Consider the following 57,671-nt stretch of genomic DNA (forward strand, 5'->3'; position numbering starts at 1 on the left):
CCCTCTCTCACCTCCCGCGTCCTTCCGCCCCACCCTCTCTCACATGTCACTGCTAACCGGGGAGTCAGCAACTCCAGTCTTGACTGCCCTAGCTAACCTGAGGGACCCCGGCGTCGTCCGTGCTTTGACCCCATGCGCTTGACGGCTGACTGGTCGCTCTAGAAAAGGGCGGCTCTAAAGGGAATTAGCCATCAATCGATTTCGGCGCTACCTTCGGGCCGTCGAGCTGCCAGTGAGAATACTGGTCCGGAATGATACATCGGCACCGTGATTGGAACGCCTGGGATGACTGGAGTCCCTGCGTGAACCATCTTGAAGGGTGTGCAGCCTTGTCCAGGGCCTCATGGAACCTGGACTTGCGATGCCAGAACCAGGGACGCTGGAGGTTGAAGTCGTCAGACAGACTCGTTGGTGGGAAAACAACTCAATCACGCCTAGAAGGACTCGCGTCTGCGGATCCCCATCTCTCGGCATGAAGCGGGCCGCAGTACACGTGACCACCACGCGAAACGTTGCGACGCCGCCCTGTCGAAGCATTCCATCAGCCCACATCCTTCATGGCGGGGCAGAACTCATATGAATACTGTTTCCTCCGTCGGAATGCAGTTTGACCATATCCGGGTTGAATTGGAGCTGACTACCGGGCCACTACCTGGCCACGGCGGAATGCAATGGGATCTGGCGAATGTTGAGGTCCACGATTCAGGGAATGATTGCTGGCAGTGGGCACGTCCCCTTACGCCTGTGGAGGCGGGTGCGATACTCGCTGTTTCACGTGAAACGTGGTGCGAATTAGCCCCTTAGGTTGCTAGAACTCCGGCCCTAAGGCGTGTTTCACGTGAAACATGCTTCATTTGAACGGGTTCGGACTCCTGTCGTGGAACCCATACTGGTGGGACCAGATTGACCTTAGAGAGTCGGGACGGCTGATTTGTGATGAGTCCACGCCACTCAGAGAATCCTCAACATGAGCAGGGTACTACGCCCTTCTGCCGACGTCTGGTCGACGCCTCCTGGGCCTCGACCATCACAAGAGGTACACTGCCGGAGCATGGGAGCCCTTCCCTCCGAGGGAAGACGCCGGCAGTACATTGGGGGAGATTCCCCGGTCAGACACGCACACGAAGCCTTCTAGGAGCCTCTTGCCGTCCATTCTGCATGTGGGAGAGTGCTCTGCCAGAGCATCCTCCTGCTGACTGCTCCGCCCGTGCCCTATGCACCTCAGGAAGACCCAGCATCAGGAGTGGCTGAACCTTGGAATCAACTGGAAGTACCACCAAGACATGCTGGTGTACCCGCCATCAGGTATCTGGCCGCGGTGCGGACCTGCGACTACTATCGGAGGGTTTTGTGGCTCCGAACCTCGTAAGAGATGGATGAGTAGGCGTCCAAGCAGCTCAGTCGTTCAACGCGATATGTAGAGACAACAGGCCTTGGGGGTTCGACTGGTGCAATCGAGTCTGACAAGCGTTGCTATTGCGCACGCCGCATGCGACAAGGCGCCCACCCACTCAACAGATCAGATCCTTTCGGGAGTAGCACCTGCCGCTGAACCGCTCAGCAGCTTCATACTCTGGGGCAAACCCAATCAATGTGGCGCCAACTAACTCTTCGGAAACCGAACTCATTGAAGCGATGCCCGTCGAACCAGGACATGTTTCACGTGAAACACGTCAGTCCACCCTCGCAGAAACATATTCCCCCTTCATTAGACGACCACCTGCACGTCGCCTATCAGTGGAATGGGGATGCGGAGATATGTTCGTGGTCAGCTCCGCACCTAGCTCGTCTCAGCATTGGAGAAGTGAGCCGCCTCGTCGATGATCCCACGCTCCGGGTGCCAGTTTGGTATGAGCATCTCTCAAACCTACGATCCAACAGAAAGTCTGCGAGGTGTTCGCCTCATCTTCGCAGTGCACCTGCGTTGAGTCGCGGGCTAGGGCTTGTTTGTCAGTGCCAACAGCAAGGCCCGTCTGAGACTAAGTGATCTCCCGTCTGAGACTAAGTGATCTAATGCAGAGCGCGCGGAGGTTGGGCCAGGCTGCGGCTCATCATGGCCAACCCCTCAGAGGAATCACCTTGACGAATCAAAGAGAGTGCCTGAACAACAAGTCAGTCTAGATCGTTTACTGTCTAGAGCACCCTCTGGCCCTTTCTAGAGTTCCGACTTCAACTGACTAATCAAACAGGGCATCGTCTTCGAGATATGTCGACCGCCGGATAGCTACTCGCCGACGGCACGCAAGACCCATCGACACCGACGAAATGTTTCACGTGAAACTGTACAAATGCAGCGGTCGGTTACGGGAACGCATCCTTGAGGGATGAGGACAATGTCCATGCTGCGCGAACGAGGGAACGGCCAAGCTGTTCGATCAAGCAACTGCGTTGACCACAAGAATCCTTTCTAGTCCCTAATGCGACGCTGATGCCATGGTCGCCAGCAGGAACTGACCCCTACAGGCCCCGCTGGCCCTGGAGACGGCTCTTTGCCCTTGGTCCTGCAAACGAGTCGTGTAGCGGCGTCCGTTGGATCTGTTGCCATCCTCCGTCATGACCCACCTAGATTATGACGGGGGAGTCCAGAGAAGCCAGACGTCTCGTTCATAGACACAGTCCCTAGTCCGCATGTAATTACGGTGAGGGTCCACTGGCGACTAGGCGCGCGGAGTCCGGAGCCTAGGTCCTGGAGCCTGGCGCCTGGCGCCTGGAGGGCATTCGATTTCCTAGGCCGCGGGAACGAGTCCCACATAGGCCGCACCCAAGACATCGGATGAATGTCAAGGTAGACAGTCTTTGGTGCGCAGGAGGACGGCCAGCTGCTCGCCCAATTCTCCTCGGAGGGCAGGTGCGCCATACCGAATCGCGGGGTACAAAATCCGTGGATCGTCGATGCGCTGCGCCCAAGCTCCGGCGCAGCGTTGGTGCCTGACGAGATAGAGTCCCGAGATTCCACTCGACCCACGCGCTAATGCCTGGGAGTCACTTCGGCAGCGACAGTTGTCCACCGAGGGCGGTGGGTCGGAGTTCAAGTTGTACACAGCCTTATCCACAGGCTTATCCACCGCACATGAGATTATTCACAGGGCACCATTTCATCGCCTCTTCCTCGGCAAGAGCCGGCGAAGGAGCACCAAAAACTTGTGCTTTTGTCGACCACCCTCCAGCGAGCATTTATGAAGAGCAAACATGAGTGTAATCAATGGAATGGGGCGTTAAACACAGGTAAATCCGCCCAGGGCCGCCGTGGCGCGGACTCACTCTGGATGGGACCCCTTGATTGCGAAATGGACGAAGGAAGGATAGATAACTTCATTGCCGCTTCGTGGACTCAGGGTAGCCAAAGATAGTGATCAACGACTCAAGTTATCCCCAGAGTTATCCACAATGATATCCACCGCGATATGCACAAGTGCATATGCGCTCCCGGTCGTAGCTTGCCCGTAAGTTAGCACTTTGTTTCACGTGAAACACGAGACCTTGAGGCACATTGGCAGAGCAGACGACACAATGCGGCAGGGCCTCAGGAGTAGGCCATAACGCTCTAGCTGGCGCCTTCGCTGTAGGCGGTCGGGACAGAAGAAATCGAACTACTCACCGGCACGGACGACATCTGACCATTCCCGCTCCACCGCGTTTCGTCATCTTATTGAGGGGGCCAGTTGTTTGATCGCCTACGGGTGCAGTACGGCTGACCCAACCACTGTCTAACGCCCCCGGAAGCCACTCTGACGAACGCTGCTTGACGAAGCCGTACTCCAAAATTTTTGAGTCGTGCTCTGTATAGGCTGTCCACAGGCACTAGTCGGGGGAGTCCCACCGCATTGATCGACAACTAGATTGCACGGTCCCTGTACAGTGATTCCCCCATACACGGAACCGTTGTTGGTAACCGCTATGACGATAGCGCCAGATTGGGCGCGCGTGACGCGCTAGGCGGTAGCAAGAAACTGTGGCCCGCTACCCCAGGGTCACCACTCACGGGCTCGAAGACATCGCTTGAACATAGCAACGCAAGGCCAGAGTCAGCGACCCAAATCGTCAACCTGAAAATCTGAGGTCCATAGCGTGATGAAGTCCGGGGGCCGTGCATCGAACTACCGCCGCTGTTAAGGACTGATCGGCACCGGACTGGTGTAAGGCCATGGAAGCACTGAAAGCTGCTCGCATCAGCACTATGCGCATTTGGCACGTCGGAGCCGGGCTCAGTACTACGCCTGATGCCCAGCCAGCACCCGGCTACGCTCCGTCGGCAGGACATACCTCGTATTCACTACTAGGGCATGAAGTCAGCTCCAGTACGATCGTCAGAAGCTGCGGTGGGCTTGAGGTGCAGGACGAGTACGGACGATCCCTACGAGGGGAGCGAAGCTTAGCTGCTGACCTGCAAGCCAATGGACCCTTGATTGTCGGCCTTCGATAGGAATTGCTCGAGCTCCCCAGTTGCCTTTGCCGAGTTAGGTGAATCTACTATTTCGGATAAGCCATTAGTGGGGCACTTACTAGTTCACTTCATCACTACCGAGTAATCCTGCACAGATTCCAGGGAATCGATCAGGGGAAGGACCGCGCTCCGGCTGAGTAGGGCTTCAGCGAAGTCAATTCGCCACTAAAATCTTGGCTTTGGGAACGCATCACATCACCATCCACACGCGCCTGCTAGTGGGTAGCATTCCGTCCATTACAGCTGTTCTGATCGTATAAAGGTTTCAAAACCTGTACCGAGAAGTCGCCCGTTTCACGTGAAACCACCATGGCGACCCCAGGTGCCAGCAGGCAGTTCGCCTCATCTGCTCATGCCAACGAGGTAGACCCATCCCCTCAACGAACAGAATGCCGGAGAATGCGATCTTCTCTAGAGCCCGAATCGCAAAGTCAATGCTTCGCCGACGCCGGGTGCGTCTGGCAGAAAACAAGCCGCATTCCGCCGAATTCCTGAGGCAGGGTCACGTGAAACACTGCCCCAGGAATCAAGCAGTTGGCGGGGGGTCGGTTTCGTCCAGCGCTCAAAATGGTGCCCAAGGCACTTCCATGACCTAAATGTCCGCGAGGTCCAGAGAACAGGAAATCCGCCGTTGGAGTTGGCTTCCAGGTTGCCGCAGTAGTCGTCCATTGGGTATGGAATGCCTTACAGCACTGAATTGCTGAACAGGCGCCCCTAACGACGCTGGGCGCATCGAACGGTCGGGGACAGTGCGAACGGCGGCTCGTAGGCCATCATGGATGTCGAGTGCACCACGCGCCCTAGGTCCGCACCACTCGGCTGGTCGCTGCTCAAAGCACGGTTGCCCGTCCAAAATACCCATTCTGCACAGGCTAACTTGCATGCTCTCTCTCAGCTCAAGCAGGTGCACATCTCTATGATCTATGCATGATGTTTCACGTGAAACATGGCTATAGCGCGTTCGGTGCACCGAAGAAGGAACGAAATCCTGGACCGAACAACGCCAAACAACTCGCGAAGAGAGGTATCGTCACCCATGCTTGTTGAGACCGCGGTATGTCGGCGATAGTTCCAAGAATCCGCACGAACGCGATCCTGTCGTCGACAGTCACTTCTCCGGCTAGAGAACTTCTCTTCGAGTAGATTCGGTGAAAATGGCCCACTACGCTCTTAAAGCAAAAGCCGGGGGGCGTGTTCCAGGAGACTCGAACCTCTATAGGGCGGTGATTCCGTCAGAACGCTCCCCGAGAATTCCTATAGACGGTAAGTGAGGAGCCTGGAATCATGGGCCGAGCTGGCGTTGCAGTAACTGACGGTTCGACTTGTGCGCAGCCCCTACGCCAGACTTGCATCGAGCCTATGCCTCCGCGCCCCACGGACTCTAAGTCGAGTTTCACGTGAAACATCGAGATTTTCGGCAGTCCAGACCGGCATGACAACCACTTTCAACAGACAAACCGCAACGCACCTCAGACAGGCCGCAAATGACAAGCTACAACTGAATGGCGAGTGTCCAGACACAAAAAATGGGACCTACTCGAAGAGTAAGCCCCATTCAGTTGTTCAATGCAAATCAATCTTCGGCGCCAGGACCAAGTACATCCATAATACGGTTGAGATCCTCAACGCTGGCGAACTCAATGCTCACTCGRCCTTTCCGTGCCCCCAACGTGATCTTCACATTGGTGTCCAGGCGGTCCGAGAGTGACGACGCCAAATAGTCCAAACGCTCGTGGCGCGCATTGGGCTTCGGGATGCTGCTCTTGGCCGGAGCGGTGGGATCTTGGTAAAGAGCCACGGCCTCTTCTGTGGCCCTCACGGACATACCCTCGGCAACAATCTTCTGCGCCAAGCGTTCCATTGCAGCCGCATCCGGCAGTGCCAAGAGAGCCCGCGCATGGCCGGCAGAGAGAACGCTGGCTGCTACGCGCCGCTGGACCAGGGGCGGAAGCTTCAGCAGACGGAGTGTGTTGGATACCTGCGGCCGAGAACGACCGATACGGTCTGCAAGCTGTTCGTGAGTGGTCCCAAAGTCTTCCAAGAGCTGCTGGTAGGCCGCAGCCTCTTCCAGGGGGTTCAGCTGGCTGCGATGGAGGTTTTCCAGCAAAGCATCGCGAAGGAGGTCGTCGTCAGTGGTGTCGCGGACGATAGCAGGGATGGTTTCGAGTCCGGCAGCCTGTACGGCACGCCAGCGACGTTCGCCCATGACCAATTCATACGGCTCTCCACCCTTTTCGGTTGAAGTTCGTACAACAATTGGCTGGAGGACGCCTATTTCACGGACAGAGTGCACCAGCTCGGCCATGTCGTCTTCATCGAAGACCGAACGAGGCTGTTTACGGTTCGGATGGATGTCACCGACCGGAATCTCCGCAAAGCGGGCACCGGGAACTTCGACCAGCTCCACGTCCGGCGTCGAGCGATTGGAGGACTTCGTTGCGGCCCCCGCGGACGCCGATTCATCCGCTGCGTGATCAGAGGGCACCGAGGCTCGCTTGGCGGCAGGCTTCGATGTAGATGTCTTGGAGGTGGAGGACTTGGTTGGCGCCTTGGCAGCTGCGGCCTTGGGCGCTGCAGCTTTACCAGCAACCGGCGTCGCTGCCGACTCCTTTGACGCCGCCTCAACAGCTGAGTCCTGAACCGCAGCTTCCACTGCCGGTTCTTCGGTCTTCCGGGCTTCAGGGAAGAACAGATCCACAGGACGTGATGGCGCTGCGCCGTTTCCCTGGGCCGCGGCCGAGCTAGGAATGAGAGCCCCAAGACCCCTACCGAGGCCCCTTCGCTTTTCGCTCATTGATTCATCCCTCCGATGAAATGGCCGAGCACGGAACTGCTCAGGCTGTTGCAGTGTTTCAAGAATTCTAGCGTTCAGCGATTTCGGCGGCGGCTTCCATGTAGGAGAGCGCGCCGCTCGACGAAGGATCGTAGGTCATGACCGTCTGCTGGTAGCTCGGTGCTTCAGAGATGCGCACAGAACGCGGAACCACTGCTCCCAGAACTTGCTCGGGGAAGTGCTGGCGCACTTCGGACGCAACCTGCGCGGCCAGGTTTGTCCGGCCGTCGTACATGGTCAAGAGAATCGTGGAGACCTCCAGGTCAGCATTGAGGTGCTTCTGGATCATTTCGATGTTCTTGAGGAGCTGGCTCAACCCTTCCAGCGCGTAGTACTCGCACTGGATGGGGATAAGGACTTCACTTGCGGCACAGAACGCGTTGACTGTCAGCAACCCCAGGCTGGGCGGGCAGTCGATAAAGATGAAGTCCAGGCGGCTCTCGCCGCCCTTCTCCCGTTCCTTGGCGTAGACGTCAATGGCACGTCGGAGCCTCTGTTCCCGGGCAACCAACGAAACCAGCTCGATTTCAGCGCCGGCAAGGTGGATGGTGGCGGGTGCGCAGATCAGGTTGGGAATGTCAGGGCAAGGGGCCACAACGTCCTTCAGGGGAAGGTCGTTGATCAGGACGTCGTAGATACTGTCAACGTCGGCATGGTGCTCAATACCCAAAGCCGTTGACGCGTTGCCTTGGGGATCAATATCGATCACCAGCACGTTGAGGCCGGCAGAGGCCAGAGCAGCAGCAATATTCACGGTGGTGGTCGTCTTGCCGACCCCACCTTTTTGATTGGAGACCGTGAAGATACGGGTTTTGTCCGGCTTGGGCAGTTCCCTGCCGATCAGCCGTTCACGCCGTCGGGTCTCGTTAGCCAACTGACGCGCGATGGGACTCGAGTCATCAATGGAATCCATCACGTTATGTACTCCATCAGATACGGTTTCACGTGAAACGGCAACGTTATCAACCGAATTAGTGCGCACTATTGCGGATTGGAGGGACGCGGAGGGTGTAGCCATTGCCCGAGCGGACCCCAACGACATAAACGGGGGGATTCGCTGCGTGGAGGTTTCACTACTGCCCACTGGTCACACTCTCACTCTCATTCGGCGCTTGCTGCCGTTCTCTAGCCTAACTGCTCAGCCGCCGACACGCGGGAAACCGAGCGGGTCTCAGGCCGTCTTTCCGGGCTTGTTGACGATAATCCTCACCACAGTAGTGGGTTCCTCCAAAAGCTCCTGTCCACAAACCACAACCGACGTTTCCACGCCGCCCAGTTTGCGAATGACCTTCTTGGCTTTCTCAATTTCCTCGGCGGCACTGCGACCCTTGATGGCCACAACTTCGCCTCGGCCGTTCAAGAGGGGAATCGTCAGGCCCGCCAGGTTGCTGAGCGCAGAAACAGCCCGCGCCGTCACAACATCGGCATCCACCATTCCAACGGCCAGCTCAGCACGCGTCCTCATGATGGTGACGTTATCCAGGCCCAGGTCATCTACGACTTCCTGGAGCCAGATGACACGACGCTCAAGCGGCTCAATCAACGTCAGTTCAAGGTCCGGACGAGCAATTGCCAAGCAAAGGCCCGGCAGGCCTGCACCGGATCCGACGTCGGCGACGTGGCTGTCCATAGCAATGGCAGATTCAATAACTGCACAGTTCAGTACGTGGCGACTCCACAAACGCGGAATCTCACGTGGGCCAATCAGCCCACGCTCAGTTCCGGATGTGGCGAGGTGTTCCACGTAGCGCTTGGCGAGATCCAAGCGCTCTCCAAAGATCTTCTCTGCCGCTTCAAGTTCAGCTGCGGTAATTTCAACCATGAGCTGCTAGTCAGCCGAAACGACGATGTGGCGGCCGGCGCCTTCGCCTTCGGACTCGGAAACGAATCCGAGGTCAGCAACGGCGTCGTGGACGATCTTTCGCTCGTAAGCGCTCATCGGCTCAAGGGCCACCGTACCGCCGTCGGCTTTGACCTTGGCGACGGCGTCTTCAGCGATCTGCTGTAGAACGCCGGCGCGCTCCTTGCGGTAGCCGTTGATGTCCAGCACCAGGCGCGAACGGCTTTCGGTAGCGGAAAGGACCGAGAGGCGGGCCAGTTCCTGCAGAGCTTCCAGAACCTCGCCGTCACGTCCTACGAGGCTGTCCAACGCTGCGGACTCTTCGTCAGCACCAATGGAGATGTACGTGCGTCCGTTGCGGACCTCGATGTCGATATCACCGTCGATATCGGCAATATCAAGGAGCTCTTCGAGGTAGTCGGCGGCGATGTCGCCTTCTTCTTCCAAACGGCTGGCCGTCTTGGACTGCGTTTCTTCCTGGGTCTCGTCCTGCTCTTCAGTCACGGCGGCGATAACTTCTTCAGTGCTCTCGGCAGACATTACTTCTTCTTCCTGTTCTTACGTTGTGGCTGGACGCGCTGAGCCCGGATTTCGGCTGCTGCCGCGGCAGCAGCTTCGGCTTCAGCGGCGGCGTCCGCAGCAGCGGTCTTCTTACCACCCAGCAGCGGCGGCAGGCCCTTGGCGGCACGGCGCTCCTCCAGTGCCTTGGCGGCAGGGGAACCCGGTGTGGGCATGCGGCGGATGACGAAGAACTGCTGGCCCATGGTCCACAGGTTGGTGGTGGTCCAGTAGATGAGGACACCGATGGGGAAGTTGATGCCACCAATACCGAATACGAGCGGCAGGATGTAAAGCATCATTTTCTGCTGGCGCATGAACGGGCTGGCCATGGCCTCTTCTGACATGTTCTTGGCCATGATTTGCTTCTGGGTGATGAACTGCGAGGCCGTCATGGCAATGATCATGATGATACTCAGAACCCAAACAGCCACAGCACTGTTGCCGCCGCTGGGGTCACCGTGGAGCAGCGACGCCGACAACGGCGCACCAAAGATGCTGGATGAGTCAAACTGGACTACCTGCTCATGGCTCATCGCGCCAACGCCCTGGCCCTGCTTGGCGTTCGTCGAGATACCCGACAACACCTGGAACAGCGCGAAGAAGAACGGCATCTGGATCAGCATCGGCAAACAGGCCGAGAACGGGTTGGTGCCGTGCTTCTTGTACAGCGCCATCTGTTCCTGCGCCATTGCCTGGCGGGACAGCTGATCGGTCTTGCCCTTGTACTTGGTCTGAAGTTTCTTCAGGTCCGGCTGCAACAGCTGCATGCCGCGCTGCGCTTTGATCTGCTTGACGAAGACAGGAATCAGGGCGGCACGGATCACCAACACGAGGCCGATGATGGACAGAGTCCACGTCCAGCCGTTCGCGGCGGGCAGGCCAATGAAGCTCAGTCCCTCGTGGAAGCCAACCATGATGATTGACACCAGCCACTTGAACGGAAACATGATTGTTTCAAAGAAGTCCATACGATATCCCTATTCGTTAGGCCGCCGAGCGGCCTTCTTCATCAGCCTGAGCAGCCAGGAACTGGTCCGGATTGTTCAGTACAACAATTGTGGGCGTCCGGCCTTCAGGCCAATGACGATGGCCGGCGGGGACATGGTCCACTCCACCGGCGTTCCAAGGGTGACATTTGGCGAGCCTTTTGGCTGCGAGCCAGCTCCCCTTCACGGCGCCATGCACCGTTACTGCTTCCAGCGCGTAGGCGGAGCAGGAGGGAAAGAAACGGCAAACCTGGCCGTACAGGGGCGAGATGACCTTGCGGTACGTCTTCAGCAAAAGAATGAGGATGTTGCGCGGCAACTCCCAGAGGAACGTGCCAACCGCCGCCGGCAGATTCCTTGAGGGAACCTTGCCGGAGGGGTCGCTTGAGGAAGGAACGACGGCGGTGCTGATGTCATGCACGCGGTGTCCCTTCCGTTGTGGTGCCGTTGTGTTCAGTCGAAGCGCTGCGTGGAGCTGAACCACTCAATCGCTTCGTCGTCACTGCCAGTGCGGCGTTGTAGTCCGAGAGCAGTTGCTCCCAGCTGGCAGATGCAGCTGCGGGCAACGCCCGGACCACGACCGCCAGACCCGTTCCATGCGTGTGCAAGGACAGTGCGCCTATTTCTCTCAGTCTCCTCTTAACGAGGTTCCTGGTCACGGCGTTCCCGACGGCTTTGGAGACAATGAAGCCGATTCGACTCGGCTCCCCGGCCCCGATAGAGGCCGTATATAACACTAAGTTCCGGCGTCCATTGCGGACGCCGGAACGTACAGTTGTTGAAAAGTCGGTAGACGTCCGCAGACGGTTAGGGGTGGCTAGCACCGTCGAACCCGCAAAAAGACCCTGACCGACAAGTCAGTTATTTACGCCGACAGTTCGACGCGGCCCTTGCCGCGACGGGCAGCCAGGATGGCGCGGCCGGCACGGGTGCGCATACGAAGGCGGAAGCCGTGCTTCTTGGCCCGACGGCGGTTATTCGGCTGAAAAGTCCGCTTGCTCACGTTAGTTACTCCAGTGGATCAAAGGTGCGCCCACCCGATCAAAAAAGGGGAAGAACTGGCCGACGCTAAGTTTTGTATGTGCCTGCCGCCGTTGCCTTCCGCACGATGAACGTACGGAGTTACAACTGATCTCAAAAGCGGACACAAAGGACTTCACAACGTTAGGGCAAAAAGGCACCCACAGTCAAACCGGGAGCCTGCCGCGGAACTATCCACAGCTGTTCCCAACCACCGTCCCCAGCCTGTGGATGAAGTGGCTCACAGGCCGCATTCCAGAACAACACCGGTGTAATTATCCACAGGCAACTTCCCAGCTATCTTCTAGCGTTTCCATCCCCTAGAGTGGCTCAGTAGCCCAATGTCCACCCGCTGTGTATAACTCTGTGGATTATCGCCCAGAACAGCGCCGCCGGAGAGACTTCGGCTGCCAGCAACGCCGGCAAGCAAGTATTTAGGAACTGATTGATGACAGTAGACGAAGCCAACCACGCCAACACTGTCGGAAGTTCCTGGCGCAGGGTGCTGAGCCTCATGGAACAGGACGACCGGGTTTCACCCCGTCAGCGCGGTTTCGTCATCCTCGCCCAGGCACAGGGCCTCATTGGCTCCACACTCCTGGTGGCCGTTCCCAACGAACTCACCCGCGAAGTCCTGCAGACCCAGGTCAAGGATGCCCTGGATGATGCCCTTCGCAGCGTCTTCTCGGACGACATCCGCTGCGCCATCGACGTCGACACCGATCTGGTGCCGGTCCATGCAGAGCCGGAGCCCGTCGTCGAGCTTTCTGCGGTATCCGACTTCGCGGAGCCGAAGCCACAGCCCACTCCGCCCAGTACTTCCCATGAGTTCGGCCGCCTGAATCCGAAGTACATCTTCGATACTTTCGTGATCGGGTCCTCGAACCGCTTTGCGCACGCGGCCGCCGTCGCCGTTGCCGAAGCGCCGGCCAAGGCGTACAACCCACTGTTCATCTACGGCGACTCGGGCTTGGGCAAGACCCACCTGCTGCACGCCATCGGTCATTACGCCCGGCGGCTCTACAGCGGCATCCGGGTCCGCTACGTGAACTCCGAGGAATTCACCAACGACTTCATCAACTCCATCCGCGACGACGAAGGCACCAGCTTCAAGACCACGTACCGGAACGTGGATGTGCTGCTGATCGATGACATCCAGTTCCTGGCGGGCAAGGATCGGACGCAGGAGGAGTTCTTCCACACGTTCAACGCCCTGCACAATGCCAACAAGCAGGTTGTCATCACCTCTGACCAGCCGCCCAAGATGCTCGCCGGCTTTGAGGACCGCATGACGTCCCGCTTCGAGTGGGGCCTGCTGACCGACATCCAGCCGCCGGAGCTTGAAACCCGCATTGCCATCCTCCGCAAGAAGGGCCTCAGCGAAGGCTTGTCGGCACCGGACGATGCCCTGGAGTACATCGCATCCAAGATCTCCAGCAACATCCGAGAACTTGAGGGTGCCCTGATCCGCGTCACGGCGTTCGCCAGCCTCAACCGCCAACCGGTGGACGTTGCCTTGGCTGAGATGGTGCTCAAGGACCTCATCACTGATGACGGCGCCCAGGAGATCACGGCGAAGCAGATCCTGGACCAGACGGCGGACTACTTCAAGCTCAGCATGGAAGAGCTCTGCAGCAAGTCGCGCACCCGCACGTTGGTAACCGCCCGCCAGATCGCCATGTACCTGTGCCGTGAACTGACGGATATGTCCCTGCCGAAGATCGGACAAGAGCTCGGCGGCCGCGATCACACCACTGTCATCCACGCTGATCGCAAGATCCGCGAACTGATGGCGGAGCGTCGTGTGATTTACAACCAGGTCACTGAGCTCACCAACCGCATCAAACAGCAGCAGCGCGACTCCTGAAATCCACACCGCGTCCGCCACTACATACCTTATTAACAGGCACATGTGGATAAGCCTGTGGATAGTTAAGGGGACAAGCTCGGTTAATGGGCTTAAAACCCTTAAGCCATCTGTGGATTGTTAAAAACAGGCCTGGGAGTTGTCCCCATCCACACCCTGTTTAAAACCCAGTTAACGCACAATGAGTGAACAGGGCTTAACCGCTGAACGACGCGGCAGGATCGGGTTATCCACAGTTTCCACAGCAGTTATTAACACTACGAATCCCAAAAAATTGAAATCCCTCAAATAACAATCTCGTTCTACCACCGTCCCGCCCTGCCAGGGGCAGACCACAGATGGACCCAAAAGCCAGCCGGCGGCTGTCCACATACGGAGGGCCCGGCCCGACGGGGATGGGTTAATCGCGGATCTTCCGGCTAAGCTGTCAGCAGCGCTCCCATCCTTGGGTCTGTTTGTAGTTCGCTGAGTGCGGACCATGCAGGTTCCGGTGCCGGATTGCGAAGATTTAGCGGCTTCCAAGCAGGAATCCGCGGCTACTACTTGGCAGCAGCAATGAAAGGCGGCACCCCTCCGTGAAGTTCAGAGTCGACCGCGACGTCCTGGCAGAAGCCGTTACGTGGACCGCGCGGTCGTTGTCTCCGCGGCCGCCAGTACCCGTGCTTTCCGGCCTCCTCCTCAAAGCTGAGGCAGGAACCGTCAGTCTCTCGAGCTTCGACTACGAGACCTCCGCACGCCTGGAAATTCCCGCAGATATTGCAGTTGAGGGCACCATTTTGGTCTCGGGACGCTTGCTGGCAGACATCTGCCGCAGCCTTCCGTCGGCTCCCGTGGAAGTAGAAACCGATGGCAGTAAAGTGACGCTCACTTGCCGTCGAAGCAGCTTCCACCTCGCAACCATGCCCGAGGCTGAGTACCCGGCACTCCCGGCCTTGCCCACCATCAGCGGCACGTTGCCCGGCGATTCTTTCGCCCAGGCTGTTTCCCAGGTGATCATTGCGGCCAGCAAGGACGATACCCTCCCGATCCTCACCGGTGTGCGCATGGAAATCGAGGATGATCTCATCACCCTCCTTGCCACCGACCGCTACCGCCTCGCCATGCGCGAAGTCCCTTGGAAGCCGGTTACTCCCGGGATTTCCACCAGCGCCCTGGTCAAGTCCAAGACCTTGAACGAGGTTGCCAAGACCCTCGGCGGCAGTGGCGACATCAACCTCGCCCTTGCAGACGACGACAGCCGGCTCATCGGCTTCGAGAGCGGCGGACGCACTACCACCTCACTCCTTGTGGATGGTGACTACCCCAAGATCCGTTCGCTTTTCCCGGACTCCACACCCATCCACGCCACGGTCCAGACCCAGGAGCTTGTTGAGGCAGTTCGCCGTGTTTCCCTCGTGGCCGAGCGAAACACTCCTGTCCGTCTCGCTTTCACCCAAGGACTGCTGAATCTCGACGCCGGTACAGGCGAGGACGCGCAGGCTTCCGAAGAGCTCGAAGCCCAGCTTTCCGGCGAAGACATCACTGTGGCCTTCAACCCGCACTACCTCGTTGAGGGTCTGAGCGTCATCGAGACCAAGTACGTCCGTTTCTCCTTCACCACCGCCCCCAAGCCAGCCATGATCACGGCGCAGGCTGAGGCGGATGGTGATGACCAGGACGACTACCGCTACCTCGTGATGCCGGTCCGCCTTCCCAACTAACCGGAACGTACCCGCCACCTTCGCAGAAAAGAGTTCACACTGTGCACATCGGTCTGATCGGCCTCGGAAAAATGGGTTTCAACATGCGCCAGCGCATGCGGAACGGCGGCATCGAGGTCACTGGTTTCGACCGCAATCCGGACGTCACTGATGTTGCTTCCGTTGATGAACTCATCGCGGCACTTCCCAGCCCGCGGCTGGTGTGGGTCATGGTCCCGTCAGGCGCGATCACTGATGCAGTGGTAACCGAACTTGGTGAGAAACTCAGCCCGGGTGACCTGGTGATCGACGGCGGCAACTCACGTTTCACCGAAGACCAGAAGCACGCTGCGGCACTTGCCGAAAAGGGCATCCGTTTTGCCGATTGCGGTGTTTCCGGAGGTGTCTGGGGCCTTGAGAATGGTTACGGCCTGATGGCAGGCGGCGCCGATGAAGATATCGAGCTCGCCTTGCCGGTGTTCGACGCCCTGCGCCCTGAAGGGGAACGCGCCGACAGCTTTGTCCACGTTGGCGGCGTTGGCGCCGGCCACTACGCGAAAATGGTCCACAACGGCATCGAATATGGTCTGATGCAGGCCTACGCCGAAGGCTACGAACTGCTGGCAGCCAAGGACATCGTGAAGGACCTTCCGGGGACTTTCCGGGCTTGGCAAAAAGGAACTGTGGTCCGCTCCTGGCTTCTGGACCTCATGGTCAAGGCGCTGGACGAAGACCCCGGTCTGGCCTCGATTGACGATTACGTCGAGGATTCCGGCGAGGGCCGCTGGACCGTGGAGGAAGCGATCGCCAACGCAGTACCGGCACCAGCCATTACGGCTGCACTTTTCGCCAGGTTTGCTTCCCGCGAGGACAATTCTCCGGCCATGAAGATGGTTTCTGCCCTGCGTCACCAATTCGGCGGACACGCCACCCGTCCGGCCAACTAGGCCGCAGGAGTCCTGCAAACGGCGTGTACCTCGAACATCTTTCACTCACGGATTTCCGCAGCTACGCACAGGTTGACCTGAAACTCGGCCCGGGCGTGACTGTCCTGGTTGGTTCCAATGGAATCGGCAAGACCAATCTCATGGAAGCCATTGGATATTTGGCGACGTTGAGCTCCCACCGAGTCAGCACGGACGCGCCTTTGCTCCGTTTCGGTGCAGAACGCGCCATGATCCGCGCCAAGCTGGTCCGCGGGGAACAAGCCACGGTGATCGAACTGGAGATCAACGCCGGGCGGGCCAACCGGGGACGGATCAACCGCAGCAACCCGGTGCGGGCCAGGGACATCCTGGGGATCTGCCACACGGTGTTGTTCGCGCCGGAGGACTTGGCACTGGTCAAGGGCGATCCCTCAAGTCGCCGCCGTTTCCTGGACGAGCTGCTGGTCAGCCTCGTGCCACGCCATGCTGCCACGCGGAGCGACTATGACCGCGTCCTGAAGCAGCGCAACGCCCTCCTGAAATCCGCCCGTGCGGGAAAATTCACGGCCGGTCATGAGGCAACCCTGGATGTTTGGGATCAGCACATGGCCCGGGCCGGCGCGGAACTGCTCCACGCCCGGCTGGAACTGGTGGAACGTTTGCGGCCCCACCTGAACAGCGCCTACGCGCAGCTTACCGACGGATCCAAGGAGGCTGGGGCGGTCTACCGCTCAACCATCCAGGGCGTCCTGGACGACGACGGCGGTCCAGCCGACCACGCTACGGAACCTTCGGCGTCGGTTGATGACCTCCGGCTGCTGTCCGTGGATGAACTCACCGATCGCTACATCCAGGCGTTCGCAGCATCGCGGAAAAAGGAGCTGGAACGCGRCATCTCCTTGGTGGGTCCGCACCGCGATGAACTGGAACTGGTGTTGGGCCAAGCTCCCGCCAAGGGCTACGCGTCCCATGGTGAAACCTGGTCCATGTGTTTGTCTTTGCGCCTTGCTTCCTACTACGTGATGTTGGATGACGCCCGTACGGGTGGAACCGCTCCGATCCTCATTTTGGACGATGTTTTCGCTGAACTGGACGTCCAGCGGCGGCGTAAACTGGCTGCAATAGTGGCCGGTGCCGAGCAAGTGCTGGTGACTGCCGCCGTCGACGCCGATATCCCCGAGGAGCTGGCCGGACGGCGCGTAACCGTTGTTCCGGGAGGCATCGATGGCGAAGGATAGCCGCGACGGACTTCAACCCGGACGCGATCCCGATGAGATAGATGCTGCCCAAGCGGCGTTGAACCGTATGCGCGAGGCCGCCGCCGCCCGGGGCGAAGTACGGCAGCGCGCCCCCCGGCCAGGATCTGCCCCCCAACGCAAGGGAATCCGGGATACCCGCGGTTTCGCGAAATTTCATGGCAGCGGCCGGGATCCGTTGGGCCTCGGCAATGTGGTGGGCCGTTTGGTGGCTGAGCGCGGGTGGACGTCACCTGTGGCAGTCGGATCCGTCATGGCAGAGTGGGAAACCCTTGTTGGGACGGACATCTCCGCCCATTGCACGCCGGAGAGTTTCACGGACACGACGCTCCACGTCAGGTGCGATTCCACGGCGTGGGCGACGCAGCTTCGCCTGCTTAGCACGAGCCTCCTGGAGATGTTCCGCAACGAACTGGGTGAAGGAGTGGTGACCAGCATCCAGGTGCTGGGTCCATCGGCTCCAAGTTGGCGAAAAGGCGGGCGGAGCGTCAACGGGCGCGGCCCGCGAGATACTTACGGCTAAACGGCGTGCAGGGCGATTCAACGCCCCGGAGTCGTATAGGCCCCCATCGGGACCACCGTAGGGCCATTGCAGATAGGGCCAGCGGCCTCCTATGGCCATATTCAGCTCTCGGCTGCCCCCGTATTTGCAAGGATTCGTGGGTTTCCACGATAGAATTGCCGTAGATCACTGAGCGCCGGTGAAACGTCGTTGCGGTCCTGGATCCACCCTTGTGGCACTGGGAACCCCCTCGTCGGAGTAATCGGCGCAATCAGTCACGTGCCCGTTGACGGCTGCGGTTCGCCGCGGACACCACCGGGAACGGCCGACATCGAGTACAGAGGAGTCGAAAGCGCCTGTGGCTAACGACAATGCAGAGACCTTGGCAGTAGAGCCCGAAGAGGAGACTGTTCCCAAGCCTGACACGCCCGCAGAGGCGCCCAGGGAGTACGGTGCCAGCGACATCACGGTGCTGGAGGGCCTCGAAGCGGTGCGCAAACGCCCCGGTATGTATATCGGATCCACTGGTCCCCGCGGCCTGCACCACTTGGTCTATGAAGTGGTGGACAACTCTGTCGATGAGGCACTGGCTGGTTACTGCAGCCACATCGAGATCACTCTCCGCGCCGACGGCGGCGTCCGCGTTGTGGATGATGGCCGCGGCATTCCCGTAGACATTCACCCGACCGAAGGCAAGCCAACGGTTGAAGTGGTCATGACCATCCTTCACGCCGGCGGTAAGTTCGGAGGCGGCGGCTACGCTGTTTCCGGCGGCCTCCACGGTGTGGGTATCTCCGTGGTGAACGCCTTGTCCCGCCGCGTGGATACTGAAGTCCGCCGGCAGGGCCACGTATGGCGGATGACCTTCGCCGACGGCGGCAAGCCCCAGGGCGAACTCGTCAAGGGTGAAGCCACTGACGTTACCGGGACGTCCCAGACGTTCTACCCGGACGGGACCATTTTCGAGTCCACTGAGTTCGACTTCGAGACGCTTCGTGCGCGGTTCCAACAGATGGCCTTCCTCAATAAGGGCCTGCGGATCACGCTGACCGATGAGCGTCCGGTTAATCGCGAGGGCGATGATGACCTCGACCTCGACGCCGTCGCCACCGAAGGCGAAGTCGCCGCCGAGCACCGCACCGTGGTCTACCAGTACCCGGACGGCCTGCTGGACTACGTCAAGCACCTGAACTCGAACAAGAAGGTCGAGATTGTCCACGAGGACGTCATCGCTTTCGAAACCGAGGACACCGAGCGGCATATCGCCGTCGAGGTTGCCATGCAGTGGACCACCGCGTATTCCGAGAGCGTCCACACCTACGCAAACACCATCAACACCCATGAGGGCGGAACGCACGAAGAGGGTTTCCGCGCCGCGATGACCTCGCTTATCAACCGCTACGCGCGGGAGAAGAGCATCATCAAGGAGAAGGAAGACAACCTCACGGGTGATGACATCCGCGAAGGTCTGACTGCCGCTATCTCCGTCAAGCTTTCCGAGCCCCAGTTCGAAGGCCAAACCAAGACCAAGCTGGGCAACTCCGAGGTCAAGGGCTTTGTCCAGCGGGTTGTCACGGATCAGCTGGGTGACTGGCTTGAGCGCAACCCCGGCCCCGCCCGCGACGTGATCCGAAAGGCCATCTCGGCTGCCCAGGCACGCATGGCTGCCCGCAAGGCCCGCGATAACGCCCGCCGGAAGAGCCCGCTGGAATCGTTCGGCATGCCCGGTAAGCTCTCCGACTGCTCCTCCAAGGATCCTTCGCGTTGCGAGGTTTACCTGGTGGAGGGTGACTCCGCAGGTGGTTCGGCCAAGCGCGGCCGGAACCCGGAAACCCAGGCCATCCTGCCACTGCGCGGCAAGATCCTGAATGTTGAGCGTGCCCGCCTGGACAAGGCCCTTGGCAACGCCGAAGTCCAGTCCATGATCACCGCGTTCGGAACGGGTATTGGTGAAGACTTCGATATTTCCAAGCTGCGCTATCACAAGATTGTTTTGATGGCCGATGCTGATGTTGATGGCCAGCACATCACCACCCTGCTGATGACGCTGTTGTTCCGCTACATGCGCCCGCTGATCGAAAACGGCTACGTCTATCTGGCCCAGCCGCCGCTGTACAGGATCAAGTGGTCCAACGCAGCCCACGACTACGTCTACAGTGATCGCGAACGTGATGAAACCATCCGCAAGGGTGCTTCCATGAACAAGCGGCTCCCCAAGGACAACGGCATCCAGCGCTACAAGGGTCTCGGCGAGATGGATTACACCGAACTGTGGGACACCACCATGGACCCGGATCGCCGCACACTGCTGCAGGTCACCATGGATGATGCCCTGGCTGCCGACCAGACCTTCTCTATCCTGATGGGCGAGGACGTTGAATCGCGCCGTAACTTCATCCAGCAGAACGCCAAGGACGTCAGGTTCCTCGATATCTAGGGCTCCGCAAGGGCATCTGAATATTCCCGAACTGACATATACCTGAAACGGAAAACTTAGATTATGAGTGACGAAACTCCCGAAGTCCCGGCGGAAAACACTGCTGACGACGTAATTCTTGAGGGCGATGTGCTGACCGACCGCGTGGAGCAGGTGGACCTGCAGACAGAGATGCAGCGGTCCTACCTCGATTACGCCATGGCCGTTATCGTCGGCCGCGCCCTCCCGGACGTCCGCGATGGCCTGAAGCCGGTACACCGCCGCGTTTTGTACGCAATGTTCGACGGCGGTTACCGCCCCGACCGCTCGTTCAACAAGTGCGCCCGCGTGGTTGGCGACGTCATGGGTACCTACCACCCGCACGGTGACATGGCGATCTATGATGCCCTGGTGCGCCTGATCCAGGACTGGACCATGCGGTACCCGCTGGCACTTGGCCAGGGCAACTTCGGGTCACCGGGCAACGACGGCGCCGCTGCACCGCGTTACACCGAAACCAAGATGGCACAGCTGGCCATGGAAATGGTCCGGGACATCGACGAGGAAACCGTCGACTTCCAGGACAACTACGACGGCAAGAACCAGGAACCCACCATCCTGCCGGCGCGTTTCCCCAACCTGCTGGTCAACGGCTCCTCCGGTATCGCCGTCGGCATGGCCACCAACATTCCGCCGCACAACCTGCGTGAGGTTGCCGAGGGCGTGCAGTGGGCGCTCGAGAACCCTACGGCCACGCGGGAAGAGCTTCTTGAGGCGCTGTTGCTTCGCATTAAGGGTCCTGACTTCCCCACAGGTGCCACCATCTTGGGCCACAAGGGCATCGAAGATGCCTACCGTACCGGCCGCGGCTCCATCACGATGCGCGCCGTGGTCAACGTCGAGGAACTCCAGGGCCGTACCTGCCTGGTGGTAACCGAGCTGCCGTACCAAGCCAACCCGGACAACTTGGCCATCAAGATTGCCGAACTGGTCAAGGACGGCAAGATTTCGGGCATTGCGGACCTCCGCGATGAAACCTCCGGCCGTACCGGCCAGCGCCTTGTGATCGTGCTCAAGCGCGATGCCGTGGCCAAGGTTGTACTGAACAACCTTTACAAGCACACGCAGTTGCAGGACAACTTCTCGGCGAACATGCTGGCAATTGTCGACGGCGTTCCGCGCACCTTGAGCCTTGACGCCTTCATCCGGCACTGGGTTGCGCACCAGATGGACGTCATTGCACGCCGCACCCGCTACCGCCTGCGCAAGGCCGAGGAAGAGGCGCACATCCTGCGTGCGCTCCTTAAGGCACTGGACATGCTGGATGAGGTCATTGCCCTCATCCGCGCGTCCAACACCACAGAGGCTGCCCGTGAAGGTCTCATGGAACTCCTGGAGATCGACGAACTCCAGGCCCGCGCCATCCTGGACATGCAGCTGCGCCGTCTGGCCGCACTGGAACGGCAGAAGATCCAGGATCGCCACTCCGAGCTCGAGTCGATGATCGAGGAATACAACTCGATCCTTGCTTCCGAGGAGCGGCAGCGCCAGATCATCAGTGAAGAACTCGCGGAGATCGTGGCCAAGCACGGCGATGACCGCCGCACCCACATCCTGATGGGTTTCGACGGCGACATGTCCATGGAGGACTTGATCCCCGAAGAGGAAATGGTTGTCACCATTACCCGCGGCGGCTACGTCAAGCGCACCCGCAGCGACAACTACCGTTCCCAGCAGCGCGGCGGCAAGGGCATCAAGGGCGCACAGCTGCGCGGCGACGACGTCGTGGAGCACTTCTTCGTCACCACCACCCACCACTGGCTGCTGTTCTTCACCAACCTCGGCCGCGTCTACCGTGCCAAGGCTTATGAGCTTGCAGAAGCGGGACGAGACGCCAAGGGCCAGCACGTGGCCAACCTGCTGGCTTTCCAACCGGATGAGCACATCGCCCAGGTTCTGGACCTCCGGGACTACCAGCAGGCCCCGTACCTGGTGCTCGCCACCAAGAACGGCCTGGTCAAGAAGACGAGGCTCGAGGATTACGACACCAACCGCACGGCCGGTGTCATCGCCATCAACCTGCGCGACGAGGACGAGTTGGTTTCCGCCCAGCTGGTCAGCGAGACCGACGACCTCCTCCTGGTGTCACGCAAGGGCCAGTCCATCCGCTTCACGGCCACCGATGACGCGCTGCGCCCCATGGGCCGTGCTACGTCCGGTGTGACGGGTATGAAGTTCCGTGAAGACGACGAATTGCTTGCCGCGGACGTGGTCCAGGACGGTTCCTTCGTCTTCATCGTGACCGAGGGTGGCTACGCCAAGCGAACCGCCGTGGACGAATACCGTTTGCAGGGCCGTGGCGGCCTGGGCATCAAGGTTGCCAAGCTTGCTGAAGACCGCGGTGACCTTGTGGGCGCCTTGATCGTGCAGGAAGAGGACGAAGTCCTGGTGGTCATGGAGGGCGGCAAGGTGGTGCGCTCGGCAGTAACCGGAGTGCCTGCCAAGGGCCGTGACACCATGGGCGTCATCTTCGCCAAGCCGGACAAGAATGACCGCATTATTGAGGTTGCGCGCAACAGCGAACGTGGCTTGGAAGTCGAAGAGTCAGAAGACGGACTCGACGATGACGTAACGTTGGCTGCAAACGACGGCGCCTCTGAGGCGACCGTGAGGGCCGAAACGGAAAACGACGCAGACCCGGAAACCGAAACGGGCGCGGAGCTGAACGAAGACAACACCGGAGGTAACGAGTGAGTAATTCCGACTCATATCCCAAGCCGAGCACAGGTGTCCCCGGCGGACTCCGGCAGCCCTCGGGCAGCGCACAAGCAGGAACGCCTGCACGGCCCCAACAGCGTCCCGGAACCGGGGCTGCTGGAGCAGGAGCCGCTGGAGCGCGCCCAGCAACTGGCACCAACTCCGCGCAGCGGCCCACCGGAGCTCCCGGACAGCGCCCTGCCCAAGCCGGACAGCGGCCTGCCGGAGCTCCTGGACAACGCCCGGCCCAGCCGGGCCAGCGCCCTGCCCAGTCAGGTCAGCGCCCCGCACAGGGCGCTCCCGGCTTGGTGAAGCCCGCTCCCAAGGCCAAGGTCCGCCGCGCACGGCTGCTGGTCAGCAAGGTGGATCCCTGGTCCGTCCTGAAGATGGCGTTCCTCCTGTCCGTTGCGTTGGGCATCGTCACGGTTGTGGCTGCCATCGTCCTGTGGACTGTGTTGGATCTCACAGGCATCTTCAACCAGGTGGATAGCCTCCTGGGGACCCTGGCGGGATCGGAAGGCAGTGGGTTCGAACTGAAGAAGATCGCGTCCCTCGGCCAGGTGGCATCCTTCGCCACCATTATTGCCGTGGTGAACGTGGTCCTGCTGACCGCACTGTCCATGCTTTCCGCGGTCCTGTATAACATTTCCGCAACGTTGGTTGGTGGCATCGGCGTCACTTTGACTGACGACTAAGAAAAAACCGCGGAAATACGCCGAAATTGGCGGATTATCCTCACGGAAATGCCTCGATTTGAGATCGGGCCGGGATGTGCTGTACAGTCATATCTCGGCCCGATGAGGCATCGGGGCGTATAGCTCAGGCGGTTAGAGCGCTTCGCTGATAACGAAGAGGTCCCAGGTTCAAGTCCTGGTACGCCCACGGAACCGAAAGAGGTTCAGGTAAAACTGAACCGGAATGAGGTACTTGTGAAGAAGTTGCTGGTAGTTGTGGCAGCCGCTATCGCAGGTGTCCTGGTCTATAAAAAGGCTCAGGAATCCGAAGCCCGGAAAGATATCTGGAGCAAGTCAACCGACACGGTCGACTAGCCGAAGAGCCCGGTTCGAACTGGTAATTACCAGGGTGGACATGGGGTATGATTGACGGGTTGCTTCTTATGGGGGCATGGCGCAATTGGTAGCGCACCTGCTTTGCAAGCAGGGGGTTCGGGGTTCGAGTCCCCGTGCCTCCACCATAAGGAAAGTCCCGGTCAGAAATGACCGGGACTTTTGCGTTTAAGGCCACTACCCGGCTGCCCCCCGGCTACCGGCCCCGCAGCAGGGTATGTGCCACGGGGCTCTCACTCACCCACGGACCTAGCAGCTGGGCATGCGCCCCAAGGCTCTCACTCAGCCACCGGCTCGCAGCAGGGCATGAACCACATGGCGCTCAGCCACCAGGAACCTGTTGCAGTGCACGCTCCAAAAACGCCGCCAGCTCATTGTTGCCCAGGACAGGTGTCACTACGCCGAGTTCCAAGGTGGGCTGTGTCTTGGCTCCAGCAGTCTTCAGGGCACCTTGCACTGTGGTGCGTGCGGCCGCTGCGGCTTCTGTATCGCCGCGTTTGGCCGCTTCCAGCATGGTGAGGGCCTCCTCCACGCCACGTCCGTACTCTGCCGCCGCTGCAACCCACGTAGAGCCGTCCTGGGCGAAACCGGGCTCGGCCATCCGGGGCAGGAGAGAGGGAAGCCGCTGAAGCAGCCCAGCGCGGTTCCTCAGTGCCCCCGAAAGTTGCCTGCCGGCGTCGTACTCTGTCCAGAACTGGTCAATATCGCGCCGCAGCTCCGGTGCGGAAGGGGTGAGTTCGTCGTCCTGCCAGTCCTGGTTCAGGTCCACGAAGGCCCGCACCGCTGCCTGGACCTCAGGATCGGGCCCAGCGAGCAAGGCTAACGCGGCGTTCATGGAGTTGGAAGCGTTGTAAGCGGGGCCGTTCCACGCGAGGTCTGCGTAGTTGAAAATGGCGGGCAGGGAGAGATACGGCTGGATCATCGGGTTGGTGACAATGCCCTGGATGGACGTGTGCAGATCTGCATCCCTGCCAATCACGGGTGCCAGGAAGAGATGGTCCTGGGAGAAGTCGTTGACCGGGTAGTTATCCCAGATGACTATGCTCCGGGGTGCCCCGGGTGCCCCGTAGCTCTGGCCGGCTGTCTCTGCTGACCTCCGGGTGATCCGGTGGGAGACTACGTCTTCACCCGTCCACTGCACCACGATTCCAGGGTTCAATGCCTGGCCGAGTTCGCGCTTGTACGGAGTGCTCGGTGAGCCGTTGTAGAAGGTGGGGACTGTTTCCAAGGGGAGGACGCCGTCCTTGGCTGAGATGAACTTTTCATTCACGTCGTTGAGGAAGGACGCTTGCGCCTTCGCCAGATTTGCTTGCCCCGAACCAAACTCCCGAAGGTCTTCCGCGCATTGGACCTTGGTGGCGATGTCATCCAGCGGAATCACGTACGAACGAACTCCCAGCGCATACAGGGATTCAAGCTTCGCCACAGCGTCCTCAAGGTCGGCCTCGCGCGAATAACAAACATCGATCCCTGGTGAGAGGGCGTAGCTGAAGCGGACGTGGTTGGCTGCAGCAGCATCGATCAGTTCCCGCAGTTCCTCGAGCTCTTTGTCGGTGTACAGCTCGCGCCACTTGTCGCGCAACAGAGGATCGTCCTTGGGCGAGTAGATGTAGGTGTTCATCTTCTGGCTGCCCGCAAATTCAATGACATCCAGACGGGCCTGGTGGGACCACGGTGTGCCATAGAAGCCCTCAATGACGCCGCGGGTCTTCATCAGAGGCCAGTCACTGACCAGGACCGGGGCCACAGAGCCGGCCTTGAGCAACTGCCGGAGGGTCTGGACGGCGTGGAAGACGCCGTCGTCATCGCGTCCGGCGAGGACCGCCGTCGGAATCCCGTCAGGCTGTCCGGTAGCAATTGCATAGCCTTCGGCGCGCCCAAGGGCATCACGGAGGGACGGGTCGCCGTCCACTTTCAAGGCCTTGAGCACCGGAGCAACGGCGGACCCGGTACCAAGATGGATGGCAGATGACCCTTCGCGGGGGTTGGCAAGCTGCGTCACGACGTCCGCGGTGCCTCCAGCACCGGCAACGAGGTCCTGCACGGCGGCGGTGGAGGACTTATCGGTTCCGGCGGGTGCCACAACGTACACGTGACCGGTCAACGGAACAGCGGCACCTGTTCCGGCCCGGGCATGCTGAGGTACCGGGAAGATGCTTGGACTACCTGCCCCGTTTCCGCCGGTTCCCTGGCTTCCGTCAGGACGGTCACGTGCAACAGTGGACCATCCAGCGACGATCAGGGCAGCCGCGAGTACCCCGGCCGCTACCAGCAGCAGGACTGACCGCCGACGCTTTGCGCCGGGGCCGACGGGTGCCGTGTTCAATCAGATAACCCCTTGGGTACGCCGTCACCGGCACTCGGGAATGCTGAGTCAAGACAATCACACTGTTGGAGCATCAGATAGGGGTTGGAACACTGCCCCGCCCCACTAATGTTGATCCGTGACCCTTCTCATTGCCGCCCTGGGTGTCCTGGGTGTTGCCTCCTCCGGACCGCTCATTGCGGGCACCCTCGGAGCCACTTCAGTGACGGCACTGGCCATCGCTTTCTGGCGGAATGCGATCGGTGCGGTGGTGATGGCAACTCCCGTGGCCATCCGCGAGCCGAAAGCGTTCGGCAGGATCACCCGACGGGAATTCGGCTGGTCCACTGTTGCTGCCGTTGCACTGGCCTTCCACTTCGCCTGCTTCATCACCGCCCTCCAACTGACGTCGGTGGCGGCCGCTACTGCTTTGGTGTGCCTGCAGTCGGCGTGGATCGCGGTGTTCCAGCTGTTCCGGGGCACACGGCACCGGTGGCCGGTGCTTGTGGGCCTGGGGATCGCCTTCGGTGGCGTGGTGGCCATTACGGGGTTCGACATGGGTTCCTCGCCGGAAGCACTGCTCGGAGACCTGCTGGCGCTTGCCGGCGGCGCTCTGGCGGGTCTGTACACACTTGCGGGCGGGAAAGCCCGCCAAACCATGGGAACAGGTACCTACACCACGCTTTGCTACGGCATGTGCGCGGCGATTGTGGCGGTACTGGCCCTGTTCAGCGCCCAGCCACTGACAGGGTTCGACGCCGGAGGCTGGCTTGGCATTATTGCCATCACCGTCTGCGCGCAGCTGGTGGGGCACACGGCCTTCAACCACTTGCTGGCCACGATGAGTCCGCTGCTGGTGTCCATGATCATCCTGCTGGAGATTCCAGGTGCTGCAATTCTGGCCGCCATATTCCTGGCTGAGACCTTGCCTGCCGGGACCTATGCGGGCCTGGCGCTGATCCTGGTTGGCCTGGCAGTGGTTGTGGCCGGGCAGCGGCGGGGCAGGCCTGAAGCAGACGGCCCTCAGGCAGACCGCCGCGAAGCCGAGCTGGGCACGGACTGAGGATCCGGCGTCGGGCGCTTGTTGCAGGCGCTGCGCGCCTAGATGCCACCGCGGCGGGCGCCCTGCGCGGCGTTGGCCGTGTGGATGGCCCGCAGTATCTTGGCCGGGAAATACACCGAGAAGAACACCACCATGGGTGCTTTCAGGGCCATCTTCTTGACGTTGTGGGCCTTGTACGTCCGGTCGAAGCGCTGCACGTAGTAGCGGTAATCGCGGGGTGAATCCTCCAGCCGGCGGGCGGACATCCCGGACACCATCTGCGGCACGTACTGCACTTTGAGATCGTGCTCGAAGAGGTGCAGGGACAAATCAATGTCCTCGTGCATCTCGTCCTTGGGATCCAAGCACGCTTCGTCGCGGATGGTCTCCCAGGCAGTGCGGCGCAGGGCCATGTTGGAACCGAAGAGGAAATGGTACTGGTGCTTGGCCAGGCGCAACATGAGCTGGCGCATCTTGTCATCCGCCTTGAGGCCGAAGCGGCGCATGGGCATGTCGTAATAGACCACTGGACCCGTTGCTGCAGCGATCGACTGGTCGGTGAACGCCTTTTGGACTTGTTCAACCCAGTCCGGTTCCAGGACGGAATCTGCGTCAATGCGTCCCACTACCTCGCCTGTGGCGCTGTCGAGGCCATGATTACGGGTGGGGATCAGGCCCTGCGAGGCTTCCTGGCGGAGGAGGATGATGGGGCTTTCCGGGTATTCCTGCTGCATCTGGCGCACGATCCGTGCTGTGCGGTCCGTGGAGAGGTTGTCCACCACAATGATTTCGTCAGCAGGAACCGACTGGTAGATGGCCGCGATGAGGCACTGGCGAACGACGCTTTCCTCGTTATACGCCGGGATGACGATGGACACGCCCGGGGGCACCGGACCATCCTGAAGGGCACCCGCAGAGGGTCTATCGGCTGACATCACTCCAAATCTAACACTCGAGGCAGTGCGTCGGACGGAGGCTTTGGTTACAAGCCGGCAAACACTGAAGGGATCCCGACGATGGCCGGGATCCCTTCAGTTGCTCGACGTGCCGGCCCCTGCTCGAGGCCTCATGTCAGTGTTTAGTTCTGTACACCTTTGGCGTCCGGGTCCGAACCCTCAGTGTCCTTGTGCAAGCTGGCGGCGATGTTCTTTACCGCAGTTTTGGCGTCGGTGGCCACCTTCGCGGAGGAGTCTTCAACGTTCTTGAACGCATCCTTGGTGGCCTGCTCTGCCTCAGCTGCGGCTTCCTCCGGCGTGATGTCCTTCGTGCCGGATTCAGTCACTGCGGCAGCCGTTGCTGATGCTGAGGCGTCAGCCGAAGCCGGAGCGGGCGTGGGCGTTACCGGGGAAGGTGTCTTCCACGGATCCTCCACCGGCTTGGAAGCCTTCCATGCGGCAACGCCGGCGGCAGCAGCCGCGGCGATAACAGTCACGATCAGCCAGCCGCGCTTCTTGGGCTTCGGCTCCTTGCCCAGCTTGGAGGAAACGGCCTTGGTGGCATCCTCAGCCACTGCCTTGAGCTGCTTGCCGGTGGCCTGCGCCTGCTCCTGGACGCTGTGCACAACGCCGGAATCAACCAGCTTCTGCGCCACGGCGTCAACCTGGGCCGGCGCGTTCTCCAATGCGTGGTGAACAGCTACCGAAGCCTGGCCCAACTGCTCGGACAGCTTGGGCAGGTACTCGTCCACAACTTTGTCCCGTGCGTGTCCCAGAGCCGGAGTGGCTTTGTTGAGCGTCTCCTGGATCCTGGGCGTGGCGTCCTCCACTACGTCATGGATCTTCGGCGCGAGGTGCGCCAATCCATCCTGAATCCGCGGCGTAACAACAGCAACGCCGTCGGCGAGGTTGTGCGCAGCGGACTTCAGCCCCTCTTGAATCTTGGGGGAAGCGGTATCAATGCCGTGCTGGATACGCGGAACAGCCCAGCTGACGGCGGCTTCCACGCGGGGTGCTGCCCAGTCGCGGGCGTTATCCACACCTGCCACAACGGATTGTTCGAGGTCGCGGGCAATACGGTCTGATTTCTTCACAACTACCTCCCGATACACATGCTCGTTTGTTGCTAGCCTACGTCGCTTGGGGAACACCGGCTATTCATCTGCCGGATTCGTCCCGGATTTCACCGAGCGCGGAACCGGCTTTACAACTGCAACGGCGTTGACCCTGCATGGAAGAATGGGGCCATGACCATCGCAACCGCAAAAGCAACGATCCACACGACCCTCGGCGACATCAAGGTTGACCTCTTCGGCAACCACGCGCCCAAGACGGTCGCCAACTTCATTGGCTTGGCCACGGGCGAAAAGTCCTGGAACCACCCCGAAACGGGCGAAGACAAGACCGGGACGCCGCTATACGACGGCACCATCTTCCACCGCATCATCAAGGACTTCATGATCCAGGGTGGAGATCCCCTGGGCCGCGGCGTTGGCGGACCGGGCTTCCAGTTCGACGACGAAATCCACCCGGAACTGACCTTCAACGCTCCGTACAAGCTGGCCATGGCCAATGCCGGCATCCAGATGGGCAAGGGCACCAACGGGTCACAGTTCTTCATCACCACCGTGAACACCGACTGGCTGTTCGGCAAGCACAGCATCTTTGGCGAGGTCACCGATGCGGAATCCCGCAAGGTCGTAGATTCAATTGAGGCCGTCCGCACCGGTATGGGTGACCGCCCCGTTGAGGACGTCGTCATCAACAGCATCGACATCGAACAGCTCTAACAACAATCTGAACCTGAGCTCATGAGTTACGGAATCCCGTCGGCAGAGCCGTCCGCTGATATTCCGGTGTGCCCGAGGCACCCGGACAGGCCCTCCTATGTGCGGTGCCAGCGCTGCGGGCGCCCTGCGTGCCCCGAGTGCCAGCGGGCGGCCGCCGTCGGGTTCCAATGCGTTGACTGCGTCAACGAACAAAAACGTACGACGCCGGCCTACCGGTCGCCGTACGGCGGCGCCTTGGCTGTGGGCAAGCCCTTGGTGACGTACGTGATCATTGGCCTCTGCCTGTTGATCTTTGTCCTTCAGTGGATTGTGCCCCGGGATGCGGTATTCCAGAACTTCGCCTTCGCGAACATCTTCGCCGATACCCAACCGTGGCGCATGCTCACTGCAGCCTTCCTGCATTCGCAGGGTTTCCTGCTTCATATCGTCTTGAACATGTACACGCTGTGGATCTTCGGACAAGCCCTTGAGCCTTTGCTCGGGCGCATACGGTTCCTCGCTCTGTACCTGATCTCTGCCGTCGGCGGATCAGTGGGCTACCTCGCCCTGACCCCGATGCTTCCGCCCGTTGCCGTCGTGGGTGCGTCCGGGGCCATCTTCGGCCTCTTCGGCGCCATGTTGGTGGTGCAACGTCACCGTGGCGGTGAAACCAAACAACTGTGGGTCCTGATCGCCATCAACGGCGCTATAGGTTTCTTCGTCCCCAGCATCGCCTGGCAAGCGCACCTGGGAGGGCTGATCACGGGCGGGCTCGCCGCCGCAGTGATCGCCTATGCCCCACGCGGCAAGAACCAGGCCCTGCTGCAAGCCGGCGGGCTGATCCTGGTGGCCGGCCTGTTGGCCGTAGTCACGTGGTTCCGCGTCACTGCCGGCTAGTCGGGCCTTCCTCGCTCCATCTTCTTCAGAACACTGCAGGATCTTTTTCAGACCGCAGGCTTGACCGGCTGTCGGAGGATGGTCTTTAGCTTCTCCGGTGCCGTGCGGCGCACGTCGCCGAGGTAGATTTCATGGTGCTTCCCTGTCATCGCCAGAGAGTTTCCGGGAATGAAACTGCTGTGCATCTCCTCCAGTACCGGTCCCTCAGCGTCGTAGGGGCCTACATGGAGTGTCTGCACACTCATGCCCTCCTCAAGCGGCTCCAAGCGAAGAGCGTCCAATGCGGGGGCCTCCCCCTTCTTGGCTACTACCTCCCTCGCTGCATCGAAGTGCTCAGGGGTGATCCAGTCCGGGACCATGTTCATCAACGTCCAGTCCCACCGTGATTTGTCCCGGGCGCTGGTGAAGGACTCCATGTCATCAGCCCACCAGAGGCCCTCCAAGGGCATCACTCCGTAGTCCTTACCGAGTTCGTTCTTGCTGAAGAACTTCAGCTTGTAAGCCACTGGATACAGCGTGGTCAGGGCGTCTTTATAGGCCTGGGCAGTGCCGGGATTCCCGTGGCCGTCGATCATCAAAAACTGCAGGGTGGGGACGGTCACCACCGAGAATTCACCGTGCCTGGCACTGTAGGTTCGGATCTCTTTCTTGAAGTCGCTCTTCATGGGACCACGGTACGCGCACGGTAGGGCCGCATTGAACAATCCGGACGCGTCCTCTGAAGAGCGGACTATACGGAAGGTTATCCACAGCTGTTATCCACACTGTGCGTAACTTACAAGCATGTAGTTATCCCCATAAGCCCTCATGGAGGCTGTCAGATCGGCAGATATCCCCCGAAAGGCATGAATTTCTCCACACCTGTGGATAACTTTGTCCCCGCCCGACCCATTTATGTGGACAAGTCAGGCCGAATACCAACACTTGTGGACAACCCTGTTAATGACGCCGTGCAGCACGTTCTATCAACAGGCTTATCAACACTGTTAATAACTTACACACGTGTAGTTCAGAGCATTCAGCGACCCTGGAGGACCGGCGTAGCGGGGATTTCCCCGGGAGAAACCCACAAGTTTTCCCCACCTGTGGATAACTTGTGGGTAGACGGTTGTTATTAAGTGGGTAACTTCCTGGGCGCTGGATCCCAGTGGTACCCGCCTGATCCTGTCGCTGTGGAATTACGACAGCCAAAGTGCCTTCCCCGGGCACAGTTGATGACGCTTCGGAATGACTCAAGGCAAAAGCGGCAATCCCGTGACGTTGAACTTTGAGTGAAGCTTGGAGCACTATCCACAGCTTGATACACAGTGGGTATAACTGTCAGTACCCGGTATCACTGGTCAAAAGTGGCGCCAATGCAACGATCTGTGGCCAATTTCCATGGATGTCCACAGAGTTTATCCACGCCTGTGGATAAAGTTGCGCACTTCTGTGGACAAGGGCCGGGGATTGCCTGGCCCCCCGATTCACGCACCCGTTGAGTCGGTGGCTCAGGCCCATACCCCCGACGACCCGCGGCGATGACTGTCCAGAAGATGGGTGTCTATGATGCCGATTGCTTCCATGAGTGCGTACATGGTGGTGGGCCCAACGAAAGCGAAGCCCTTCTTCCGGAGTGCCTTGGAGAGTGCGATTGACTCAGGAGATGTTGTGGGAATGTCCGCATAGGTGCGGGGTGCGGGGGTGCTCTGGGGCTGGAAAGACCACACAAAGTCCACCAGACCGCCCTCCTCGCGCAGGGCAATGGTGGCCTTGGCATTGGTGATCGCTGCACGGATCTTGAGGCGGTTGCGGACGATCCCCGCATCCAGCATCAGCCGTTCGACGTCCTCATCCGTGAAGGCGGCAACGCTCTCCGGATGGAAGTCCAGGAACGCGGTGCGGAATGCTTCCCGTTTCCGGAGGACGGTGGCCCAGGACAGGCCCGCTTGGAAGGCTTCCAGGCTGATGCGTTCGTACATGCCCTGCTCATCGCGGACAGGCATTCCCCACTCGTGATCGTAGTAAGCCTGCATGAGCGGATCCGACGCAGCCCACAGGGGGCGGGCAAGACCGTCCTCGCCGGTGATGGTGCCGTTGTCCGGGCTCATGCATGCTCCTCCGCGGCCGGCGCTTCTGGAACCCCGGCGAGTTGTTATGGCGTCTGGGGATATTCTGCCTTGGGGCTCTGACATTCAGCGCCTCAGGACAGTCCAGTAACCCTCATGGTGATGTTGATCCGTCCGTGCGACAGGCCGCAATCCTCGGGAGCCGTCCCGGGAAAGACCTTGGGAATGCCGTGATAGGCAAACCTGGACGGCCCACCGAAGACGAACAGGTCCCCGGAGCGGAGTTCCACATCTGTGTATGGCTTGGTCCGTGTGGTGGTGTTGCCGAAGCGGAAAAGGCAGCCCTCGCCGATGCTAAGGGACACTACGGGTGCCCCGGAGCGTTCGTCTTTGTCCTGGTGCATACCCATGGCAGCGCCGTCGTCGTAGAAGTTCACCAGCGCGGCGTCGGGCGTGTAGCCCGTGGCGAGGTGGGCCAGTGACTCATCAGGGTCTGCTCCGGATGCATATGCGTCCGCAACAGCCTTCCGTCCCAAACGAACCATCCAGTCCGGGAAAACAAGCACAGGACGGCCGTTGACGTCGGTGGCTTCCCGCGTGTACTTGTAGGGTTGCCAATGCCACCCAAGGCACACGGTGCGTACCGACATCCGGCGGCCGCCGGGAAGTGTCGCCGCCCGCAAAGGTACCGGCCCCTGGGTCCATTCGCCGAAGCGCCCCACGATCCACCGCTGCTGTTCGGCGCTGAGCCAGCCGGGAACATGGACCGCGCCCGGGGCAATCAGCCGGGGTCCGGCGTCGTGCGCTTCCGGCTGAACCAGCTCCAAAGGGAACAATGCGTCATCACTCACGCCGCTGCCTCCATGGTCAGCAGTGCGCGTTTCGCCTCCGGTCCCCCGAGGTAGCCGCCAAAGCTGCCATCCGATTTCACTACACGATGGCAAGGGATGATGACGGGAAGCGGGTTGGTGGCACAGGCGGTTCCTACAGCCCGGACTGCATTGGGGCTGCCCGCAGCCAAAGCGACCTCGGCGTAGCTTTCGGTGCGTCCGTAGGCAATCCGGGGCAGGTGCTGCAGCACGTTCAACCGGAACCCGCGGGACAGACGGAAGTCCACGGTGAGATCGAACTCTGTCCGGGTGCCGCCAAAATACTCCTCGAGCTGTCGCGCAGCACCGTCCAACCGTGCCGGTGCCTGAAGAATGCGGGGGCTGATGGTGTCGGACAGGCGCTGCAGGACTTCGGCATGGTTCTCCACCTCAAATGCCACCCGAACTATGCCCCGGTCAGTGGCAGCCAACAGAAGTTTCCCCACAGGCGAGTCCATTACCCTGTAGGCGACGTCCAAGGTGTGGGTCAGTTGGGCATCGCGGGCAAGCCGGGCGCGAAGGCTCGCAAGCGCGGGTTCCAGGCCGGCGTCGAGGGGTTCCAGGAGTGACAGGACGTCCGCGTGGTCGGGGCTTGATTCAAGGGTCATCGGATTTCTCCTTTCGGAAGTGAATGTGCCATCGCCGGAAGGTCAGCCAGTGCGCTGCGGAGGGCTTTGACGCCGTCCGCCCCGGCGCGTCGAGCAGCTTCGGGAGTACCTCCCAGGAGTTCGGCTACGTCTTTATAGGGAAGTCCCGCCAGGTAGTGATACGCCACGGCTTGCCGTTGTTTAGGTGGGAGGTGGGTCACCGCGTCCAGCAACTCGGAGTGGTCCTCACCGGGAATGCCAAGGTGCGAGGCGTTCTCGGGCGGTGAATCCACCGGGAGGGCCCGACGGTTGCCGGCCCGCAGATGGTCGATGCATTTTCTGTGCGCTATGGTGACCAGCCAGGCCTGCACGTTGGCGTCGTGCGGGAGGTCAGGATAGGCCTGGAGGGCAGCGAGGAAGGTATCGGACCAAGCGTCGTCGGCATCGTGCACGCCGAGGACCGCTCGGCACACCCGCAGGACCGTGGCGCCCTGTTCGTGCACTACCGATTCGAAGGGTTTCTTGCTGATCGTTTGCCGAAGCTCCATCAGAAAAGCTTTCCTTCTTTCACAGCCACCGGTTCCTCCAATTCAAGAAGGAAGCGTTTGTTCCGGAGGCCACCGGCGTACCCGGTCAGTTGACCCTTGCGCCCCACCACGCGGTGGCACGGAATGATGATGCTGATGGGATTGCGACCGACCGCGGAGCCGACGGCTTGGGCCAGATGAGGATCGCCCAACTCAGCGGCCAACTCGCCGTAACTGACGGTTTCTCCAAAAGGAATGTCGTGGAGCCTCGCCCAGACCTTTTCCTGGAAGGGGTTCCCGCGTGCCTCGTGCGGGACGTCAAATACGGTGCGGTGGCCACCCAGATACTGGTCCAGTTCGTGCCGGGTCCGGGCGAACACAGGATCCTCGAGTCCTATGGGAACCCCGAAGTAGTCGGGCGGAGGCATATGCCAGTGGCCCTCATAGAAGATTCCCGTCAAAAATTCCCCGCGGGCAGTCAGCGTCAACTGCCCCAACGGGGAATCCATGGTGGTGTGCCGGCTGTTCATATCCTGTAGACGTCCACGGGCACGGAGATGTGAGGTGCGGCTTTCCTAGGAGCGCCAGCGCGTGGTCATCAGGAAGCCCACAATGGCGATGCCGAAGCCGGCCACGATGTTCCATGAGGCCCAGTCGCGGACGGGGAATTGTCCCTCGGTGATGTAAAAGGTGATGATCCAGATGAGGCCGAGGATCATCAGTCCGAACATGACAGCTTTGTACCAAACCGGGTTCGGCTTGTACTGCTGCGCTGCGGAAGCCTGCTGGTCCTGACGGGCAGGCCGCTTGCGGGGCTTGGACTCGGGCACGGATCCTCCTTGGCTGTACGTGGGTACCCGTTCCAGCCAGCCTTGATATCCTGCAGGAAGGAAAATTCCAGCGGTTAACGGCCACGCGGCGTTCCGGGTTGGTTCTAGCTGTCAAGTCTAGCCGCAACTCGGGGTCCGCCCGCCGCGCCCGCGCCCGATCCGAGGAGACGCTGTGGCGCATCAGCAGACGACGGCGGCTTCCGCCGTGCCGTCCGGGCGCCAGAGGCCGGAACAAGGTCCACGCCAGCGGCTCCGCGCTTCGGACGTCATCCGAAAAATCAGCCAGATCCTGGGTGAACTCCTCATCACGGGCGGTGTTGTCCTGTTGCTTTTTGTGGGCTGGCAACTGTGGTGGACCAACGTCGAGGCAGACGCCAAACAGACGGAAGCCATTCAAAACTTCGCCCAGCAACTCACGGGGCCCGTTACCCCTGCAGAGTCCGCGAACCCGGCGGACCATGGGGACCCAGTAGTGGGAACGGCCCCTGCCAACGGGGAAACGATCGGGATCATGTACATCCCCCGCTTCGGCGCCGACTACACCCGTCCCATCATCGAAGGGACCGGCGCGGACGTCCTGGACACGCTGGGCCTGGGACACTACGGAAGCACCAGCATGCCCGGCGCCGTGGGGAACTTCGCGGTGGCCGGCCACCGGCAAACACACGGAGCGGTCCTGGACAGCATTCACACCCTGGTTCCCGGGGACAAGATCTACGTCCAGACTGCTGACGGGTACTACACCTACGTCTTCCGCAACAACCAGATCGTGCTTCCCAACCGCACTGATGTGTTGCTGCCCGTACCCACCCAGCAGGGTGTCGCGCCGGAGGAAAGAATCCTGACCATGACCAGTTGCAACCCGCGTTTCGGCTCGCAGGAACGCATCATCGCCTACTCCGTCATGGCGGGCTGGCAACCGGCCTCAGCAGGACCGCCGTCGGACATTGCCGCTCAAGTAGCCAAGGCCCAAGGAAAGGGGTAGCGGATGTACGCGTGGATTTTCCGCAATCTACCGGGACCCGTCTGGGTGCGGATCCTGACCTGTTTGGTATTGGTGGCAGCAGCCCTGGTACTGATGGTCCAGTTCCTCTTCCCCTGGTTCTCCCAATTCACCACTTTGACTGACTCAACGATTGGTTTAGTGCAGCAGCCATGAGCACAACAAAAATTCTTGTAGTAGATAACTACGACAGCTTCGTCTACACACTGGTGGGATACCTCCAGGAACTCGGTGCGGAGACCACCGTGGTCCGCAACGACGACGTGACACTCGCCGAGGCCACTGAACTCGCAGCAACGCGCGACGGCGTCCTCGTCTCGCCGGGTCCCGGCACCCCTGCCGAAGCCGGCGTCTGCATCGAGCTCATCAAGTGGTGCGGCGACAACAGCAAACCGATGTTCGGCGTCTGCCTCGGCCACCAGGCCCTGGCCGAAGCGTACGGGGGTGTGGTGACCCATGCCCCGGAACTCATGCACGGCAAGACATCCCCGGTGCAGCACGAAGGCAAGAGCGTATTCGCCGGTCTCCCCTCACCTGTCACCGCGACGCGCTACCACTCGCTCGCCGCAGTTCGCGATTCCATCCCGGACGTCCTGGAGATCACCGCGGAAACCACCAACGGCGTAGTGATGGGCTTGCAACACAAGACCGCACCCCTCTGCGGTGTCCAGTTCCACCCCGAATCGGTCCTGACAGAAGGTGGCTACCAGATGCTCGGCAACTGGTTGGAGTCCCTGGGGATGGCCGGAGCGGCCGAACGCGCCTCCAAACTGAGCCCGCTGATCAAGCAGTAAGTGTGGGTGGTCTGCGGCGGTCGGCAGCGACCGCCGCCCTCCGCGTGCTAGCTCGTTCCTCGCTTTGATGCACGCTTCCGGGCGCCGGCCCGCTGCCTTCGGTCATCCAGCTATTTCTTGGTGGCCGTCGGTTTGGGAGTGGGCTTGTCCGTCTCCGTGGGTGTCGGAGTGGGGGTGGGGCTCGGGGCGGGGGCCTTCGCCACTGTGATGGTGACCGACTTGCCCTGATCTACTTCGGTGTTGTACGTCTCGCTCTGGGCGGTTACCGTGCCTGCAGCGACCTCTGAGTTTTCCTGCTCCACTACCACCATGGGCAGGCCGTTGGTCTTGAGTGAAGCTTCCGCTTCAGCCAGCGGCAGTCCGATCAGCTGGGGCATGAGTACCTTGCCCGAGGAGACCTGGAGCTCAACCTTGGAGCTGATGGCGATGGCTCCGCCAGGGGCCGGTCCGGTGTTGATCACCAGTCCCACGGGCACGGTGGCACTGTGCGTTCGGACAGTCACGATATCGCCGGTGATGCCCAGCCTGCGCAGGGCGTCACGGGCGTCCGGCTCCGTACGGCCTACGATGTCGGCCGGAATGGTCACCGAGCTGGGTCCGCTGGAAATCTTGACGACAACTTCGGCGTCCTGATCGAGCATGGAACCAGCGGTGGGCGACGTGCCGATGGTCATGTCCTTGGCGACCGTGTCGCTGGCTTCGCGCACCGTTTTAGGCACCAGCTTGGCTGAATAGAGTTCCTGGATGGCCTGTGACTCGGACATGTTGGCCACCACGGGTACGGCGATCTTGGCTGGGGGCGGCGGTTGCGTGTTCATGAGGTTGTAAAGCCAGAACCCGCCGCCTGCCAGGACTATGAGCGTGAAGATCACCAAAGTGGCAATCCAGGTTCGACGCCGTTTGTTCTGTCCCGCTGACCGCTCGCGTTCTGGTGGGAGGCCCAGAGGAAGCGGCTCTTCCGGCTGCTGTTCAGCGGGTTCGTCCTTGTACTGGTCAGCGGCAAGGAAGCCCACCGCGGTGGAGCTCAGGAGTTGGGTGGCCGGGTCCTCTTGGTCCACGAGGTCGTTCGGATCTGTGGGCGCCTCGCTGGCCGGGACAGCCGGGACGGGAATGCCGTTGCTTGCCGCGCGCAGGGCGCGGCGGAAGGAGGCAGCGTCCTGGAATCGGTCTGTCCGGCTCTTCTGCAGGGCCTTTGCCAGGACTGAGTCGAGGGCTTCGGAAATGTCGGGGTTGTGGGCGCTGGGCATATCCGGGATTTCGCGGACGTGCTGGTAGGCCACCGAGACCGGGCTGTCGCCGACAAACGGCGGCCGGCTGGTCAGCAGTTCGTAGAGGAGACACCCGGCCGAGTAGAGGTCGCTGCGTGCGTCCACGGTTTCGCCGCGGGCCTGCTCCGGTGAAAGGTACTGTGCTGTGCCCACCACGGCCTGGGTTTGGGTCATGGTGGCAGCGGAATCCGCCATGGCGCGTGCGATGCCAAAGTCCATGACTTTGACGTCTCCGGTGTCAGCACAAACCATGACATTGGCCGGCTTGATGTCGCGGTGGACAATGCCCGCGCGGTGGCTGTACTCCAGGGCCGCCAGGACACCGAGGGTGAAGCCGATGGAACTCTCCACCCCCAGCTCGTTCGCCTTGATCATGTCGCGCAGGGTGCGGCCGGCCACGTATTCCATCACGATGTACGGCACCCGGACGTCCTCGCCGGGACCTCCAGGTACGGAGTATTCGCCCGTATCGAAAATGGCCACGATGGACGGATGGTTCAAGGCCGCGACGGCCTGGGCCTCACGTTTGAACCGGGCTTGGAACTGCGGATCGCGGGCCAGGTCTGCACGCAGGATCTTGACCGCGATGGTCCGTCCCAGCAAAGTATCCGTTCCGCGGTATACGTCCGCCATGCCACCACGACCGATCAGATCACCGAGCTCGTAGCGTTCATTGAGGATGCGCTGTGAAGACACAGGTGTGCTCTCCTCTCGATGCGCGGGACCTTGGCGTGGCGTGGACATGGGACTCAGTTAGTTGCTCGGGCTGCCGGTGCCGCTGGGGCTGGCGCTCGAGGAACCGGGGTTGGTGGGTACAACGGCCCTGGAAAGGAAGTAGGTCACTGTAGAACCTGCGGGAACCTCGGCTCCGGCGGCCGGCGAAGACCTTACGAACGTACCGGCCTGTTGGCCAACGCCTCCGTTCACGGGATCCCCGGCTACCCATCGCAGTCCGGCACCTTCAATGGCCGCACGAACCTGTGACTCGCTGGCTCCCACGCTGATGGTGGGGACGGCGACCGCCTCAGGCCCCTTGGAGTACTGAACCGTGATGGTTTGTCCTGGATCAACAGGTCCTGTGGGGTTGATGTCTACTACGGTCCCTGGAGCAGCCGGGTTGAAGACCTCCACACCGTTGACGCCGAGGCCCAGATCGCGGAGTTCCGCGCTGACGGTTTGGAACGGTTGACCCAGGTACTGCTCGGGGATCACGTTGATCTTCTGCGGCGTTGACTGCGTCGGCGTCGGGGACGGCGCCTCAGAAGTCTGCGATGGCGTTGGCGTGGCCGAGGTGGATGTCGGGCTTGCCGAGCGGCTTGTGCTGGCAGTGGTGGACTGGCTCGGGCTGGGGGTCGGCGAGAAGAAACCGGACTGGGTAATCAGGAAACCAACCAGCGCGAACAGCACCAGCAGGATCAAGGCAACCATCGGCCAGGTCCAGGGGCTGCGCTTCTTGCGTTCCGGCTCAATATCATCGAAGTTCTCGTCGTCCGTGTAGGCGACTTCCTCTTCGTCGTTCAATTGGCGCTCTGCCTCCAGGGCATTGGCGCGTGACAGTGGATTGTCGGACGAAACGGCAGCCGCTCCCACAGCAGCTCCGGCTGCACCGGCACCCAGCACCGGAAGTGCGGAGGTCGCCGTCGACGACTGCTCCTTACCGTAAGGCGAGGTGACGACGCCGGTGGGGGCCGTTGCGGTGTCTACAGGCGCCGTGATGGGTCCGGTAGTGGATTCGAACAGCAGCATGCCGGGTACGGCGGCATGGGCTGTAGCGATGTCGCCGTTGCGGATGGCGTCGGCGGCCTCGGCCAGCTTGATCGCGTTGGCAGGACGGTTCTTGGGGTCCTTGGCCAACATGGACATCAGGAGGGCCCGCACCGGCGTGGGAAGGGTTTCCGGCAGGGGCGGCGGCGCGTCGTTGACCTGGGCGAGGGCAATGGCGATCTGTGATTCGCCGGTGAACGGACGGTGCCCGGTGAGGCACTCGTACCCGATGACACCCAGGGAATAGATATCCGAGGCCCCTGTAGCTGTCTGGCCGGTGGCCTGCTCCGGGGCCAAGTACTGGGCGGTACCCATCACCTGGCCGGTCTGCGTCAGTGGAACCTGATCTGCCAGCCGGGCGATGCCGAAGTCGGTGACCTTGACGCGGTTGTCCGGCGTAATCAGCAGGTTGCCCGGCTTGATGTCGCGGTGGACCAGGCCCTGCGCGTGTGCCACGGCAAGGGCGCGGGCTGTCTGCGCGATGATGGAGAGCGTCATGTCCGGAGACAAGACCTGGTCCCGCTCAAGGATTCCACTCAAGGGATGGCCCGGAACGAGCTCCATGACCAAGTAGGCCGATCCGGCTTCCTCGCCGTAGTCGAAGACGTTGGCGATGCCCACGTGGTTGAGGAGGGCGGTGTGCCGTGCCTCGGCACGGAACCTCTGGAGGAAGCCGGGATCCCCCGTGTATTCCTCCTTGAGCACCTTGATGGCAACGATCCGGCCAAGGATCTGGTCCTTGGCCTTCCAGACCTCGCCCATGCCGCCAATCGCAATGCGACTGGTCAGCTGGAACCTGCCGCCGAGTGTGATTCCCGAAGTAGGCCTCACTTATTCAACACCGCCTCAAAAATCTTCTTTGCGTTCGGACTGGTTAGCTGGGCACCGCTGAGCACATCCACACCTTCCATGACGATGGTGACGGCTACTTGCGGGTCGTTTGCCGGGGCGAACCCGGTAAACCATGAGTTGTTCAAACCTGAATCGCCAAGTTCCGCGGTACCGGTCTTGCCGGCTACCTTGACGCCGGACACTGCCGCGCCCTTGGCAATGCCGTTGTCCACCGCACTGGTCATCCACTCGGTGATCTGGGCCGCGATGGGCTGGGTGGTGCTGGTACGAAGAGCCTCGGGCCTGAGTTCGCTGATGACGCGGAGGTCAGGAGCGCGGACCGTCTTGATGAGGTTCGGCTTCATCTGAACACCGCCGTTGGCGATCGCGGCAGTCATCATGTTGATCTGCAGCGGGGTGGCCTTGACGTCACGCTGGCCCACGGAAGACTGTGCGAGCTGGGCCTGGTCGAGGTCCTCAGGGAAAATACTTGGCGCCTGCTGGAGCTTGAGTTGATCGCCGAAGGTCTCGCCGAAGCCAAACTTCTGTGCCTGATCGCGGATGGCATCCTGGCCGAGGTCCAGCGCAATGCTGGCGAACGGAGTATTGCAGGACTGCTCCAGGGCAAAGGCGAACGACGCCGTCTCCCGGACATTGCAGTTACCGCCGGCGTAGTTGGGCAGGCTGGCACTGGAACCGGGCAACGGCAGGCTGCTGGGGTTCGGCAGCTCGCTGTCCTTGTTGTATTTGCCTGAGTTCAGCGCAGCAGCTGTGTCGATGAGCTTGAAGACCGAGCCCGGTGACAGCAGGTTGCCCGTGGGGCCGCTGACGTTCTGGTTCAGGTTGATGCCCGGGACCTGGTTCAGCTCGGCGTAGCTGGCGGCTGCGGCTGCAGTGTCATGGGTAGCGATCAAATTGGGGTCGTAGGACGGCTTGGACACCATTGCGAGAACTGCGCCGGTCCGGGGGTTCGTGACCACGATCGATCCACGTTGGCCATCGGGAATGAGATCGAAGGCCAATTTTTGGATCTCGGGATCCAGGGTCAGCTCCACTGAAGCGCCCTTGGGCTCGTTGCCCAGGAACATCTGGCTGATGCGGTCAAGGAAGAGTTGGTCGGAGTTGCCGGCCAACGTATCGCCCATGGACTGTTCAAGGCCCGTTGAGCCGAAGCCCTTGGAGAAGTAACCGGTAATCCCCGCGTACAGCTCGGGTTCGGTGTACTTGCGCTGGAACGCGCAGGACTCTGTGCCGGCAACAGACTCAGCCACCGGCTTGCCGCCAACGATGATGGCGCCGCGGTCGTTACAGAACGAGGCGAGGATGGCGCGCTGGTTCCAGGGATTGGCGTTGAGGTCATCGGCGCCAATGACCTGGACATAGCTGATGGCGCCGAAGATCAACGCAAACATGGCGACGGCGGCCATCCAGGAGCTGCGAATAGCCTGGTTCATTGGTGCTTCACCGCCTCTGTTGGTGCGCTGGGGGTCTGTCCTGTGGTCGGTTTACGTGCGGGCGCGCTGCTGCTGGCTGGGGGTTTGCCCACCATGGGAGTGGTGTCCACCGGCCCGCGGGCCGTGTTGGAGATCATGAGCAGCAAGCCGACGATGATCCAGTTGGCCAGGAGCGAGGAACCACCGGCCGCCAGGAACGGCGTGGTCAGGCCGGTCAACGGAATGAGCCGGGTGACGCCACCAATGACCACGAAGCACTGCAAGGCGATGGCGAAGGACAAACCGCATGCCAGGAGTTTCCCGAAAGCATCGCGGGTACCGAGGGCGGCGCGGAAGCCACGGGTGAAGAGCAGCAGGTACAGCATGACGACGGCGAAGAGGCCGATCAAGCCGAGTTCCTCGCCGATGAGGGCCACAATCATGTCGCTGTTGGCGAACGGAACCAGGTCCGGGCGGCCTTGGCCAAGGCCGGTACCCACCAGACCGCCGTCGGCCATGCCGAACAAGCCCTGCACAATCTGTCCACTGCCACCGGGCGACCTGCCAAAGACCTCCGGGGTGAAGGCATTGATCCAGCTGTCGATGCGGAAAGCCACGTGCGAGAAGATCTGCGAGGCGATGAAACCGCCGCCGAGGATTAGCAACAGGCCGATGACAACCCAGGAGATACGGCTGGTGGCCACGTAAATCATCACGATGAACAGGCCGAAGAAGAGGATGGAGGACCCGAGGTCACGCTGGAAGACCAGGACTCCGATACTGACCAACCAGGCGGTGATCATGGGCCCGAGGTCCTTGAACCGTGGGAACTGCATGGGGCCGATCTTCCGGCCCGCCAAGAGGATGAGATCCCGGTTGGAGGAGAGATACCCGGCGAAGAAGATGGCCAGCGTGATCTTGGCGATTTCACCGGGCTGGAATGTCATGGGGCCCACGCGGATCCACACTCGCGCACCCAGGATTTCGCCGGCTGAGATGCCCGGAATCAAGGGAAGGAGAAGCAGGAACGCACTGGCAGCCAGGGAAATGTACGTGAAACGGCGCAGGATGCGGTGGTCCTTGAGGAACCAGATCACGGCGATTGATACTGCCATGGCGATCAGGGTCCAGCGGAGCTGGTTGTTGCCAGTATCGTCGCCAGGGCCGTCCATGCGGTGGATCAGGGCAAGTCCCAGACCGTTCAGGGCCACGACAATAGGAAGTATTACCGGATCGGCATACTTCGCGCGGAGCCTGAGGACCATGTGGAAGGCGAAAGCCGCCACAGCCAGCAAGCTCGACTGGAACCAGAAGTCCCGGTCCAACCCGACATCGGAGTTCAGGCTCACCAGGGCACTCGCGCCGACGCCAACGGCCAGGGCCAGCACGATGAGGACCAGCTCAACGTTCCGGCGCGGTTTAGGAGCAGTTTCTGTCTGTATCACTTGGCCGCCTCACAGGGAGTCGGGACGGGCGAAGGCGTAGCAACGGCCGCGGTACTCGGTACGGGCACGGTGCTGGTGGGCGACGGGGTGGCTGTCACCGTCGCTGGAATAGTGGTGGGGCAGTTGGCGGAGGCGCTGCCGGTGTTCTTGAGGTTCTCCACAATGGCCTGCGCATCGTCGAGGTCACCCGCGGGAACCGTCTGGCGTACGCTCTGCTGACCGTATTCCGGCAATGAATCCACCCTGATATCGGTTACGGCTTCGAGCCGGGAGAGCTGAATGGGGCCGAGTCGCTGCGAAATGCCATTGAAGATGGCGACGCGCTGATCGTATTCGCCCACGTAGTAACGGGTTTGGGTCCACGCGTAGCCAAGCCACAGGCCAACCACGACGCCCACTACAACAACCGCTGCAACGGCGGGCATCAGCCATCGGACGCGGCGTCGTGCAGGTTCCTCCACGTCCAGTCGATCCTGCTCGGCCTTGTGGGTCAGGACGGTGGCAGCCCTGCGGGCAACCGTCCGGCCTGCGACCGTAGGAATGGAGCCGGTCTCCGCGGCTGTTGCCGCAGCGCCAACCAGCTCATGGGGGCGGCTGGCCAATTCTTCGCGCAGGACCTCGGCGGACAGGTGCTCGCCCAAGTGCGGATCCGTGGTGATGGGAGGTTCTTTGGATTCATCCGGGGATGTGGAAGCCTCAATGGATTCGTCGTCTGTGGCGCTGGGGTCATTGGCACTGAACGAGGATCCAGCATCGGCCTCCCTCGAGGCCTTCTCTTTGGACTCGGCCGGTGCATCCTCGGCCGACTTGGTGGCGGAAGGACCCTCGGCGGGCTTGGAGGCGGTGACCGCTTCGGGCTCGTCCACCGCGGCAAGCGCCGCAGCCGGAACGACGTCGACGGCGGCCGTGTTGACGTCGTCGTCGGTCTCTTCCACGATCTCCAACATCACCACGGTGACGTTGTCCGGGGCGCCGGCTTCCAACGTGAGGTCAACCAGGATCTCGGCGCATTCGCGAAGGTCTTTGGTCTCACGAACCATGCGCTCCACGACGTGCCCGGCCACATAGTTGAGGCCATCGGAGCAGAGGAGCCAGCGTTCGCCGGGTTCAACTTCGAGGACGTCCAAGTCCAGCTCCGGGCTGGCATCGACGTCACCCAGGACGCGCATCAGCACGTTCTTATGGGGATGGGTTTCGGCTTCCTCGGGACGGAGGCGTCCCTCGTCAATGAGCCGCTGCACGAACGTGTGGTCGATGCTGATTTGCTCGAACTTCTTGTTACGCAGCCGGTAGGCACGGGAGTCACCGATGTGCGCGAAGTGGAGCTTGCGGTCTTCCAGGAGAAGGGCAGTCACGGTAGTTCCCATGCCGGACAACTTGGGATTCTGGTGAACAAGCTCGGAAAGCAGCGAATTGGCCGTCTGGATCTCGTCTGCGAGGACTGTCTCCGCGCCGTCAGGGTAGTCGTCATGGTCCAGATGGATCATGTCCAGCACCGTTGATGCTGAGGCGACATCGCCGCCGGCATGACCACCCATGCCGTCGGCCACCACTGCCAGATGGCGACCCACATAGGCGGAGTCGTCATTCTTGGAGCGGATCCGTCCGACGTCGGAGCGGGCCGCGTAGCGCATGATGAGTGGGCGCTCCGCGGGTATCTCCTTGCTTTCGGGGGTCTCGGGGGAGGCCATGGACTACGGCCTCAATTCAATGACCGTCTTGCCGATTCTCACGGGGACGCCAAGCTCAACCGGCAGAGCACGGGTGAGCTGTTGATCGGCCAAGTAGGTGCCGTTGGTTGAACCGAGATCCTCAATGAACCAGCGGCTGCCCTGCGGGAACAGGCGCGCGTGACGGCCGGAAGCGTAGTCGTCTTCCAGGACCAAGGTGGCTTCCTGCGCGCGGCCCAGCAGGATGGGGCTGGCGGCCAAGGGAACAGTGGTGCCCTTGAGTGGACCCTCAGTGACCACCAGCGTGCGTGCATGCTGGATGGCCGGCGCCGGTGACGCTGCTAGTTCCGGATGCTTGCGGACTTCGCGGGCTGTGGGGGCTCCGGTCACTGCTTTGCGGCCGATCTGGAGATCGCGGCGCATGGTGGACACGATGCTGAAGATCAAAACCCACAACAGCAGGAGGAACCCGAAGCGAAGCGCTGTGATGGTCAGTTCGCTGACGTCGTTCACGCGTTGCCACCCGGGGTTTGGGGGAGAAGGCGGAAAATAATCTTGGTACGTCCCATCGTGATGGTTGAGCCGTCTGTAAGTTCCACGCTGCCGTTTACCTTGTGGCCATTGACGTAGCTTCCGTTGGTGGAGCCAAGGTCTACGGCCCAGGTGCTGCCGTTCTGCGTGCGGACCTCAAGGTGCTTCCGGGAGACGCCGGTGTCGTCCACCAGGATGTCGGCCTCCGAGGAGCGTCCCAGCACCACGGACTGGGCATTGAGGGAGTACCGCTGGCCGCCGATGTCCAGAACGGGCTGGAGGCGGATGGGCTGCCGTGCCGGGGCCGCCGGAACGTTGGCCCGTGGGGCCTGCGGGGCGGGAGCAGCGTCATCGGAGGGTTTCTCGGTCCGGGAAGTGATCTCAAAGTGCCCGGCACGTTCTTCGTCATTGCGGCGGAACGAAATCCGAACTGCACCCTGGAGCGTGTACCCCTGGCTGCGTACATGCTGGATGACGACGTCGCACAGTTCCTCTGCCAGGGGAGTTCCCCATTCCTGGGCCCTGGCGAAATCCTCGTCACTGAGCAGGACATCGAAAACATTGGGAGCGAGGGTGCGGCCGGCGGCGATGGTGATGGACTTGTTGTCCAACTCGCGCCTTAACTTACTCGCAATCTCCACCGGCTCAACACGTGCCCGCGACCCCGTGGAGAAGACGTTGCGAACGGCTTTTTCAATGCCGCGCTCGACTTTGTCCAGCAAACCCATGTCCTTCTCCTTTCCTTGCCGCGGCACCCGCTGTGCCTGGTCCGATAGTCCGTCTGCGCACACAGCGAAGTACGCGCCTGACGGCCCTTCCACTTCCCGATACTACTGGGACTGACTGGGAATGGCCTTAATCCACAACGCCTTGCGACCCGGAAAAGTTCGCGCCCGGCCCTTGCTGGCGCGGGAGGCGGGCCATGAAATTTCCGTGGAATTCAGTGGCTGATCGGGGATTTTTTAGGGGCTCCAGGGTCTCGCGGAGGGGGTGCCATCTCCCGATTGGTGTTTTGCCGGGAATGTCCGTTATGCTTGATCTCGCTGCTTTTGAAGGAAACGAAGCTGGGAAACCCGCTGAAGTCCGGAAAAGGAAGTTGCGCGCGAGTGGCGGAACGGCAGACGCGCTGGCTTCAGGTGCCAGTATCCGAAAGGGTGTGGGGGTTCAAATCCCCCCTCGCGCACGCAATTGAAAGAGCCCCGGTCTTAGGACTGGGGCTCTTTTGTTTTCCGTGCACCCAAGTAAGTCGCAGTTGAGGTCGTTATGAGCGCTGGGAACGCCCCCAACTGCGACTTAGATGGGCGTACGCGACCGTCAGCTGCGCGCAGAACCCGTGAACCGGCGTCGTGAGTTGCTCAGGTGCAGGCGCATGGCTGCCGCGGCAGCCACTTGGTCGCCCTCCGCGATGGCCGCGTATATAGAGGAGTGTTCGTGGACTACCTGGGCGAAGCGCTCGGGGGAGTCCCGGTCTTCGCTGGCAACGAGGCGCGGGCGGGGCATGGTGATCATTGTCTGGCCCAGGGCGGAGATGCAGTCCGTATAGAAGGGATTGCCAGTGGCCGCAGCAACTGCCCGGTGGAACTCGAAATCCGCTTTCATGGAGTGCGCCGGGTGGCCTGAGCTCGCGGTGAATTGTTCCAACGCTCCGTGGACCGCCTTGAGTTGGTGTTCGGTGTGGTTCTTCGCTGCCAAGGCGGCGGCTTCGGTCTCGACGCCGATGCGGAAATCGAGCATCTGAAGCCGGTCTTCCATGCTGGAAACGGGCCGCGTTCCCGGCGCTGCTGCGGGACCTTCCGCGGGCGGGGTCAGCGCGAAGCTGCCGCGCCCGCGTTCGGTTTCCACCAATCCCTCTGCTTGCAAGCGGGTCAGGGCAGAACGGACGACGGTCCGGCTCACCCCGAACTCACTGATGAGGGTGTTTTCGCTGGGGAGCTTCTCACCTGGTTGGATGGCGCCGTCGACGATGCGGTTGCGAAGGTCGGCGGCGAGATCCGCGGTCAGGTTTCGGCTCATGGCTTCAAGATTACGCGCCGAACTCTACGGATTCCGTGGTCCACGCGCGGGCCTGCTCGCTGAGTGTGACGCCCAAGCCCGGACGATCGGGAACGATCATGCGGCCGTTCTTGGTCTCCAGGCGTTCCTCGAACAGCGGGTCCAGCCAGTCGAAGTGCTCCACCCACGGCTCGCGCGGGTAGGCGGCGGCCAAGTGGAGGTGGATCTCCATGGCGAAGTGCGGTGCCAGGCCAAGGCCGCGTTCATCTGCCAACGCCGCGAGGCGCAGGAACTGGGTGATGCCGCCGACGCGGGGAGCGTCGGGCTGGATGATGTCGCAGCTGTTGGCGTTGATGAGGCCCTTGTGTTCAGCAACGGATGCGAGCATCTCGCCGGTGGCGATGGGGGTGTCCAAGACGTGGGCGAGGTGTGCATGGCCCTCAAAGTCGTAGGCATCCAGCGGTTCTTCGATCCAGATGAGATTGAATTCCTCCAACTGACGGCCCATGCGCAGCGCCGTGGCACGGTCCCATTGCTGGTTGGCGTCCACCATGAGCGGGACGTCCCAGCCGATGTGCTCACGGACTCCGGCCACGCGGCGCAGGTCTTCCTTGGAATCAGGCAGGCCGACCTTGATCTTGATGCCGCCAATGCCCTCATCGATGGACCGGGTGGCGCGTTCCTTGACCTCGTCCAGCGTTGCGTTGAGGAAGCCGCCTGAGGTGTTGTAGGTCTGGACGGAGTCGCGGTAGGAGCCCAGCAGTTTGGCCAGGGGGAGCCCGGCGCGCTTGGCTTTGAGGTCATAGAGTGCGATATCGATCGCGGCAAGTGCCTGCGTTGCCACACCCGAACGGCCCACCGATGCGCCGGCCCAGAGGAGCTTGGTGTAGATCTTGCCGATGTCGTTGGGGTCCTCGCCGATGATGCCTTCTGCGACTTCCTTGGCGTGGGCGTACTGTGCGGGTCCGCCTGCACGTTTGGAGTAACTGAAGCCGATGCCGCTGTGACCTTGCTCCGTAGTGATCTCCGCGAACAGGAACACCACTTCAGTCATGGGCTTTTGCCGGCCCGTGAAGACTTTGGCATCGCTGATGGGTACGGTGAGGGGCAAACGTGCCGTGGATAGCTTGACGTGGCGAATGAGATCTACGGTGCTCATGGTTCTCCTAGTGGGTGCGGCATCCTTGCCTGCCACTTAGGATACAAGTTTTAAACTTGTACTACAAGAGTTTGGGGGCTGGTCACGTTTTCGGACGGCGCTTCAGCTACTGCTGAAATGGTCGACGACGCCGGGAAGCCCGCCTTGGTGATGGAGGCCTACACCACGCGTGCCGGGACGGTGATCCCGCGCAAGACCGACTTCGAGTTCCGGGAATATTCGTGCCACTGCAACACACTTAGCTATGTGGCGGACAAGTACAGGGTATGAGCTACCTTTCGAGAGCCCCTGACCGGGAAGAGGCCTTTCGGGCGCTGTACGAATCCGCGTACGCCGACCTGCTGAAGTTCGTGCAGCGTCGTACGGATGCGGTGAATGCCGAGGACGTCGTGGCTGAGGCATTTCTTATCGTTTGGCGGCGGTTTTCGGAAGCGCCAAAGCATGAGGATGACGCCCGGGCATGGCTCTTCGGCATCACGCGGAATCTCATGCTGAATGCCCGCCGCGGAGAACAGCGGCGGCAGGCCCTTGGTGTCCGATTAGCTGAGGCGACAGCCATATCCCACGTCGATTCCCACGCTGACCTGGTCAGCAGCCGCGTTGATCTAGGCAGAGCCTGGGCGCTTCTTTCCGAAGTCCACCAAGAGGCCCTTGGGCTTGCAATCTTCGAGAATCTGGCCGCACCCCAAGCAGCGCATGTTGTGGGTATTTCCCCGGTCGCGTTTCGCCTCCGCCTCACCCGCGCAAGGCGGGCCCTGCGACTGCTTCTTGACCATGCACCCCAGAATGAGTCGCCGGTGTCGGCGACATTTCCCGAAAAGGCGGCGACACCATGAAAAACAGCCGGAATATCGACACGCTGCTGCGCTCCTTGGACGCAGCCGGACAGAGTGCAGCTCCCGACCCGCGCCGTTCGCAGAACGACTTGGAACAGATTCTCAGGTCCCCAACCTCCGCGACCGGCGTCGCCGGACCCGCGGAATACAAAACGACGATGTCGCGCCCAAGCCGTCGTCGTCGTCGAACCATCGCTTTGGGTGCCGTTGCTTTTGCCGCCACAGCAGGGTTTTTAGTTGTTCCGGCACTCTCGGGAGGCGACCCTGCCTTCGCAACGTGGACTGCCGCTCCGGGTGCGCTGACAGGTGCCGAGCGTGACAGTGCGGTCTCCGACTGCGTCCGGTCGAGTAAAGGTGTTGGTGACGGCATGTTCGCCGGCGATGTGAACGCGGCGGAAGTTGCCATCGCCGAGAGGCGCGGGGCCTGGACCACGGTTGTCCTCAGCGGCGCTGACGGTTTCGAAGCCACCTGCACCACCGACTCCACGGCCGTGTGGTTTAAGAAGGGGTCCTTCGGTTCAGTGGGAAAGCCCGGCAATGGACGCGAACCCGTAGGCCGTGAAATAAAGGCGACGCAATTGGGTACCGGCGTCATCGCGGACAACCCGCTCTCCATGGCTTCAGGTCAGGTTGGTCCGGACGTTGCAGCCATGACTTACACCAGCAGTGCCGGGGAAAAGATCACGGCCACTGTGTCCAAAGGCCAGTTCGCGTTTTGGCTCCCGGGTGGGGAGCTGCCGAATTCCTCTGACCAAGACGTACCCGTCGAGGTGACATACACCGACAACACGACAGAAACGCGCCATCTCAGCCTCGACGGTGCAACCCTTTAAGTACGGAACTATCCCCGCAGCGCGCCGAACCCCGTGATCAACGCCTCAAGTCCCAGGCTGAAGGCAACGTCAGTCGGACGCGGGTGCCTTTCCATGGCCAACCGGTCCACCGCGGCGGTGAAGTTGGGGACCTGCTCAGCGAGGCTGCCGGCGTCGAAAATGTCCTCAGGCGCGTTGACGTCGTAAGCGGCGCCGAAGACGAACGCCTCCAAGGCCACGATCGCGGAGATGATCTTCTCCTCAGGGAACCCGGCCTCGCGGAAGCCGGCGGTCACGGCCTCGTACATCGCCAGTGTCTTGGGAGCATTTGCCACCGGAAGTACTGCAATGACAGGGATCAGCGGCGTATGCTCCGAGAAAACGTCGCGGTAGGACCAGGCCCAGCGGCGCACGGCTACGTCCCACGGCTCCACGCCGAAAGTGGAGACGTCAACCATCGCTGCCAAGTGGTCCTCCACCAGCAGCAAAACGTCGTCCTTGGAGGCCACATGGTTGTACAACGCAGACGGCGCGACGCCCAGGGAGCGGGCCAGTGCCGCCATGGTGAGTCCGTTGTAACCCTTGGAGCTGATCAACTCGAGCGCCGCCGTCGTAATCCCGTCCTGGTCCAGGACCGCCGCCGTAGGTCGACCGGCGCGGCGGCGCACAGAGCCGGCAGAACCGGCAGGGCCGGCGGAAGAAGCGGGGGTGGGTGCGGGCATCGGTAGCCTTTCTGCTGCCTGTGTCCCCAGCATTATTCCACCGGGTCTTCACAGCGGCTGACTCCAGCGCTACTATGGAAGTAAATGAATGCCATTCATTTATTGGTCAGCCACCACGGACGGCCACGGAGAGGACAACATGCAGAATCTTGATCGCGACGTTGTGATCGTCGGCGCCGGACCGTCGGGGTTGACGGCCGCACGCGCATTGAAAAAGGCCGGACTCAGCGTCGCAGTGCTCGAAGCGCGCGACCGCGTGGGCGGCCGAACCTGGACCGACACCATCGACGGCGCCATGCTGGAAATCGGCGGCCAGTGGGTTTCCCCGGACCAGACGGTCCTCATGGAGCTGCTGGACGAGCTCGGACTGAAAATGTACTCACGCTACCGCGACGGCGAGTCCGTCTACATCGGCGAAGACGGCAAGCGCACGCAGTACACCGGTGACACTTTCCCGGTCAATGAAACCACCAAGGCCGAAATGGACAAGCTCGTCGCCATCCTGGACGGCCTCGCCGCCGAGATCGGCCCCACCGAGCCCTGGGCACACCCCAAGGCACGCGAGCTGGACACCATCTCCTTCCACCACTGGCTCCGCCAGAACTCCAACGACGAGGAAGCCTGCAACAACATTGGCCTCTTCATCGCTGGTGGAATGCTCACCAAGCCCGCCCACGCTTTCTCGGCACTGCAAGCAGTCCTCATGGCAGCCTCGGCCGGTTCCTTCAGCCACCTGACGGACGAGGATTTCATCCTGGACAAGCGCGTCATCGGCGGCATGCAGCAGGTCTCCCTTCTGCAAGCAGCTGAGCTGGGCGACGACGTCGTCCTTAACAGCCCGGTGCGCACCATCAAGTGGGACGACAACAACGTGACCGTCGTGTCTGAGCAGGCAACCGTCAACGCGCGGTATGTGATCATGGCCGTGCCGCCGAACCTGTACTCCCGCGTCTCGTTCGAGCCCCCGCTGCCGCGCCGCCAGCACCAGATGCACCAGCACCAATCGCTGGGCCTGGTCATCAAGGTCCACGCCGTGTACGACACCCCGTTCTGGCGCGAAGAAGGACTCTCCGGCACGGGCTTCAGTGCAGGCGCACTCGTCCAGGAGGTCTACGACAACACCAACCACGGCGACGCCCGCGGCACTTTGGTGGGTTTCGTATCCGACGAAAAGGCCGACGCCGTCTTCGAACTCAGCGCCGAAGACCGCAAGAAGGCCATCCTCGAATCCATCGCCGGCTTCCTGGGCGACAAGGCCCTCACTCCTGAGGTCTACTACGAGTCCGACTGGGGCTCCGAAGAATGGACCCGCGGCGCCTACGCATCCAGCTATGACCTCGGTGGCCTGCACCGCTACGGCAAGGACCAGCACGCGAACGTCGGACCCATCTTCTGGTCCTCGTCCGACCTCGCTGCCGAGGGTTACCAGCACGTTGACGGCGCGGTCCGCATGGGCCAGGCAACTGCTGCCCGCATCGTCGAAGCCAACAAGCTGAGCGCTCTGCCCGTCGCCTAAGGCGGGCACCACCAAAACCGGCAGGCCGGGGGAGCGTCATTCCCGGCCTGCCGGCACCACTGTTTAAGCAGGACCGAGGAAAGGACCACCATGCGCTACGTAGTTGGCTACACCGCCAATGCGAGGGGGCACGACGCCGTTCACCTCGCCGTTGCGCTGGCCCGGAATCACGATGTGAGCCTGGACTTGGTCCTTGTGGTGCCGGAGGATTCCCCGTTCAACGCCGTCTACCCGCCGGAGACCGGCTACAACGACATCCTCACTGAGCAGGCACAGCGCTGGCTGGATGAAGGCCTTGCGCTGGTTCCGGCCGATGTCACCGCTCGGGGGCACATCCGTCGAGGTGATTCCGAGGCGCAAACCCTGATCGATACTGCCGTGGAAATGGATGCTGCGGCTTTGGTCATCGGGGCCGCCAACAGCGGCTTGTTCAAGCGGTTCACTATCGGCTCCGTTGCGAGCTCGCTGCTCCATTCGTCGCCGGTTCCTGTGGTGTTGGCGCCTCAGGGCTATCACCGTACCGATCCCATCACCCGTATGAGCTGCGGTTTCGGCACCCGTCCGGGTGCCGACGAGCTCCTTGACGTGGCCGTTGAATCCGCCCGTGACCGGGGCCTTCCGCTGCGGCTCGTCTCCCTGTTGGCGCTCGACGGCGGTGACTCGCCTGAGTTGGCCGAGGCCGCCCGGGAGCATGCCGCCGCCCGGCTTGCCGCCGTCGTGGGTTCCAGTGATGCCAACGAACCGACAGCTTCCCTTCACGAAAAACCCGAGATCGTCGTAGCCCAAGGCCGCACCATCGAGGAAGCCGTGGATCGACTCGACTGGGAAGACGGCGAAATCCTGCTGATCGGTTCCAGCCGCCTGGCCCAGCACAGAGCCACGTTCCTGGGCACCACCGCAAACCGGATCCTGCGTGCCCTCCCCGTACCCATGATCGTGGTCCCCCGCGACTACTCGCGCCACAGCGCCTAGCAATCGCCTGAAAGGCAAAACCCATGTCAACTGCACCAAAGACGGTCCAGTCGAAAGAATCGCCAGCCTTGAGTGAAAAGGGGCTGAAGGCCGGATCGGTGGGCCTCATCGGCGCCGTCGTGATCGGCGTTTCCTGCATCGCGCCCGCCTACACCCTGACCGCAGCCCTGGGCCCCACCGTGTCTGAGGTGGGTGTGCACCTGCCCGCCATCTTCCTGGTGGGCTTCATCCCCATGCTGCTGGTGGCGCTCGGTTACCGCGAACTGAACAACGCCATGCCCGACGCCGGTACCTCCTTCACGTGGGCGACGCGCGCCTTCGGGCCGTGGATCGGTTGGATGGGTGGATGGGGGCTGATCGCGGCCACCATCATTGTGCTGTCCAACCTGGCGGCCGTGGCGGTGGACTTTTTCTACCTGATGCTCGCCCAGATCTTCAGTAATCCGGAGCTGGGTGAGCTCAGCAAGATCCTTCCACTGAACATCGCCACCACCCTGGTGTTCATCGCGCTGGCCTGTTGGATTTCGTACCGCGGCATGGAGACCACCAAGGGCGTTCAGTACGTGCTGGTGGCCTTCCAGTTGCTGGTCCTGGGCTGGTTCGCAGTCTCCGCATTCGCCCACGTGGCAAACGGCACGGCCTTCGATGCCACCGCCATTTCACCGGACTGGTTCAACCCGTTCGCCGTGGACTCGTTCTCACAATTCGCCGCAGGCGTGTCGCTCTCGATCTTCATTTACTGGGGCTGGGACGTCACCCTCACCATGAATGAGGAAACGAAGAACCCCGAGAAGACCCCGGGCCGCGCGGCGACCATCACCGTGCTGGTCATCGTGGTCATTTACATGACCGTTGCACTGGCTACCCTGTCCTTCGCCGGCGTTGGCGAGACCGGATTGGGTGCCGGAAACCCAGAGAACCAGTCCAGCATCTTCGCCGTGCTTGCCGGCCCGGTGATGGGTCCGTTCGCGATCCTGATGTCATTGGCCATTCTGAGCAGCTCAGCGGCATCTTTGCAGTCGACGTTCGTTTCCCCCGCCCGCACCATGCTGGCCATGGGCCACTACCGCGCCATCTCGCCGAAGTTTGGCAAGATCAGCCCCACGTACAAGTCGCCCAGCTTCGCGACCATCGCCGCTGCGATCGCTGCCGCAGCGTTCTACGTGATCACCCGCACTGTGTCCGAGAACGCGCTGTGGGACACCATCACTGCCCTGGGCATGATGATCTGCTTCTACTACGGCATCACAGCGCTGGCCTGTGTCTGGTTCTTCCGGGCCGACGCGTTCCGGGGAGCGCGTGCGTTCTTCTTCAAGTTCCTTGCGCCGCTTGTGGGCGGAGTGATCCTGCTGGTCATGTTCGTCAAGACGGCCATGGACTCGATGGACCCGGAGTACGGCTCGGGCTCCTCCGTGGGCGGTGTGGGCCTGGTGTTCGTGCTGGGAATGGGTGTGATCCTGCTGGGCGTCGTGATCATGCTGGTGATGTACCGGGTGCGGCCCGAGTTCTTCAAGGGCAAGGTTCTGTAGTATTCCTGCCGCCGAGTTGGCACTTCACCCCCATGTTTCCGCTTGGGATGGGGGTGAAGTGTCAACTCGGAGAGGGGAGGGCTGGCGTGGGGACGCCTGCGGCCCGCTCGGCTGCGGTGAGGGCCTCCGCAAGACGCTCGACGGCGGCGCGGTAGTCGGTCCCGGCGGTCACCCTGCAGTACTCGGCTTCCCGCATGGCCCGCGTCAAGGCCGCTGTTTCTGCGGCCCTGACGTCAGTCATGGCCGGGAAGTCGATGGTCCGCCCAGGATCCAGCTCGTATTGGCGCCACTGCTCCAGAAGGCGTTCGTGGCGGGCTGCGTCATCCGGGAAACCAGCACGACGGCGGGGCTCAGCTGCGTGGAGGCGCTCCACTTTGCGGATGCTCAGCAGCGTTCCTGCCGCAGTAGTGATGCCTACGAAAATCATGATCAGCCCGGCCGGCGGCCATTGCACGGCCGGGACGATGATGGCGGGCACTGTGACGACCAGCCCACCGAACACATCCCAGAAGACGCCGTCAGGCTCCGGGCCGCGGCCGTAGGTCAGTTTCCTGTGCAGGACATACGTGGTTGCTGCGGTTGCAAGGACCAGAGCTACACCCCACAGGAGCATCATGGCGGGCATCGGACCACCTCCAGGCGAATTCGCTGCTTTGAATTCAGTATGCGCCAGTGCCTGCGTGGGCGCGAGGGGTCAGGTTGTCAGAGCCGGGGCGTAGCCTAGGCACCATGAGACTGAAAATGTGCAGCATCCACGTCAAGGACCCCGCAGCAGCCCATGTTTTCTACACGGAGACCCTTGGCTTCGAGACCCTGATGGCCATGCCCGAGTACAACTTGTTCATCATCAAGGACCCCGGCGCGGAGAACAGCAGTTCCCCCGGCCTTTTGTTGGAACCCAGCGACAACCCCATCGCGTCCAACTACATGAACGCCCTGCATGAGTCCGGTTTGGCTGCCATCACCTTCGGCGTGACCGATGTCCAGGCTGAGTACGAGCGCTTGGTTGCCGCCGGTGTGACGTTCCAGGGTGAACCGTCGGAGGATCCTTCAGGGGTCAGCGCAGTCTTCGACGACGGGTGTGGCAACTTCATTCAGCTTCACCAGGACTGAGCTTGAAACAGTTGTGGCCGGGACCATTGGTCCCGGCCACAACTTACACAGACTTAAGCGTGATCGCGCTTGGAGGTCTTCGGGGCGTCGCGCTTTGCGGCGGCGTTGTCCCGTGCTTCCTTGGTGGCGGCCTTCTTGGTAGCTTCGTCCTTGACCCGCTGGGCTTCGGTGCGCACGGCAGCGTGGGTGGCGCGCTCGGTGACCAGCCACTGCGGCGGAGCCTGCAGCAGCTCGGTGATTTCCGCCGTCGTGAGTGCATCTTCGATGCCGCCGCGGGCGAGGCCGCTGATGGAGACGTTCAGCTTCTGCGCTACAACC

At 61.4% G+C, this 57,671-nt stretch carries 50 protein-coding genes, 3 tRNA genes and 1 pseudogene (1 of these 54 running past the window's edge); 24 read left to right on the top strand and 30 right to left on the bottom strand.

What is annotated here, in order from left to right:
• Positions 1–6,017: 6,017 nt before the first annotated feature.
• The 8 genes from AB4Y77_RS19800 to rpmH all read right to left on the bottom strand — a co-directional run bounded on the left by AB4Y77_RS19800 (position 6,018) and on the right by rpmH (position 11,667).
• On the bottom strand, positions 6,018–7,238 hold the full coding sequence (locus AB4Y77_RS19800) for a ParB/RepB/Spo0J family partition protein (protein ID WP_442015076.1): 1,221 nt from the start codon (positions 7,236–7,238) through the stop codon (positions 6,018–6,020).
• A 67-nt stretch (positions 7,239–7,305) separates the two neighbouring features.
• Positions 7,306–8,361: a ParA family protein gene (locus tag AB4Y77_RS19805; protein ID WP_442015077.1), complete on the bottom strand. Its 1,056-nt coding sequence runs from the start codon at positions 8,359–8,361 to the stop codon at positions 7,306–7,308.
• Between the two features lie 87 nt (positions 8,362–8,448).
• Positions 8,449–9,099 (bottom strand): 16S rRNA (guanine(527)-N(7))-methyltransferase RsmG, encoded by a 651-nt coding sequence (rsmG, locus tag AB4Y77_RS19810; protein WP_311212517.1) that lies wholly within the window; start codon positions 9,097–9,099, stop codon positions 8,449–8,451.
• A gap of 6 nt (positions 9,100–9,105) precedes the next feature.
• Positions 9,106–9,657: a Jag family protein gene (locus AB4Y77_RS19815; protein ID WP_442015078.1), complete on the bottom strand. Its 552-nt coding sequence runs from the start codon at positions 9,655–9,657 to the stop codon at positions 9,106–9,108.
• Entirely contained in the window at positions 9,657–10,646 is a 990-nt protein-coding gene (gene yidC / locus AB4Y77_RS19820; RefSeq protein ID WP_261609572.1) for a membrane protein insertase YidC, read from the bottom strand. Before yidC ends, AB4Y77_RS19815 begins: the two co-directional genes overlap by 1 nt.
• A 16-nt stretch (positions 10,647–10,662) precedes the next feature.
• A complete protein-coding gene (gene yidD / locus AB4Y77_RS19825; RefSeq protein WP_442015079.1) occupies positions 10,663–11,148 on the bottom strand; it encodes a membrane protein insertion efficiency factor YidD in 486 nt (161 codons plus the stop codon).
• Positions 11,078–11,488 (bottom strand): ribonuclease P protein component, encoded by a 411-nt coding sequence (gene rnpA / locus AB4Y77_RS19830; protein WP_442015080.1) that lies wholly within the window; start codon positions 11,486–11,488, stop codon positions 11,078–11,080. Before rnpA ends, yidD begins: the two co-directional genes overlap by 71 nt.
• A gap of 41 nt (positions 11,489–11,529) precedes the next feature.
• Entirely contained in the window at positions 11,530–11,667 is a 138-nt protein-coding gene (rpmH, locus tag AB4Y77_RS19835) for a 50S ribosomal protein L34 (protein ID WP_011776797.1), read from the bottom strand.
• 465 nt (positions 11,668–12,132) lie between these two features.
• Between rpmH and dnaA the strand changes: the two genes are divergently transcribed.
• The 11 genes and pseudogenes from dnaA to AB4Y77_RS19890 all read left to right on the top strand — a co-directional run bounded on the left by dnaA (position 12,133) and on the right by AB4Y77_RS19890 (position 24,282).
• A complete protein-coding gene (gene dnaA / locus AB4Y77_RS19840; RefSeq protein WP_026541014.1) occupies positions 12,133–13,551 on the top strand; it encodes a chromosomal replication initiator protein DnaA in 1,419 nt (472 codons plus the stop codon).
• 575 nt (positions 13,552–14,126) lie between these two features.
• A complete protein-coding gene (dnaN, locus tag AB4Y77_RS19845; protein ID WP_311212520.1) occupies positions 14,127–15,251 on the top strand; it encodes a DNA polymerase III subunit beta in 1,125 nt (374 codons plus the stop codon).
• Positions 15,252–15,262: 11 nt separating this feature from the next.
• Positions 15,263–16,177 (top strand): annotated as a pseudogene (gene gnd, locus AB4Y77_RS19850) (phosphogluconate dehydrogenase (NAD(+)-dependent, decarboxylating)); the annotation flags it as partial.
• 23 nt (positions 16,178–16,200) lie between these two features.
• Entirely contained in the window at positions 16,201–17,394 is a 1,194-nt protein-coding gene (recF, locus tag AB4Y77_RS19855; protein ID WP_442015081.1) for a DNA replication/repair protein RecF, read from the top strand.
• A complete protein-coding gene (locus tag AB4Y77_RS19860; RefSeq protein WP_207595585.1) occupies positions 17,381–17,935 on the top strand; it encodes a DUF721 domain-containing protein in 555 nt (184 codons plus the stop codon). The genes recF and AB4Y77_RS19860 overlap by 14 nt, the downstream gene beginning before the upstream one ends.
• 337 nt (positions 17,936–18,272) lie before the next feature.
• Positions 18,273–20,351, top strand: a complete 2,079-nt coding sequence (gyrB, locus tag AB4Y77_RS19865; protein WP_442015082.1) for a DNA topoisomerase (ATP-hydrolyzing) subunit B — start codon at positions 18,273–18,275, stop codon at positions 20,349–20,351.
• A 63-nt stretch (positions 20,352–20,414) separates the two neighbouring features.
• Positions 20,415–23,084 (top strand): DNA gyrase subunit A, encoded by a 2,670-nt coding sequence (gene gyrA, locus AB4Y77_RS19870; protein ID WP_442015083.1) that lies wholly within the window; start codon positions 20,415–20,417, stop codon positions 23,082–23,084.
• Positions 23,081–23,782 carry a DUF3566 domain-containing protein gene (locus tag AB4Y77_RS19875; protein ID WP_442015084.1) on the top strand — a complete coding sequence of 234 codons (702 nt, stop codon included), beginning with the start codon at positions 23,081–23,083 and terminating at the stop codon, positions 23,780–23,782. Before gyrA ends, AB4Y77_RS19875 begins: the two co-directional genes overlap by 4 nt.
• Before the next feature lie 113 nt (positions 23,783–23,895).
• A tRNA-Ile gene (locus tag AB4Y77_RS19880) sits at positions 23,896–23,969 on the top strand.
• A 47-nt stretch (positions 23,970–24,016) separates the two neighbouring features.
• Positions 24,017–24,136: a DLW-39 family protein gene (locus AB4Y77_RS19885; protein WP_311212526.1), complete on the top strand. Its 120-nt coding sequence runs from the start codon at positions 24,017–24,019 to the stop codon at positions 24,134–24,136.
• Positions 24,137–24,206: 70 nt separating this feature from the next.
• Positions 24,207–24,282: transfer RNA gene (locus AB4Y77_RS19890), tRNA-Ala, on the top strand.
• A 194-nt stretch (positions 24,283–24,476) separates the two neighbouring features.
• Here the strand turns inward: AB4Y77_RS19890 and AB4Y77_RS19895 are convergent.
• On the bottom strand, positions 24,477–26,480 hold the full coding sequence (locus tag AB4Y77_RS19895) for a beta-N-acetylhexosaminidase family protein (RefSeq protein ID WP_442015085.1): 2,004 nt from the start codon (positions 26,478–26,480) through the stop codon (positions 24,477–24,479).
• 118 nt (positions 26,481–26,598) lie between these two features.
• On the opposite strand from AB4Y77_RS19895, the gene AB4Y77_RS19900 reads away from it, so the two are divergent.
• The gene (locus AB4Y77_RS19900) at positions 26,599–27,522 is read left to right on the top strand and encodes a DMT family transporter (RefSeq protein WP_442015086.1); all 924 of its coding nucleotides are present in this window, start codon (positions 26,599–26,601) and stop codon (positions 27,520–27,522) included.
• A gap of 38 nt (positions 27,523–27,560) precedes the next feature.
• Here AB4Y77_RS19900 and AB4Y77_RS19905 read toward each other — a convergent pair whose 3' ends face one another.
• Entirely contained in the window at positions 27,561–28,436 is an 876-nt protein-coding gene (locus tag AB4Y77_RS19905; protein ID WP_442015087.1) for a glycosyltransferase, read from the bottom strand.
• A gap of 143 nt (positions 28,437–28,579) precedes the next feature.
• On the bottom strand, positions 28,580–29,530 hold the full coding sequence (locus tag AB4Y77_RS19910; protein WP_442015088.1) for a hypothetical protein: 951 nt from the start codon (positions 29,528–29,530) through the stop codon (positions 28,580–28,582).
• A 153-nt stretch (positions 29,531–29,683) separates the two neighbouring features.
• On the opposite strand from AB4Y77_RS19910, the gene AB4Y77_RS19915 reads away from it, so the two are divergent.
• Both AB4Y77_RS19915 and AB4Y77_RS19920 read left to right on the top strand, forming a co-directional pair.
• On the top strand, positions 29,684–30,226 hold the full coding sequence (locus AB4Y77_RS19915; RefSeq protein WP_442015089.1) for a peptidylprolyl isomerase: 543 nt from the start codon (positions 29,684–29,686) through the stop codon (positions 30,224–30,226).
• 21 nt (positions 30,227–30,247) lie between these two features.
• Positions 30,248–31,102, top strand: a complete 855-nt coding sequence (locus AB4Y77_RS19920) for a rhomboid family intramembrane serine protease (RefSeq protein ID WP_311212531.1) — start codon at positions 30,248–30,250, stop codon at positions 31,100–31,102.
• A 47-nt stretch (positions 31,103–31,149) separates the two neighbouring features.
• Here the strand turns inward: AB4Y77_RS19920 and AB4Y77_RS19925 are convergent, their stop codons facing one another.
• The 7 genes from AB4Y77_RS19925 to AB4Y77_RS19955 all read right to left on the bottom strand — a co-directional run bounded on the left by AB4Y77_RS19925 (position 31,150) and on the right by AB4Y77_RS19955 (position 35,963).
• Complete coding sequence (locus AB4Y77_RS19925; RefSeq protein WP_442015090.1) at positions 31,150–31,767, bottom strand: GyrI-like domain-containing protein; 618 nt, start codon at positions 31,765–31,767, stop codon at positions 31,150–31,152.
• An 825-nt stretch (positions 31,768–32,592) separates the two neighbouring features.
• Positions 32,593–33,192, bottom strand: coding sequence for a DNA-3-methyladenine glycosylase I (locus AB4Y77_RS19930; RefSeq protein ID WP_442015091.1), 600 nt, complete (start codon positions 33,190–33,192; stop codon positions 32,593–32,595).
• Positions 33,193–33,284: 92 nt separating this feature from the next.
• A complete protein-coding gene (locus AB4Y77_RS19935; protein ID WP_442015092.1) occupies positions 33,285–34,001 on the bottom strand; it encodes an alpha-ketoglutarate-dependent dioxygenase AlkB family protein in 717 nt (238 codons plus the stop codon).
• Entirely contained in the window at positions 33,998–34,627 is a 630-nt protein-coding gene (locus tag AB4Y77_RS19940; RefSeq protein ID WP_442015093.1) for a methylated-DNA--[protein]-cysteine S-methyltransferase, read from the bottom strand. The genes AB4Y77_RS19935 and AB4Y77_RS19940 overlap by 4 nt, the downstream gene beginning before the upstream one ends.
• On the bottom strand, positions 34,624–35,154 hold the full coding sequence (locus AB4Y77_RS19945) for an RNA polymerase sigma factor (RefSeq protein ID WP_311212536.1): 531 nt from the start codon (positions 35,152–35,154) through the stop codon (positions 34,624–34,626). The genes AB4Y77_RS19940 and AB4Y77_RS19945 overlap by 4 nt, the downstream gene beginning before the upstream one ends.
• Positions 35,154–35,663, bottom strand: coding sequence for a methylated-DNA--[protein]-cysteine S-methyltransferase (locus AB4Y77_RS19950; RefSeq protein ID WP_442015094.1), 510 nt, complete (start codon positions 35,661–35,663; stop codon positions 35,154–35,156). Before AB4Y77_RS19950 ends, AB4Y77_RS19945 begins: the two co-directional genes overlap by 1 nt.
• A 45-nt stretch (positions 35,664–35,708) precedes the next feature.
• Complete coding sequence (locus AB4Y77_RS19955; RefSeq protein ID WP_172321984.1) at positions 35,709–35,963, bottom strand: cell division protein CrgA; 255 nt, start codon at positions 35,961–35,963, stop codon at positions 35,709–35,711.
• A 157-nt stretch (positions 35,964–36,120) separates the two neighbouring features.
• Between AB4Y77_RS19955 and AB4Y77_RS19960 the strand changes: the two genes are divergently transcribed.
• A complete protein-coding gene (locus tag AB4Y77_RS19960; protein ID WP_442015180.1) occupies positions 36,121–36,948 on the top strand; it encodes a class E sortase in 828 nt (275 codons plus the stop codon).
• A 170-nt stretch (positions 36,949–37,118) separates the two neighbouring features.
• Positions 37,119–37,760 carry an aminodeoxychorismate/anthranilate synthase component II gene (locus tag AB4Y77_RS19965; RefSeq protein WP_311212538.1) on the top strand — a complete coding sequence of 214 codons (642 nt, stop codon included), beginning with the start codon at positions 37,119–37,121 and terminating at the stop codon, positions 37,758–37,760.
• A 110-nt stretch (positions 37,761–37,870) separates the two neighbouring features.
• Here AB4Y77_RS19965 and pknB read toward each other — a convergent pair whose 3' ends face one another.
• From pknB to AB4Y77_RS20000, 7 genes are read right to left on the bottom strand one after another with little or no spacing between them, the layout of a single operon-like run.
• A complete protein-coding gene (gene pknB / locus AB4Y77_RS19970; protein WP_442015095.1) occupies positions 37,871–39,772 on the bottom strand; it encodes a Stk1 family PASTA domain-containing Ser/Thr kinase in 1,902 nt (633 codons plus the stop codon).
• Between the two features lie 9 nt (positions 39,773–39,781).
• Positions 39,782–41,623: a protein kinase domain-containing protein gene (locus AB4Y77_RS19975; RefSeq protein WP_442015096.1), complete on the bottom strand. Its 1,842-nt coding sequence runs from the start codon at positions 41,621–41,623 to the stop codon at positions 39,782–39,784.
• Complete coding sequence (locus AB4Y77_RS19980) at positions 41,620–43,077, bottom strand: penicillin-binding transpeptidase domain-containing protein (protein ID WP_442015097.1); 1,458 nt, start codon at positions 43,075–43,077, stop codon at positions 41,620–41,622. The genes AB4Y77_RS19975 and AB4Y77_RS19980 overlap by 4 nt, the downstream gene beginning before the upstream one ends.
• A complete protein-coding gene (locus tag AB4Y77_RS19985; RefSeq protein ID WP_311212542.1) occupies positions 43,074–44,501 on the bottom strand; it encodes an FtsW/RodA/SpoVE family cell cycle protein in 1,428 nt (475 codons plus the stop codon). Before AB4Y77_RS19985 ends, AB4Y77_RS19980 begins: the two co-directional genes overlap by 4 nt.
• Positions 44,498–46,192 (bottom strand): PP2C family protein-serine/threonine phosphatase, encoded by a 1,695-nt coding sequence (locus AB4Y77_RS19990; RefSeq protein ID WP_442015098.1) that lies wholly within the window; start codon positions 46,190–46,192, stop codon positions 44,498–44,500. Before AB4Y77_RS19990 ends, AB4Y77_RS19985 begins: the two co-directional genes overlap by 4 nt.
• A gap of 3 nt (positions 46,193–46,195) precedes the next feature.
• Complete coding sequence (locus tag AB4Y77_RS19995) at positions 46,196–46,684, bottom strand: FHA domain-containing protein FhaB/FipA (protein ID WP_311212544.1); 489 nt, start codon at positions 46,682–46,684, stop codon at positions 46,196–46,198.
• Positions 46,681–47,430: a DUF3662 and FHA domain-containing protein gene (locus tag AB4Y77_RS20000; RefSeq protein WP_311212545.1), complete on the bottom strand. Its 750-nt coding sequence runs from the start codon at positions 47,428–47,430 to the stop codon at positions 46,681–46,683. The genes AB4Y77_RS19995 and AB4Y77_RS20000 overlap by 4 nt, the downstream gene beginning before the upstream one ends.
• 372 nt (positions 47,431–47,802) lie before the next feature.
• Here AB4Y77_RS20000 and AB4Y77_RS20005 point away from each other — a divergent pair.
• A tRNA-Leu gene (locus AB4Y77_RS20005) sits at positions 47,803–47,885 on the top strand.
• A gap of 131 nt (positions 47,886–48,016) precedes the next feature.
• Here AB4Y77_RS20005 and AB4Y77_RS20010 read toward each other — a convergent pair.
• Positions 48,017–48,715, bottom strand: coding sequence for a FadR/GntR family transcriptional regulator (locus tag AB4Y77_RS20010; RefSeq protein ID WP_442015099.1), 699 nt, complete (start codon positions 48,713–48,715; stop codon positions 48,017–48,019).
• A gap of 10 nt (positions 48,716–48,725) precedes the next feature.
• On the bottom strand, positions 48,726–49,853 hold the full coding sequence (locus AB4Y77_RS20015) for an L-talarate/galactarate dehydratase (protein WP_311212547.1): 1,128 nt from the start codon (positions 49,851–49,853) through the stop codon (positions 48,726–48,728).
• Between the two features lie 117 nt (positions 49,854–49,970).
• Here AB4Y77_RS20015 and AB4Y77_RS20020 point away from each other — a divergent pair, with 117 nt between their 5' ends.
• The 3 genes from AB4Y77_RS20020 to AB4Y77_RS20030 are packed head-to-tail and all read left to right on the top strand — an operon-like array spanning position 49,971 to position 51,522.
• Positions 49,971–50,123, top strand: coding sequence for a hypothetical protein (locus tag AB4Y77_RS20020; protein WP_442015100.1), 153 nt, complete (start codon positions 49,971–49,973; stop codon positions 50,121–50,123).
• Positions 50,120–50,689: an RNA polymerase sigma factor gene (locus tag AB4Y77_RS20025; RefSeq protein ID WP_442015101.1), complete on the top strand. Its 570-nt coding sequence runs from the start codon at positions 50,120–50,122 to the stop codon at positions 50,687–50,689. Before AB4Y77_RS20020 ends, AB4Y77_RS20025 begins: the two co-directional genes overlap by 4 nt.
• Positions 50,686–51,522 carry a hypothetical protein gene (locus AB4Y77_RS20030; protein WP_442015102.1) on the top strand — a complete coding sequence of 279 codons (837 nt, stop codon included), beginning with the start codon at positions 50,686–50,688 and terminating at the stop codon, positions 51,520–51,522. The genes AB4Y77_RS20025 and AB4Y77_RS20030 overlap by 4 nt, the downstream gene beginning before the upstream one ends.
• Before the next feature lie 8 nt (positions 51,523–51,530).
• Here the strand turns inward: AB4Y77_RS20030 and AB4Y77_RS20035 are convergent, their stop codons facing one another.
• Positions 51,531–52,256 (bottom strand): TetR/AcrR family transcriptional regulator, encoded by a 726-nt coding sequence (locus AB4Y77_RS20035; protein ID WP_311212551.1) that lies wholly within the window; start codon positions 52,254–52,256, stop codon positions 51,531–51,533.
• A 106-nt stretch (positions 52,257–52,362) separates the two neighbouring features.
• Between AB4Y77_RS20035 and AB4Y77_RS20040 the strand changes: the two genes are divergently transcribed.
• From AB4Y77_RS20040 to AB4Y77_RS20050, 3 genes are all read left to right on the top strand, one after another.
• Positions 52,363–53,739 (top strand): flavin monoamine oxidase family protein, encoded by a 1,377-nt coding sequence (locus tag AB4Y77_RS20040; RefSeq protein WP_442015181.1) that lies wholly within the window; start codon positions 52,363–52,365, stop codon positions 53,737–53,739.
• 90 nt (positions 53,740–53,829) lie between these two features.
• Positions 53,830–54,711, top strand: a complete 882-nt coding sequence (locus tag AB4Y77_RS20045; protein ID WP_311212552.1) for a universal stress protein — start codon at positions 53,830–53,832, stop codon at positions 54,709–54,711.
• 23 nt (positions 54,712–54,734) lie between these two features.
• A complete protein-coding gene (locus tag AB4Y77_RS20050; protein WP_442015103.1) occupies positions 54,735–56,240 on the top strand; it encodes an APC family permease in 1,506 nt (501 codons plus the stop codon).
• A gap of 61 nt (positions 56,241–56,301) precedes the next feature.
• Here AB4Y77_RS20050 and AB4Y77_RS20055 read toward each other — a convergent pair whose 3' ends face one another.
• Positions 56,302–56,865: a hypothetical protein gene (locus AB4Y77_RS20055; protein ID WP_442015104.1), complete on the bottom strand. Its 564-nt coding sequence runs from the start codon at positions 56,863–56,865 to the stop codon at positions 56,302–56,304.
• A 104-nt stretch (positions 56,866–56,969) separates the two neighbouring features.
• On the opposite strand from AB4Y77_RS20055, the gene AB4Y77_RS20060 reads away from it, so the two are divergent.
• A complete protein-coding gene (locus AB4Y77_RS20060) occupies positions 56,970–57,353 on the top strand; it encodes a VOC family protein (protein ID WP_442015105.1) in 384 nt (127 codons plus the stop codon).
• A gap of 53 nt (positions 57,354–57,406) precedes the next feature.
• Here the strand turns inward: AB4Y77_RS20060 and AB4Y77_RS20065 are convergent, their stop codons facing one another.
• Positions 57,407–57,671, bottom strand: the 3' portion of a protein-coding gene (locus AB4Y77_RS20065; RefSeq protein ID WP_311212556.1) for a DUF5997 family protein. 185 nt of this gene lie beyond the right edge of the window; the window shows 265 of its 450 coding nt (coding positions 186–450); the start codon falls outside the window, past its right edge; the stop codon is at positions 57,407–57,409.

It is taken from the genome of Paenarthrobacter sp. YAF11_1, from assembly GCF_052113445.1.
In the GTDB taxonomy this organism is placed as follows: domain Bacteria; phylum Actinomycetota; class Actinomycetes; order Actinomycetales; family Micrococcaceae; genus Arthrobacter.

Coding starts and splice junctions, on each gene's coding strand:
- rsmG (WP_311212517.1), bottom strand. CDS start 9,099: ATGGTTGAAATTACCGCAGCTGAACTTGAAGCGGCAGAGAAGATCTTT.
- AB4Y77_RS19815 (WP_442015078.1), bottom strand. CDS start 9,657: ATGTCTGCCGAGAGCACTGAAGAAGTTATCGCCGCCGTGACTGAAGAG.
- yidC (WP_261609572.1), bottom strand. CDS start 10,646: ATGGACTTCTTTGAAACAATCATGTTTCCGTTCAAGTGGCTGGTGTCA.
- dnaA (WP_026541014.1), top strand. CDS start 12,133: ATGACAGTAGACGAAGCCAACCACGCCAACACTGTCGGAAGTTCCTGG.
- AB4Y77_RS19860 (WP_207595585.1), top strand. CDS start 17,381: ATGGCGAAGGATAGCCGCGACGGACTTCAACCCGGACGCGATCCCGAT.
- gyrA (WP_442015083.1), top strand. CDS start 20,415: ATGAGTGACGAAACTCCCGAAGTCCCGGCGGAAAACACTGCTGACGAC.
- AB4Y77_RS19905 (WP_442015087.1), bottom strand. CDS start 28,436: ATGTCAGCCGATAGACCCTCTGCGGGTGCCCTTCAGGATGGTCCGGTG.
- AB4Y77_RS19915 (WP_442015089.1), top strand. CDS start 29,684: ATGACCATCGCAACCGCAAAAGCAACGATCCACACGACCCTCGGCGAC.
- AB4Y77_RS19920 (WP_311212531.1), top strand. CDS start 30,248: ATGAGTTACGGAATCCCGTCGGCAGAGCCGTCCGCTGATATTCCGGTG.
- AB4Y77_RS19925 (WP_442015090.1), bottom strand. CDS start 31,767: ATGAAGAGCGACTTCAAGAAAGAGATCCGAACCTACAGTGCCAGGCAC.
- AB4Y77_RS19930 (WP_442015091.1), bottom strand. CDS start 33,192: ATGAGCCCGGACAACGGCACCATCACCGGCGAGGACGGTCTTGCCCGC.
- AB4Y77_RS19940 (WP_442015093.1), bottom strand. CDS start 34,627: ATGACCCTTGAATCAAGCCCCGACCACGCGGACGTCCTGTCACTCCTG.
- AB4Y77_RS19945 (WP_311212536.1), bottom strand. CDS start 35,154: ATGGAGCTTCGGCAAACGATCAGCAAGAAACCCTTCGAATCGGTAGTG.
- AB4Y77_RS19950 (WP_442015094.1), bottom strand. CDS start 35,663: ATGAACAGCCGGCACACCACCATGGATTCCCCGTTGGGGCAGTTGACG.
- AB4Y77_RS19965 (WP_311212538.1), top strand. CDS start 37,119: ATGAGCACAACAAAAATTCTTGTAGTAGATAACTACGACAGCTTCGTC.
- pknB (WP_442015095.1), bottom strand. CDS start 39,772: ATGTCCACGCCACGCCAAGGTCCCGCGCATCGAGAGGAGAGCACACCT.
- AB4Y77_RS19980 (WP_442015097.1), bottom strand. CDS start 43,077: ATGAACCAGGCTATTCGCAGCTCCTGGATGGCCGCCGTCGCCATGTTT.
- AB4Y77_RS19990 (WP_442015098.1), bottom strand. CDS start 46,192: ATGGCCTCCCCCGAGACCCCCGAAAGCAAGGAGATACCCGCGGAGCGC.
- AB4Y77_RS20000 (WP_311212545.1), bottom strand. CDS start 47,430: ATGGGTTTGCTGGACAAAGTCGAGCGCGGCATTGAAAAAGCCGTTCGC.
- AB4Y77_RS20010 (WP_442015099.1), bottom strand. CDS start 48,715: ATGAGCCGAAACCTGACCGCGGATCTCGCCGCCGACCTTCGCAACCGC.
- AB4Y77_RS20015 (WP_311212547.1), bottom strand. CDS start 49,853: ATGAGCACCGTAGATCTCATTCGCCACGTCAAGCTATCCACGGCACGT.
- AB4Y77_RS20020 (WP_442015100.1), top strand. CDS start 49,971: ATGGTCGACGACGCCGGGAAGCCCGCCTTGGTGATGGAGGCCTACACC.
- AB4Y77_RS20025 (WP_442015101.1), top strand. CDS start 50,120: ATGAGCTACCTTTCGAGAGCCCCTGACCGGGAAGAGGCCTTTCGGGCG.
- AB4Y77_RS20030 (WP_442015102.1), top strand. CDS start 50,686: ATGAAAAACAGCCGGAATATCGACACGCTGCTGCGCTCCTTGGACGCA.
- AB4Y77_RS20035 (WP_311212551.1), bottom strand. CDS start 52,256: ATGCTGGGGACACAGGCAGCAGAAAGGCTACCGATGCCCGCACCCACC.
- AB4Y77_RS20040 (WP_442015181.1), top strand. CDS start 52,363: ATGCAGAATCTTGATCGCGACGTTGTGATCGTCGGCGCCGGACCGTCG.
- AB4Y77_RS20045 (WP_311212552.1), top strand. CDS start 53,830: ATGCGCTACGTAGTTGGCTACACCGCCAATGCGAGGGGGCACGACGCC.
- AB4Y77_RS20050 (WP_442015103.1), top strand. CDS start 54,735: ATGTCAACTGCACCAAAGACGGTCCAGTCGAAAGAATCGCCAGCCTTG.
- AB4Y77_RS20055 (WP_442015104.1), bottom strand. CDS start 56,865: ATGCCCGCCATGATGCTCCTGTGGGGTGTAGCTCTGGTCCTTGCAACC.
- AB4Y77_RS20060 (WP_442015105.1), top strand. CDS start 56,970: ATGAGACTGAAAATGTGCAGCATCCACGTCAAGGACCCCGCAGCAGCC.